The sequence below is a fragment of the Candidatus Laterigemmans baculatus genome (genome assembly GCF_010367455.1).
GTDB lineage: Bacteria > Planctomycetota > Planctomycetia > Pirellulales > Pirellulaceae > Laterigemmans > Laterigemmans baculatus.
Genome location: NZ_WRPR01000013.1, coordinates 1 through 57,671 on the forward strand (window position 1 = coordinate 1; position 57,671 = coordinate 57,671).

Annotated in this window: 38 protein-coding genes, 2 tRNA genes and 1 pseudogene (1 of these 41 running past the window's edge); 19 read left to right on the forward strand and 22 right to left on the reverse strand. The window is 64.6% G+C overall.

The window, feature by feature from the left end; all coding sequences use genetic code 11:
* A pseudogene (locus GNK13_RS02500) lies at positions 1-307 on the reverse strand (hypothetical protein); the annotation flags it as partial.
* A gap of 1,223 nt (positions 308-1,530) precedes the next feature.
* Here GNK13_RS02500 and GNK13_RS02505 point away from each other — a divergent pair.
* Entirely contained in the window at positions 1,531-5,157 is a 3,627-nt protein-coding gene (locus GNK13_RS02505; RefSeq protein ID WP_164100868.1) for a PSD1 and planctomycete cytochrome C domain-containing protein, read from the forward strand.
* A gap of 11 nt (positions 5,158-5,168) precedes the next feature.
* Positions 5,169-6,683 (forward strand): DUF1501 domain-containing protein, encoded by a 1,515-nt coding sequence (locus GNK13_RS02510; RefSeq protein WP_390622485.1) that lies wholly within the window; start codon positions 5,169-5,171, stop codon positions 6,681-6,683.
* 24 nt (positions 6,684-6,707) lie between these two features.
* On the opposite strand, the gene GNK13_RS02515 is transcribed toward GNK13_RS02510, so the two are convergent.
* From GNK13_RS02515 to GNK13_RS02540, 6 genes are all read right to left on the reverse strand, one after another.
* On the reverse strand, positions 6,708-7,928 hold the full coding sequence (locus tag GNK13_RS02515; RefSeq protein WP_235934728.1) for a sialidase family protein: 1,221 nt from the start codon (positions 7,926-7,928) through the stop codon (positions 6,708-6,710).
* Between the two features lie 61 nt (positions 7,929-7,989).
* A complete protein-coding gene (locus GNK13_RS02520; RefSeq protein WP_164100870.1) occupies positions 7,990-8,952 on the reverse strand; it encodes a PIG-L deacetylase family protein in 963 nt (320 codons plus the stop codon).
* 49 nt (positions 8,953-9,001) lie between these two features.
* Entirely contained in the window at positions 9,002-10,396 is a 1,395-nt protein-coding gene (locus GNK13_RS02525) for an outer membrane protein assembly factor BamB family protein (RefSeq protein ID WP_164100871.1), read from the reverse strand.
* A 179-nt stretch (positions 10,397-10,575) separates the two neighbouring features.
* Entirely contained in the window at positions 10,576-12,099 is a 1,524-nt protein-coding gene (locus tag GNK13_RS02530) for a trypsin-like peptidase domain-containing protein (RefSeq protein WP_164100872.1), read from the reverse strand.
* 3,217 nt (positions 12,100-15,316) lie between these two features.
* Positions 15,317-16,282 carry a hypothetical protein gene (locus GNK13_RS02535; protein ID WP_235934729.1) on the reverse strand — a complete coding sequence of 322 codons (966 nt, stop codon included), beginning with the start codon at positions 16,280-16,282 and terminating at the stop codon, positions 15,317-15,319.
* Between the two features lie 315 nt (positions 16,283-16,597).
* Positions 16,598-17,860: a lactate racemase domain-containing protein gene (locus GNK13_RS02540; protein WP_164100873.1), complete on the reverse strand. Its 1,263-nt coding sequence runs from the start codon at positions 17,858-17,860 to the stop codon at positions 16,598-16,600.
* A 187-nt stretch (positions 17,861-18,047) separates the two neighbouring features.
* Here GNK13_RS02540 and GNK13_RS02545 point away from each other — a divergent pair, with 187 nt between their 5' ends.
* Together GNK13_RS02545 and GNK13_RS02550 are read left to right on the forward strand one after the other, a co-directional pair.
* Positions 18,048-18,506 (forward strand): 3-hydroxyacyl-ACP dehydratase FabZ family protein, encoded by a 459-nt coding sequence (locus GNK13_RS02545; protein ID WP_164100874.1) that lies wholly within the window; start codon positions 18,048-18,050, stop codon positions 18,504-18,506.
* A 53-nt stretch (positions 18,507-18,559) separates the two neighbouring features.
* Positions 18,560-19,321, forward strand: coding sequence for an enoyl-ACP reductase FabI (locus tag GNK13_RS02550; protein ID WP_164100936.1), 762 nt, complete (start codon positions 18,560-18,562; stop codon positions 19,319-19,321).
* Between the two features lie 140 nt (positions 19,322-19,461).
* On the opposite strand, the gene GNK13_RS02555 is transcribed toward GNK13_RS02550, so the two are convergent.
* From GNK13_RS02555 to nadB, 4 genes are all read right to left on the reverse strand, one after another.
* Positions 19,462-21,993 carry a protein kinase domain-containing protein gene (locus GNK13_RS02555; protein WP_164100875.1) on the reverse strand — a complete coding sequence of 844 codons (2,532 nt, stop codon included), beginning with the start codon at positions 21,991-21,993 and terminating at the stop codon, positions 19,462-19,464.
* A gap of 305 nt (positions 21,994-22,298) precedes the next feature.
* Positions 22,299-23,882: a hypothetical protein gene (locus tag GNK13_RS02560; RefSeq protein WP_164100876.1), complete on the reverse strand. Its 1,584-nt coding sequence runs from the start codon at positions 23,880-23,882 to the stop codon at positions 22,299-22,301.
* Positions 23,883-24,114: 232 nt separating this feature from the next.
* Positions 24,115-25,686, reverse strand: a complete 1,572-nt coding sequence (locus GNK13_RS02565; protein ID WP_164100877.1) for a BBP7 family outer membrane beta-barrel protein — start codon at positions 25,684-25,686, stop codon at positions 24,115-24,117.
* Between the two features lie 699 nt (positions 25,687-26,385).
* A complete protein-coding gene (gene nadB, locus GNK13_RS02570; protein ID WP_164100878.1) occupies positions 26,386-28,071 on the reverse strand; it encodes an L-aspartate oxidase in 1,686 nt (561 codons plus the stop codon).
* A gap of 311 nt (positions 28,072-28,382) precedes the next feature.
* Here nadB and GNK13_RS02575 point away from each other — a divergent pair, with 311 nt between their 5' ends.
* From GNK13_RS02575 to GNK13_RS02585, 3 genes are all read left to right on the forward strand, one after another.
* A complete protein-coding gene (locus GNK13_RS02575; protein ID WP_203328887.1) occupies positions 28,383-29,522 on the forward strand; it encodes a phosphatidylserine decarboxylase family protein in 1,140 nt (379 codons plus the stop codon).
* Positions 29,519-30,478, forward strand: coding sequence for a CDP-diacylglycerol--serine O-phosphatidyltransferase (pssA, locus tag GNK13_RS02580; protein ID WP_164100879.1), 960 nt, complete (start codon positions 29,519-29,521; stop codon positions 30,476-30,478). Before GNK13_RS02575 ends, pssA begins: the two co-directional genes overlap by 4 nt.
* A 313-nt stretch (positions 30,479-30,791) precedes the next feature.
* Entirely contained in the window at positions 30,792-31,355 is a 564-nt protein-coding gene (locus GNK13_RS02585; RefSeq protein ID WP_235934730.1) for a class I SAM-dependent methyltransferase, read from the forward strand.
* On the opposite strand, the gene GNK13_RS02590 is transcribed toward GNK13_RS02585, so the two are convergent.
* From GNK13_RS02590 to GNK13_RS02605, 4 genes are all read right to left on the reverse strand, one after another.
* Complete coding sequence (locus GNK13_RS02590) at positions 31,308-32,228, reverse strand: hypothetical protein (protein ID WP_164100881.1); 921 nt, start codon at positions 32,226-32,228, stop codon at positions 31,308-31,310. The genes GNK13_RS02585 and GNK13_RS02590 overlap by 48 nt on opposite strands.
* Positions 32,225-32,833 (reverse strand): hypothetical protein, encoded by a 609-nt coding sequence (locus GNK13_RS02595; RefSeq protein ID WP_203328888.1) that lies wholly within the window; start codon positions 32,831-32,833, stop codon positions 32,225-32,227. Before GNK13_RS02595 ends, GNK13_RS02590 begins: the two co-directional genes overlap by 4 nt.
* A gap of 288 nt (positions 32,834-33,121) precedes the next feature.
* On the reverse strand, positions 33,122-33,730 hold the full coding sequence (locus tag GNK13_RS02600; RefSeq protein ID WP_164100883.1) for a hypothetical protein: 609 nt from the start codon (positions 33,728-33,730) through the stop codon (positions 33,122-33,124).
* A 602-nt stretch (positions 33,731-34,332) separates the two neighbouring features.
* Positions 34,333-34,968 carry a hypothetical protein gene (locus tag GNK13_RS02605; RefSeq protein ID WP_164100884.1) on the reverse strand — a complete coding sequence of 212 codons (636 nt, stop codon included), beginning with the start codon at positions 34,966-34,968 and terminating at the stop codon, positions 34,333-34,335.
* A 242-nt stretch (positions 34,969-35,210) separates the two neighbouring features.
* Between GNK13_RS02605 and GNK13_RS02610 the strand changes: the two genes are divergently transcribed.
* Genes GNK13_RS02610 through GNK13_RS02620 form a run of 3 tightly spaced genes read left to right on the forward strand, consistent with a single transcriptional unit; the run spans position 35,211 to position 38,524 of the window.
* Positions 35,211-36,533 carry a CpaF family protein gene (locus GNK13_RS02610; RefSeq protein ID WP_164100885.1) on the forward strand — a complete coding sequence of 441 codons (1,323 nt, stop codon included), beginning with the start codon at positions 35,211-35,213 and terminating at the stop codon, positions 36,531-36,533.
* Positions 36,534-36,565: 32 nt separating this feature from the next.
* Positions 36,566-37,525, forward strand: a complete 960-nt coding sequence (locus GNK13_RS02615; RefSeq protein WP_164100886.1) for a type II secretion system F family protein — start codon at positions 36,566-36,568, stop codon at positions 37,523-37,525.
* A gap of 12 nt (positions 37,526-37,537) precedes the next feature.
* Positions 37,538-38,524, forward strand: coding sequence for a type II secretion system F family protein (locus GNK13_RS02620; RefSeq protein ID WP_203328889.1), 987 nt, complete (start codon positions 37,538-37,540; stop codon positions 38,522-38,524).
* A 120-nt stretch (positions 38,525-38,644) separates the two neighbouring features.
* On the opposite strand, the gene GNK13_RS02625 is transcribed toward GNK13_RS02620, so the two are convergent.
* Positions 38,645-39,628, reverse strand: coding sequence for an NAD-dependent epimerase/dehydratase family protein (locus tag GNK13_RS02625; RefSeq protein WP_164100887.1), 984 nt, complete (start codon positions 39,626-39,628; stop codon positions 38,645-38,647).
* A gap of 35 nt (positions 39,629-39,663) precedes the next feature.
* Between GNK13_RS02625 and GNK13_RS02630 the strand changes: the two genes are divergently transcribed.
* The 5 genes from GNK13_RS02630 (at position 39,664) to GNK13_RS02650 (ending at position 46,500) form a co-directional block, all read left to right on the forward strand.
* Positions 39,664-40,974 (forward strand): hydrolase, encoded by a 1,311-nt coding sequence (locus tag GNK13_RS02630; protein WP_164100888.1) that lies wholly within the window; start codon positions 39,664-39,666, stop codon positions 40,972-40,974.
* A 102-nt stretch (positions 40,975-41,076) separates the two neighbouring features.
* Positions 41,077-42,597, forward strand: coding sequence for an aminotransferase class III-fold pyridoxal phosphate-dependent enzyme (locus tag GNK13_RS02635; RefSeq protein ID WP_235934731.1), 1,521 nt, complete (start codon positions 41,077-41,079; stop codon positions 42,595-42,597).
* A gap of 43 nt (positions 42,598-42,640) precedes the next feature.
* Positions 42,641-43,672, forward strand: a complete 1,032-nt coding sequence (locus GNK13_RS02640; protein ID WP_235934736.1) for an arginine N-succinyltransferase — start codon at positions 42,641-42,643, stop codon at positions 43,670-43,672.
* 31 nt (positions 43,673-43,703) lie between these two features.
* Complete coding sequence (astD, locus tag GNK13_RS02645; RefSeq protein WP_164100891.1) at positions 43,704-45,173, forward strand: succinylglutamate-semialdehyde dehydrogenase; 1,470 nt, start codon at positions 43,704-43,706, stop codon at positions 45,171-45,173.
* Positions 45,148-46,500: an N-succinylarginine dihydrolase gene (locus GNK13_RS02650; RefSeq protein ID WP_164100892.1), complete on the forward strand. Its 1,353-nt coding sequence runs from the start codon at positions 45,148-45,150 to the stop codon at positions 46,498-46,500. The genes astD and GNK13_RS02650 overlap by 26 nt, the downstream gene beginning before the upstream one ends.
* A 242-nt stretch (positions 46,501-46,742) precedes the next feature.
* Here the strand turns inward: GNK13_RS02650 and GNK13_RS02655 are convergent, their stop codons facing one another.
* The 4 genes from GNK13_RS02655 to GNK13_RS02670 all read right to left on the reverse strand — a co-directional run bounded on the left by GNK13_RS02655 (position 46,743) and on the right by GNK13_RS02670 (position 52,420).
* The gene (locus tag GNK13_RS02655) at positions 46,743-48,782 is read right to left on the reverse strand and encodes an NAD(+) synthase (RefSeq protein WP_164100893.1); all 2,040 of its coding nucleotides are present in this window, start codon (positions 48,780-48,782) and stop codon (positions 46,743-46,745) included.
* 49 nt (positions 48,783-48,831) lie between these two features.
* Positions 48,832-49,617, reverse strand: coding sequence for a hypothetical protein (locus GNK13_RS02660; protein WP_164100894.1), 786 nt, complete (start codon positions 49,615-49,617; stop codon positions 48,832-48,834).
* Between the two features lie 12 nt (positions 49,618-49,629).
* Positions 49,630-50,253 (reverse strand): ECF-type sigma factor, encoded by a 624-nt coding sequence (locus tag GNK13_RS02665; RefSeq protein WP_164100895.1) that lies wholly within the window; start codon positions 50,251-50,253, stop codon positions 49,630-49,632.
* A gap of 427 nt (positions 50,254-50,680) precedes the next feature.
* Positions 50,681-52,420: a response regulator gene (locus GNK13_RS02670; RefSeq protein WP_235934732.1), complete on the reverse strand. Its 1,740-nt coding sequence runs from the start codon at positions 52,418-52,420 to the stop codon at positions 50,681-50,683.
* A gap of 1,037 nt (positions 52,421-53,457) precedes the next feature.
* Between GNK13_RS02670 and GNK13_RS02675 the strand changes: the two genes are divergently transcribed.
* The 4 genes from GNK13_RS02675 to GNK13_RS02690 all read left to right on the forward strand — a co-directional run bounded on the left by GNK13_RS02675 (position 53,458) and on the right by GNK13_RS02690 (position 57,186).
* Entirely contained in the window at positions 53,458-55,524 is a 2,067-nt protein-coding gene (locus tag GNK13_RS02675) for a hypothetical protein (protein ID WP_164100896.1), read from the forward strand.
* A 143-nt stretch (positions 55,525-55,667) separates the two neighbouring features.
* On the forward strand, positions 55,668-56,087 hold the full coding sequence (locus tag GNK13_RS02680) for a hypothetical protein (RefSeq protein WP_164100897.1): 420 nt from the start codon (positions 55,668-55,670) through the stop codon (positions 56,085-56,087).
* 192 nt (positions 56,088-56,279) lie between these two features.
* Positions 56,280-56,996 (forward strand): SIMPL domain-containing protein, encoded by a 717-nt coding sequence (locus GNK13_RS02685; protein WP_164100898.1) that lies wholly within the window; start codon positions 56,280-56,282, stop codon positions 56,994-56,996.
* A 107-nt stretch (positions 56,997-57,103) separates the two neighbouring features.
* Positions 57,104-57,186: transfer RNA gene (locus GNK13_RS02690), tRNA-Ser, on the forward strand.
* 131 nt (positions 57,187-57,317) lie between these two features.
* Here the strand turns inward: GNK13_RS02690 and GNK13_RS02695 are convergent.
* A tRNA-Sec gene (locus GNK13_RS02695) sits at positions 57,318-57,416 on the reverse strand.
* A 27-nt stretch (positions 57,417-57,443) separates the two neighbouring features.
* Positions 57,444-57,671 carry the end of a selenide, water dikinase SelD gene (gene selD, locus GNK13_RS02700; protein ID WP_164100899.1) on the reverse strand. 2,166 nt of this gene lie beyond the right edge of the window, so only the last 228 of its 2,394 coding nucleotides appear in the window; the start codon falls outside the window, past its right edge; its stop codon occupies positions 57,444-57,446.

Sequence of the window (57,671 nt, forward strand, 5' to 3'; positions counted from 1 at the left end):
GTCCCGGACAGACCATCAGCCACGCCTCGACGACCTGACGGTCCGAGAGCCGCTGAACCTGGTCGGGCCGATTGCGGAGGACCAGATGGTAGTGATTCGAGAGCACGGCGTAGCCGAGAATGTCGATTGCAAAGAAGCCGGCAAAGTACTTCAGACGCTCATAGAACCAGCCCCGGCGATGGGAGTAGTCGTTGCCGGTGTACCAGTCGTAGCCGCAGAGAAAGCTTCGGCGGACGATGCGGTTAAAGCAGTGGTAGACGCCGATGACATCGGGGTCGAAGACGTCCGAGCGTTTGGATCGGGCCATGGCCGCACTCCTCTGAACGAAGGAACACTAGCCACTGTAGTGGCACCCCCTCCGATGGCAACCGAAGTTTTCGCTTAAATTTTGGGTAGTGGGGCGACGGTGGAGCGGCGCTCCACCGGCGGAGTTCGCTGCGATCGCGGAAACAGCAATCGCCTCTGCCCCTCGCGCAGAAGCGGCCCGCCCCCCCCACCGAAGCTGTGACCCTATCGGGCGTCATGAGCTGGGAGCAGTTCCTATGCTTGGCCTTTGCTCACCTGAAGTATCGAGAACGTCTCCTGTCGAGGGGGGCTCTGACCCCGTCTGGAGTGACCGGATCGCGGTGGTGCCCTGGCAAGTGAGTCTGGGCTCCGGCCCCGACACGTCGTTGTGGTTAGGGCTATACCCCCTGCGCGCTTCTGTGGTCAGGGCTCTGACCCCTGCGCGGGTGGTCAGGGCTGGGTGGTCAGGGCTGTGACCCTTACGCAGTCATGGTCGGGGCTATGCGCGGTCGGGGCTGCGACCCCTGCTCGCGATGGGCGCTGTGGGGCTGTGACCCCCTACGCGGTCGTGACCCCTGCGCAAGTGGTTAGGGCTGTGACCCCTGCGCGCGGTCACGCGCTTCTGCGGTCAGGGCTCTGCCCCTACGCGGGTGGTCAGGGCTGTGACCCCTGGGCGGTCTAGCCCCGACCGTCGTTGTGGTCAGGGCTGTGACCCTTCCGCGGTCATGGTCGGGGCTGTGGGCGGTCGCGCTGTGGGGCTGCGCTGTGGGGCTGTGACCCCTGCGCGGGGAGGTCGTGCAGTTTTTAAGTCATTTCGCAGCCCGGCTTTGGGCAAAAAAAAAGGCCTTCGTGAACTTTGGGGTTTCGCGCAAAATACGCGAGCTTCTAACTCCAAAAGCACACGGAGGCCGTCATGAGTTTACACCAAGGTCGGCAAGTTAAAAACCTCGCTTTCGCCCCTTTCCGATGCCGCCGGAGGACGCCGCGTGGTTGGCGATCGACGCGAAGCTAGAGCCCGATCATCTAACGCGAGTCTTCCGCAGGCAGGTGGAGCAACTCGATCCGCAGCCCCTTCGAAGTGGTCAGGGCTGTGACCCCTGCGCGGTCGGTCAGGGCTGTGACCCCTGCGCGGGGGAGGGGGATTTGGAGTTGCTGCGGAGCTTCGGTGCGGGCTTGGGGGGTGGGATCGGTTAGAATCGGGGGAAGGTGGTGGATTCCAGTTGGTGGGGCTGCGGGAGTCGAGCGATGACGTGGAGTCTTGGGAACACGATCCGATATGTCGTCAGCGGGAGTCGCCCCAGTGTCAGCTGGTATTCGCCCATCGCTGCATCGCTCCTCGCGTCGCTCAGCTTCGCAGCCACTGCGATACACGCTGGCGAACCAACGGAGCTTCCGCAGCTAGGTTCCCCGAATGTCGAGTTTGCGACCGATATCCAACCGCTGCTCGAAGACCACTGCCTCGATTGCCATGGCCCCGATGACCCTCAAAGTAACTTCCGCGTCGACCGCCGGCAGAGCTTGATCGACGGCGGGGAAAGCGGCGAACCGGCCGTCGTCGTCGGCAACAGCGAGGATAGCCACCTCATCAAGATCCTCATGGGCCGCGTTCCATCGCTGACAATGCCGCCCGATGGAAAGGGACTGGAGGCCGCGGAAATCAATTTGCTCCGGGCTTGGATCGATCAAGGCCTGGAGATGCCGACGACTGAACCTTCTCCCGGCAACCCCACGCCCTCCGATCATTGGTCGCTGCAACCGCTCCGTCGACCGCCCGTGCCAGAGCCGGTGCCCCACGATGCCCCCGGAGCCGATCCCGCCGCCAACCCCATCGACCGGTTCATCCTCGCCCAGCTCCAGGAGACGGGCCTCCCGCCATCTCCACCAGCGGATCCGGCCACGCTGATCCGCCGCGTTTACCTCGACATGCTCGGCCTGCTTCCCTCCCCCAGGGAAGTCGAAGCCTTTGCGAGCGACGACCGCCCCGACGCCTACGTCCGCCTGGTCGACCGAGTCCTCGCCAGCCCTCATTACGGCGAGCGGTGGGCAAGGCACTGGCTGGACGTCGTCCGCTTCGCCGAGAGCAACGGCTACGAAACCAATCACGAACGACCAACCGCCTACCACTATCGAGACTACGTCGTCCGCGCCCTCAATCAGGACTTGCCGTTCGACCGCTTCGTCTTCGAACAGCTCGCTGGCGACACAGTCGGAGCCGACGCAGCCACAGGATTCCTCGTCGGCGGTGCGAATGACATCGTCTCGAGCCCCGATCCGGTCCTGACGGCGATGCAGCGACAGGACGAATTGGCCGACATGATCAACACGACAGGGACCGCACTGCTCGGCCTGAGCATCGGTTGCGCGCGGTGCCATAATCATAAATTCGACCCGGTTACCCAGCAGGACTTCTACCAACTGCAGGCAGTCTTTGCCGGTGTACGGCACGGCGAACGACCACTCATGACTCCCCAGGTCAAAGCCAACCGCCGACAGGCGAAAGCCCTGCAAGCAGAACTCGCCAAAGCCGACCGCCAACTGACCTGCCTGCTCGCCCCAGCCAGCCCTGCCCCAGCGTCTCGAGCCGCTCCCCCCCTGCCCCCTCGCGTGCTGTGGATCGACGACGCACAGACACCGCCCGCCCCCCACAACCAGACCCCCAACAACCAGGCCCCGAACCTCCCCACTGTCGGCGACCAGCCGAGGCCTCGGATGCTCGCCCTGGCAGCCGCTCGCGGAGAGGGGGTGAATCCCGAAGGAACCGAGCGCGGGTGGAAGCAGGATCCCGGCGGCCCCGGCAGGCTGCCAAACGTGAGCGGTGGACGCTACACCTGGTGGGCCCACGTCCCGGGCCAAAACGTCGCCGCCTACGCTCCCAAAGTCGAAGGCGAATGGCGCGTCTGGCTGTCGTGGGGCTGTGGCTGGGACACCCACACGCCCAATGCGGTCTACCTGCTCGATCGCGACGGCGACCCCGCGACGACCGACGATCAGAAAACCATCGCCCAAGTCGATCAGCGGCGGTTCGCCGACGGCTCGGGTGAGCCCGTGGGACTGCCACTCTGGAGCGGATTCTTCGACGCCGGCACCCACTGGTTTGGAAAGCAAAGCCGCATCCTCCTCCGCGGCGGCAGCTCGGGGACCGCGATCACGGCCGATGCGATCGCACTGCAGTGGAAACCTCCCACTGCCACTCCCACAGCCACAGCCGCCGCCGCCGCCGCGCTACCCCGCCTGCGCGCGGCAGCGTCGGCAAAGCAGAACGCGGAAGCCTTCACGCCCCGCACCGCGCGATTGCTACGGATGACGATCTCCGCGACCAATACTGAAAGCGAGCCGTGCCTCGATGAACTGGAGGTTTGGACGACGGACCAGCCGGGTCAGCCGCCCCGCAACGTCGCTCTTGCATCGGCGGGTACCCGGGTCCGTTCCTCCGGTGACTATTCGGGGAGCCCCAAGCACCGACTCGCGCATCTCCACGACGGCCGCTATGGCAATGATCACAGCTGGATCTCCAGCACCCGAGGAGCGGGATGGGTGGAGCTCGAATTCGCCTCGCCAGTGCGGATCGACCGCGTGACCTGGGGACGTGATCGCACCGAGCACTATCGGGATCGACTTCCGGTCGCTTACCGAATCGAAATCGCAGAGGAGCCAGGTCAGTGGCAGCTGGTGGCCAGCTCCGAGGACCGCCTGCCCGTCGGTCTGGAGGCCGATCCGTGGGGACTCCAGTTGGCACACCTCAGCCCCTCCGAAGCTCAACGCGGACACGCACTGGCCGCCCGGCGAAGCGAGCTAGAGCGCCGCATCAAGACGCTCACAACACCTTCGCAGGCCTATCTCGGACGCTTTGAAACCCCCGGGACAACCCACCGGCTGTATCGCGGCGATCCAATGGCCCCCCGCGAACCGGTGCCCCCAGACACCCTCGACATCCTCGGCTCGCTTTCCCTCTCCCTCGACGCACCCGAGCAACAGCGACGCATCGCGCTGGCGAACTCGATCATCGATCCGGCCAATCCGTTGACTGCTCGCGTCATGGCGAATCGACTTTGGCACTATCACTTTGGCCAAGGACTCGTCGCGACTCCTTCGGATTTCGGCTCCATGGGGGCACGCCCCACGCACCCCGAGCTGCTCGACTGGCTCGCTGCCGAGCTCCGCGATGGCTTGCCGCAGCCCCAGCGCCCGGCCGAGAGGGACCCAGCCGGTGAGCAAGCTGCACAGGCCTCCCGCTGGTCGCTCAAGCGACTCCAGCGGCTGATCCTGTTGTCAGCCACCTACCGTCAAGCCAGCCGCCCCCTGGAGGAAGCCATGGCCCGCGACGCCGACAGCCGACTGCTGTGGCGGTTTCCGCCGCGACGACTCGAGGCCGAAGCGATTCGCGACAATATCTTGCTTGTCAGCGGAACGCTCGACCGACGGATGGAAGGCCCGGGCTATTGGATGTTCCACCCAAATAGCAACTATGCTCGAAATTGGGTCGCCAAGGATGAATTCGGCCCGGACGCATTTCGCCGCATGCTGTATGCAATCAAGCTGCGGATGGAGCAGGATGCAGTGTTCGGCGCCTTCGACTGTCCCGATGGCGGCCAGGTGGCACCGCGGCGGACCGCATCGACGACGCCGATCCAAGCCTTAAACCTATTCAATAGCGACTTTGTGATTGACCAAGCGGAGCGGTTTGCCGAGCGGGTTCGCCGCGCCGTTGGAGACGATCCCCAGCGGCAGGTCACACTGGTCTTTGCCCATGCACTCGGACGGCCCCCCGAGCCCGCAGAACTCTCCGAGGCGGTCACGCTCGTGGGCGAGCATGGCTTACCCGCACTCTGCCGAGCGATCTATAATGCCAACGCCTTCTTGTTCCTGCGGTAAAGCACGCGGAGATGATGATGCCCCCGCCTATTTCCCCTGCCGCACATGACCTGCTCGACCGTCGACGGTTCTTGTCTCATACCGGCACGAGCCTGGGGGCTATTGCTCTCGCCTCGCTACTCCAGGGCGAACAGCGGACGAAAGCGGGCGAAGGAAGCGCAGAGGCTAACGCAGCAGACAAGCCCTGGAACCCGACGATCGATCCCGCCCATCCGTACCGCGCTCGGCCACCGCATCACCGAGCTCGTGCCGACCAAGTCATTCTCATCTTCTGCTCCGGAGCGCTGAGTCAAGTCGATACGTTCGACTTTAAGCCCGCGCTATTCGAACACGACGGTCGACCGCTGCCCGGAGCCGATGCTCTGGTCACCTTTCAAGGAGAAAATGGAAATCTCACCCGTCCCATCCGCGAGTTTCATCCCCGCGGCGAATGCGGCAAGATGACGAGCGAGCTGCTTCCACATCTCGGATCGCTGGCCGACGACCTGTGCTTCATTCACTCTCTGACCACGAAAACGAATACACACGGGCCAGGCGAAAACGTAATGTCGACTGGCTTCAACGTCGACGGCTTTCCTTCCATGGGCGCCTGGAGCTCGTACGCCCTGGGTAGCGAGAATAGCGACCTGCCCACCTTCATCGCCATCCCCGACCCGCGAGGCCTGCCCCAGTCCGCCGGGAATAATTGGGGCCCCGGTTTTCTCCCTGCATTATTCCAGGGGACCGCGTTCAACGCCTCGCAGCCGATCCGTTACCTCGATCCTCCCCAGTCGATTTCACCAGCCCGCGACCGCGCGACCGCCCAGTTCCTAAAAAGCCTCAACGCGCGGGATTCGCAAAACTTTGGCCGCGACAACGATCTAGCGGCTCGAATCGCCAGCTATGAATTGGCCGCACGCATGCAGCTAGCAGTTCCGCAGGTGACAAATCTGTCGCAAGAGCCCTCGCACATCCTACGCAGTTATGGAGCCGACCAGGAGAATAATAAGACTAAAGCCGCCTACGCGCGGAACTGTATTCTCGCCCGTCGGCTCATCGAGCAGGGAGTGCGTTTCGTCCAACTCTTCAATGGTGCTTATGCCATGGGGGAAGGAGTCGGCAATTGGGATGGTCATAAACAAATTGCGGATCAATATCCTGGCCACGCAGAAATCTTAGACCAGCCCACAGCGGCCTTGATCCGGGATCTTAAACAGCGAGGCCTGCTCGAGCGGACGTTGGTCATCTTCTGTACCGAATTTGGTCGAATGCCAACGTTCCAGAAAGGAGCATCGGGACGCGATCACAATCCCGAAGGCTTTACGGCATTCCTTGCCGGCGCCGGAGTGAAAGCTCCGCTGAGCTTCGGAGCGACCGACGAATTTGGATATCGAGCTGTCGAGGATGTCGTCTCGGTGCATGATTTCCACGCCACGATCTTACATCTGCTCGGGCTCGATCACGAGCGACTGACCTACTACCACAACGGCACGCTGCGGCGGCTGACCGATGTGCATGGGCATGTGATCGAGGCGGTACTGAGCTGAGCTCACGCCACGATCCAGACACTGCTACTCCAGGCTTGCTGGATCGAGCACAACGTGTTTGATCGAGCGGCGATTGTAGGTGTAGGTGAGGTGCACGCGGCCGTCGCGAGCTTGAATGACGGCCGGATAGGAGAACTCCCCTTCCTGGCGTTCGAGCGTTAGCACCGGCCGCCAGCGGTGGCCGTCGTCGGAAAGGGCGACGTTCAGCATTTGACGGCCGCTGGGAAACTCGCCTTGCCGCGTCGTGTGGTTGTAGACCAGCAGTTGGCGTCCGTCCCGCAGCGTGACGGCATCGGTCCCGGAATTGGGGTTCGGCAGCTCGGTGGCTGCCATGTCCCCCCAAGTCCGCCCGCCGTCGCGCGACCAACTCTCGGCAAGCACTCCTTCGCGGGTGCGGCAGAGCACCTGCATCGCTCCCTCGGGATAGGTCAAGATGCTCGGCTGGATCGCATTGAAATGCTCCGCCGAGTGCGTCGGCCCAATGACTTCGACCACGTTCCACTGGCCGCCCGAAGGCGAGTCCGAGTCGCTGCGGCCGAGCCTCTCGAAGTGGACTCGCCAGCCAGCATGCTCGGTGCTCGAAGGAGCCAGGATTGAACCGTCGGCCAGCTCGATCGGCTTGTTCTTGACCGGTCCCAGCAGGTGCCCAATCCGATCGTTCTCGCCCAATCGCCGCGGCTCCGACCAACTTTTGCCGCCGTCGTCGGAGGTCATCAGCATGCCCCACCATTCGCTGGGGCTGGGGCCGACTTTATAGAACAGCAACAGCGGGCCGCGCGAAGGCTGGAACAGCACCGGGTTCCAGCACGGGTACTCGGAGCCGTTCTCAGCACCCTTTGCAGTGCCGCTTTTGGTGCCGCTTTCAGTGCCATCAGCCACTTCGACCGCTGCGGTCCAGCCGTCCGCTTCCCGCCGCGAAACCCAGATTCCGACATCCGGGTGTTTTTCGTGCGTGCCACCAAACCAAGCCGCCACGAGCCCCGACTCGGTGTCGGCGATCGTCGAGGCGTGGCACTGCGGAGTCGGAGCATCGTGGAGCTCATAGATCAGTTCGCCGTGCACGTAGCCCCGCTCCCCCTCGCTCGCCACGCTCGAGGGCGGATCGACAGCCAGAGCCGAACCGAGACTCCCAGCAGCTAAAAATCCGGCGGCTAGGAGCATCCGCAACATCGAGTGGGAGGTGACACTCGCGGATCCCGTGGCGAGCTGGGAAGGGAAACCGATTGAGATGAGCGACCAACGCATCGGAGAGTCCGCCGGACGAGGAAGTAAGGGGGGAAACAGGGAGCTGCGAATCGCGGAATGGTTATTTCGTCGCGCCTTCGTCCACTTCGGGAAAGAAGGGGAACAGCACGCGGATCTCTTCGGCGGTGGGTTGGCGGCCGTACTCGCAGATCTCGAAAGCTTCGGCGTACTTAACCTGGCTCGCCCGCTCCTCGCCGTACCACCGCACCAAGGCGTTGCGGTGCTGATCGGCTTCGCTGCTCTGTCGCTTGTGCCAACGCTCGCGGAGCCACTGGCGGCGGAGTTCGGGTTTGGATTCCGGCGGAGCGGCGGCCATCGTTTCGGCGCTGCCGAGCGCCCCCCCTTCGAACGTTTGCGAGACGAGCGCCATCAGCGCGTCGACTTTCTGTTCAAAGACACCGTCGATGGCGACCGCAATGTCGGCCTGGAAGCGGTAAGGCTTCTGGAACCGGTCGCTCGAATACAGGAACACCGGGTTTTTCTTCAGCGGCGGAGTGTCGGGGCAGAAGAAAGGTACCGAGACCATGAACGCTGCGTCCTGCACGAGAACCCCGGTGTAGCGGTGGTCCGGGTGGTAATCCCAAGGCCGGTGGGCGATCACGATGTCCGCCTCCCAGTCGCGGATCAACCGCGTGATCGTGCGGCGATTCTCCAGCGTCGGCATCAGCTCGCCGTCATGGATGTCGAGCACCTGCGAGGTCACGCCCAGATGCTTTGCTACGGCAGCCGACTCGGCGGTCCGCCGCTGGGCCAGCGCTCCGCCGGACATCTGCCAGTGGCCGATGTCGCCGTTGGTGACCGAAACCAGTTTGACATGGTGCCCAGCGGCGGCCCACATCGCCGCGGTCCCGCCGCTTTTGTATTCCGCATCATCGGGGTGGGCTCCAAAGCAGATGATCCGCAGCTTGCCGTCGTCCGCAGCCTCCTCTTGGGCCGCTGCGAGCCCCGGGCACGCGACCGCCAGCAATAAAAGAACTCCGAACGAACGCAGGGGCCGGTACAAAAATGCGACTGAACGCGACATCGAGAAAAAACCTCTCGGATAGGGAGCGAGGAAAGAGTGAGAATCAATGTTACTTCGAAGACGCCGCGGCGGACGAAGTCGTTTCGGAGGAAAGATCCACGCAGACGAGCTCCTTGTCGTTGCGGGCGAACACATGGCGGTAGGCATACGCCGGATGTGCCCAGGTGACCCCCTCGCGCCGCCGCAGTTGATCGGTTGTGGGGTCGATGAGATACGCCCGACTGCGCTCGTCAAAGCCCTGCGGGGAAAGTTTGGTGATGAGCAACTCGCCGTGCTCGTTGAACATCCACACGCGGTCCCCGTTCTGCACCATGTGGATCGTCGCCCACTTCTGCGTGTCGACTGCCGTATCGTCCTGCCAGAGCTGTTCGCCGTTCTTCAGATCGAGACATCGCAAGATGCCGTTGCTGTCGACGCCGTAGATGTACCGGTCGATGATCAGGGGAGTGGAAATCAGGGCATGCAGCGCCGGACCATCCTCGTCGCGCCGATGCCAAACTTTCTCCACCCCCAGCGGTTGCTCCGTAGTCCGAAGCAGCAACGAACCTTGCTCGGCTTCGGAGCAGAACACAAGATCCGCATGCACCACCGGCGTCGCGATCGCGATCGGCCACCGCTCGGGTTTGAACGGGTATTGCCAGAGCAGTTCGCCGGAGGCCGGGGCGAGCCCCACGACCCGTTCGCCGGTCCAGCAGACCAGCACGCGTCGTTCGCCTTGATCGATCACCACCGGAGCCGAGTAGGAGGCGTCATCGTCGAGCGCCTGCCAGCGAGGTTCGCCGGAGTGTTTGTCGAGGGCCAGAATGCAGGCCTGTTTGCCGCCGATCTGCACGATCAGTAAATCATCCTCGATCAGCGGCGCCGCGGCGATTCCCCAGTTGGGCATCCGGATCTCGTATTCGCTGCGGAGGTCCCGTTTCCAGAGCACCTCTCCGCTGTCGGCCGCGACGCAGTAGAGATTGCCGGCGGCTCCCAAACTGTACGCGCGGTTCTGCTCGACGAGCATCGCAGCTCGAGGTCCCGCTGTGTAGCTGATTCCGGCATAGGAGCAGGGATAGGTGATCGACCACAACTGCCCCCCGGTTCGCCAGTCGAAGCAGTGGATGCGCTCGCTTTCCTCCGGTTCGAGAATCCGGTCGGTTACGAAGACTCGCCCATCAGCGACCGTCGGTCCGGAGTAACCGCTGGAGATGTTCACCCGCCAGCGGGGCGTCAGGCTTTCGGCGGGGAACCGATCGATCAGGCCCTGTTCGAACCAGACTCCATCGCGGTCGGGACCTCGCCACTGAGGCCACTCGTGCTCCTCGGCTCCCGCGGGACCGCAGAACGCGATGGTGAGCGCAACGGCCAACGCTACGGCCAACGCGACGGTGAACCTGGTGGCAAAAATCTTCTGCAGTCGGGTTCTAGCAGCGAAGTGCCGCATCGCTCCTGCCACGCCCATCTGGGTTTCTTCCCGTTGTTGAGGTTCCCCGAGACGCTGCCAGAGCGCCGCAGGCTTTCGCCAAAACCGCTTCCCGATCACGGGGCTCATTGTAGCCCAACGGGCCAGTGAGAAGGGGAGCCGGACGGACGACCAAGGCAGGCGGTGGTGAGGCCAGCGAAGGATGAACACCGGGGCATTCACTCGGCGGCTTCGGCGGAGGGGACTTCGTGAGCAAATGCGGCGTCAGGGATCGGCTCTTGAGGAAAGCCGTCGCGATGGCCGGTGACGGAGAAGTCTGCAGCACCTCGACCTTGGAAGTACTCGATCCGGACGGGGTAGCTGCCCGCATGCAAACGGACTACCGCCGCCTCGGTCAACGAAGGATGACTGCCGTCGTTGTCGATCAGTAGGCGATCGTCCAAATACATTCGACTGCCGTCGTCCGAGGTGATCGAGAGCGTGTAGAGTCCCGCGGTAGGGATCTTGAGGAGCCCTTCATAGCGGATGGCAAAATTTTCGGGACGAGGACGGATGGCATCCACATCGACGCCATTGATGACTCCGCTCGAGGCGAGTTTGCCGGCACCAAAAGCCTCGTCCAGGGAGGCGACGCCGGCTTCGGCGGGGAATTCGTAGGTGCTGTATCGGAGTCCGGTGCGGAGAGAGCCGTGTTCGGAGACCGGCTGCGGGGATCGGTGGGAGCCGAGGGTGAGTTCGACGGTGTGCGTTGCGTCTGCTCGCTCGACTGTCAGCTCAAATGTTTCGTCTGCTGCGGCGTCGACCCATTCGAGGAGCAGCGAGTAGCTGAACGGAAGCGGTCGGCCGTCGAGGGCGGTGATCGTGTCGCCGATCTGAAGATCCAGTTTGGAGGCGGGGCCGTCGTCGGCGATCGCCGAAATGGTGGGCGGATCGATGAGGAGATCGACGGCAAAACCCGCTTCGATGCCTGCTCGCGGTCCGGGAGCGAGCACGCGTGGAAGGACTTGCCGGACTCGATCGGCGGCGACAGCCAGGCCGAACGATTCGCCCCGCTCGTCGCCGCGAACCGCGATCCCGATTTGGCGGCCTTCGGCATTGATCAGCGGGCCGCCAGAATTGCCGGGGTTCAGCGGTGCGGACGTCTGCAGCATGTCGCGGATCGACACATCACCGGATCGCGCCGAACGCTCCAGGCCGCTGATGATCCCCTCGGTTACCGTTAAACCGTAAGAGCGAGGATTTCCGATCGCGACGACCGGTTCGCCCAGCATCAAGTCATGGCTGCGGCCGAGCGGCAGCACGGGATACTCGTCGGTCTGGACGATCCGCACGACCGCCAAGTCGTAGGCCGCGACTTCGGCCACTTTTCGGTACTGAAGCGGCTGCCCAGTGTGTCGCAGGATGAAGCCCTGCGGATTAAGGTTCAGCACGTGGGCTGCGGTCAACACAAAGCCGTCGCGATGGATGATGCTGCCGGCCCCGGTTTTGAAGTGCACGGTTCCGTCAGCCGCTTTGCGGTCGGGAGTGTGCAACAGTACCGTCGCTGGAACGGTTTGCTCGAGCATTTTGACCAGCGGCGTATGCCTCAAATGCGACTGCGCTGGTTCATCTCCAGGGGCGGATTTAGCCAGGCCTAGAGCCAGGCCCAGCCCAAGAACGAGACGCCCAGCTCCCTGCCGCACATCTCGCGGCGTGGCCTTGCGAACGATGGGCCGCCAGTCAAATGCAGCTGAAGCAGGCATGGCTTATCCGTCGTCATCGAGTTCGCAACGCGGCGGACGGTCCGCCAATCCGTGAGGCCGCCCCAGCCCCGGGGACCCGATTATACGGAGCCTCGGCCCCAACGCATCCGCCTCCCCAGAATTAGCCCTCCGCGGTCCCTGTCCCAAGTCCGCGTCTTCCATGCCCCAAACCAAGTGCCAAGCCGCCTGCACCAAATGAGTAAGCCGCGGACCCGGGAGCATAAGCCCGAGGGGGCCTTTCCCCCGCAGACCCTGGCCTGTCCTCGCCCCAAGATGAATGCCAGTCCTGGGTAAACGCGATGGATAGGTGGGTCGGGAGGCTACTTATGGTCTAGGTGGTTAGGGTGAGAGGGGGTGTCTGGTGGGGTTCGGTGGCTTGTAGTGTTTGGGTTGTTGGGGTCGGCGACGTTGGAGTCTGCGTCCGCGCCGTTTGAAGCTGCTCTGGGCGCTTGGGTGGTGTGGGTGGATTGAAGGTTTCTGGGTGCTTAGGGGGATGGTGCCCCAGTCTAGGCTCTGACCCCTTCCAGGACAGCCTCTGACCCCTTTGGACCTTTGACCCTTTTGGGCTCTGACCCCATTTTGCTTTTGGGCTCTGACCCCATTTTGCTCTTTTGCTATCGGCTGCGGATAAGCTCTGACCCCCTTTGACTAAGCTCTGACCCCCTTTGCTCCTGAGCCGCGGACCCCTCTCGCGCTGGACGTGCCTGGGGGCTCGACTCGCCTGCGGGCTCTGACCTCTTTCTGGCTGCGGGCTATGACCCCTGTGGGGACCTTGTGATCTGGGGGACTGCGCGTTTTGGGAGTCCTGGTGAGGACGGGAAGATTTCCGGGCTCTGACCCCTTCCAGGATTGACCTCTTCCAGGATTCCTGGGCTCAGACCCCATATTGGAACGGAACCCCGGAGATTAAGGGGTCTGAGGTCTTTGTACCGCCTGGGCTGGATGGGATGCATAGCTTTGGGCTCTCATAGCTTTGGGCTCTGACCCCTTTCTGGACCCCCGCTCCCGTTTAGGGTGTGACCCCCTTTGGCTGCACCTGGAATGGAGAACCGGAGGCTGGGGGAAATAGGGGTTTTGTATCGCATGGTCAGGGTGGGATGTATAGCTTCGGGCTCCATGGCTTCACGCTCTGACCCCTTTCTGCTGACCCCTTTCTGGTCGTGCCCCAGTCTAGGCTCTGACCCCTTCCACGACAGCCTCTGACCCCTTCTTGGAACTGTGACCCTTTTGGGCTCTGACCCCATTTTACTCTTTTGCTACTGGCTGCGGATTAGGCTCTGACCCCCTTTTGATCCTTGACCTCGGTTAAGCTCTGACCCCCTTTGACTAAGCTCTGACCCCCTTTGCCCTGAACCGCGGACCCCTCTCGCGCTGGACTTGCCTGGGGGCTCGACTCGCCTGCAGGCTCTGACCTCTTTCCGCCTGCGGGCTATGGCCCCTGTCGGGACCTTGTGGTCTGGGGTGACTGCGAGTTTTGTGATCCCTGATAAGGATGGGAAGATTTCTGGGCTCTGACCCCTTCCAGGATTGACCCCTTCCAGGATTTCTGGGCTCTGACCCCTTCTTGGAACTCTGACCCATTGGTGGGCCCCGACTCCCGGTTAGGCTGTGACCCCTTTAGTGTACGGGCGCTAACCCTCTGTTGGACTCCGGCTCCCGATAAAGCTGTGACCCCTTCGGATGGTGCTTCTTGTGGGTTCCGGTGGCCTGCAGGCTTTGCGTCGCCTGGCAAAGATGGGGGGCTTCTCCCCTGGCTCTGACCCATTGGTGGGACGCGACTCCCGGTTAGGCTGTGACCCCCTTTGGTGTACCGGCTCCCGATAAGGCTGTGACCCCTTCGGATGGTACTGACCTCTTTCTGCCTGCGGGCTATGACCCCTGTGGGGACCTTGTGGTCTGGGGTGACTGCGAGTTTTGTGATCCCTGGTGAGGATAGGAAGATTTCCGGGCTCTGACCCCTTCCAGGATTTCTGAGCTCTGACCCCTTCTTGGAACTGAATACCGGAGGTTGGGGGGTCTGAGGTCTTTGTGACGCCTGGGTGGGATGGGATGCATGGATTTGGGCACTGACCCCTTTCTGGACCCGGGTCCCCTTTAGGGTGTGGCCCCCTTTGGCAGCAGGCTCTGACCCCTTGAGGGGCTTAAGGGGCTCTGACCCCTTCCTGGACTGACCCCCTTTGCCCTTTTTGGAGGAAGGCTGTGGCCCCCTTTGGATGCTTTTATTAGACCGAGCCCTTCTTGGAGGTTCTAGCGGTCTGCGTGCTTTGGGTCGCCTGTGAAAGATAGGGTCTTCCCTCAGGCTCTGACCCATTGCTGGACCTCGGCTCCCGTTTAGGCTGTGACCCCCTTTGGTGCTGACCCCTTCCAGGATTTCTGGGCTCTGACCCCTTCTTGGAACTGAACACCGGGGGTTGGGGGGGCTGGGGTCTTTGCACCGCCTGGTCGGGATGGGATGCATAGCTTTGGGCTCTGACCCCTTTCTGGACACCCGCTCCCGTTTAGGGTGTGACCCCCTTTGGCTGCACCTGGAATAGAACACCGGAGGCTGGGGGAAATAGGAGTTTTGTATCGCATGGTCAGGGTGGGATGTATAGCTTCGGGCTCCATGGCTTCACGCTCTGACCCCTTTCTGCTGACCCCTTTCTGGTCGGGCACTGACCCTCTGTAAGACTCCGGCTCCCGATAAGGCTGTGACCCCTTCGGACGGTGACCCCTTCGGATGGTGCTTCTTGGGGGTACCGGTGGTCTGCAGGCTTTGCGTCGCCTGGCAAAGATGAGGGGCTTCCCTCTGGCTCTGACCCATTGGTGGGCCCCGACTCCCGGTTAGGCTGTGCAGCCACCGTTTGGGTGGGGCGCCGCCTCCCGTTTAGGCTGTAACACCCTTTGGTGGTGGCCCCCATGGAGTGGTGAACGATCAGGCTGTGACCCCCTTAGGAGTTGCCTTTACGTCGCTTGGCAAAGGTGGGGGGCTTCCCTCTGGCTCTGACCCATTGGTGGGCCCAAACTCCCGGCTAGGGTGAGCACCCGCCACATTTGGGGTGGCGGCTCCCGTTTAGGCTGTGACCCCCTTTGGTGGCGGTCCCCATGGAGTGGCGAATGATCAGGCTGTGACCCCCTTGGGAGATGGGAGGGGATTGTGTGCACCTTTAGGTTGAGCCCCTCTATTGGTTGGCCTGGTCCTTTTGGGAGGACCGGCTTGGAGAGCCGGTAGTGCGGGTCAGCGGCGGGGGCGGGCTAGGTAGACCTGCGGATCGTCGACAATCCAGGAGGAACTCCAGCGTTGGCCGTCGTCGGCACTGCAGACGTTGTAGAAGAATGTTCGAAAACGTTCGGCGCGGTAGCCGTACGGATACTGACTGGTGATGTAGTCCGCTTCGGTCAACTCGTCGACGCCTGGCGACGCGTAGTAGTGCACCATCCCGTCGGGCGTGACCGACATCCCCATCGTCCACCAACCCGTGGTCGTGATCTGCGGGCCCGCAAAGTCGCCCCCCCGCGTGTTCCCGCGGATCCGCAGCGTGGCGTAATCGTGCTCGGCACCCGTCACGTCTTTGCTCTTAAACTCGATGAACATCCCCGGCCAATAGACCTCGTCGCCCATCTCCTTTCGCTTGATGCCAAACAGCCCCGTCTCCTTCTCCACCATCGCCGTGGTCCCGAGAGCCAGGCGAAACCCGAAGTGCGGGCCGTTGCGATTCTCCCACTCAGCGACCGGTGGCAAAAACACCCGCGTCACCACGCTCGGGACCTCGGCAACGTTAATTTGACGCTTCAACCGATACTGCACATTGGCCACAAAGTCGTCCTGATGCATCGTGCCGCTCGGCCGACCCGGAATCCCTGTGAACTTGGACCGCATCAGCAGCGCCCCTTCGCTTCCAGGCAGCCCACCGGCAGGCGTCGGAACACGTTTCACGACGTCCGGATGCCCCCGCTTGATCCCCTCATACCAGCGGCCATTGGTCGTCCGCCCTGTCGGCTTCCGTTGATTCTCATCGATATCCTCGGTGCTCTTGGGATCATTCGGAACGTACGTCCAGTTCGGATCCTCAAAGTCATCCCCCACTCCTGGCAAGACGACTCCGGTGCCCGGAACCACCGGCCGCTGAGCCTCGGCGACTCCCGCTCCGCAGCAGAGGCCCGAAACCACCGCCACGCAAAGCCAAACGATCGAGCGAGCCATAACCGATACCTCCCCAAAGCGACGCAGAGCTTGGCGGACCTTGTGCAGCACAAATCCGTTCCAGTCGTCACAATCGGCAGAATCGGCGCAAGACTTGAGGCGGGAGGCGGGAGGCGGGAGGCGGGAGGCGAGGTTGGAGCCACGGAAGAACACGGAAGAGCACGGAAAAGCATGGAAGAGCATGGAAGAGCATGGAAGAGCTTGGAAGCGTGGCCGGAGGATTCTGAGTGCTCCATCCGCGGCCCTCTCCTTCCTTTCCGTGCTATTCCGTGTTTTTCCGTGGCCCCTGGTTCCGGAATCTCCGGCTGCGAATTCTCAGCTGCTCCAGAGGCCGAGCGAGGGATTGCGAATGAAGTAGTACTCGCTGCCGTCGGAGTCGCGCTGCCAACCATCCTGCAGTTCGTCGATCCGGTACCGCTGCTGCAACTCGCGCACATCCGCCCACTGGTAGTGCACCGATTCAATCTCTTCCCGCGAGAGCGAGCCGGCTCCGTAGTAGACGGTGAAGCGGTTCTCGGGCGAGCCGTGGATGAGGTGCGCGGCGGCCGAGGGATTGGCGGCCAAATCGGGATGCTGCTTGCACAGTTCCATCACCTCGGCACTCGGCCGGTAGCCGTACCGCCGGATCAGCCGATCGATCTCCGCATCCTCCCCGAACTCCTCCACCGCCGGAGCGATGATCGTCAACCGTCCGCCGTCGGCGATCGCCATCCGCGTCCGGTAGATCGCTTTGTTGCCGAGCCACGTGCTGTGAAATTCGCTCGGATCGAGATACGCTACCACGTGCTCGGGAGCTCGCTCGAGCTGGATGATGTTGACTTCCGCCGAGAGCTCAGCCGCCCGGTTGAAGGTCTCGTGGTCGTCCCCGATAAACAGCCCGCGGGTGACCAAGCGGCCGTCGGCGAGCGATTCGATCACCGTCAGCACATACAGCAGCGGCATCTCGCTGCAAAAATTGTCTTGGGCGTAGTTGAGGATTTTGCGAAGCGGCGTGTCGGCTCGGCCCATCGTCCGCTCCATCCCATACGCGGCGCTCAGAAAGTGGCTCTCGTTGATCCCCGCCGCCCCGCCCGTCCCGACGAACACGTTTTTGTTGTAGTTAGCCATCCCAATCACTTCGTGTGGGACGACTTGTCCGATCGAGACGATCAGGTCATGGCCCCCCTCGAGCAACAGCCGATTGACCTGGGCCGGCCAAGCCGATTCGTAGATCCCCTCGGTGACTTCCGAGACGAACGAAGCGGGAACTTCTCCCACGGTGACCACGTCGCTGCGCCACCGGTGTTCGCGAAACAGCTCGCGGGGAACGCCCGGGAACATGTCGGCGATCTGAGCGTCGGTCATCGGCCGGTGCGTACCGAGGGCGGGCATGATGTCGGTCAAACGCTCCCCGAGCTCCTCGTACAGCAGGGCCGTTAACTCTCCCGCTCGGCTCGGCAACCGCGAGTAGTCCGGAGGTAACGCAAGCACCTTGGCGGACGATCCCCCCCGAGCGGCCAAAGCCGCCTTCAAGCCCCGCTGGAGGTCCGCGGTCGAGAGCGTGGCGTTGCGATCACCTTCAGCAAAATAAGTCGTCATAGCACGAAGCGAGAGAGGATAGAGCGAAGCAAAAACCGACTGGCCCCCTTCAGAATAGACGCGATGCCCCCGAATTCGCAGTGGGGGGAAGCCACATCACGCTGCACGCCTTGACCGCCGCCGGGCCGGACCGTTTGATTGAGAGCCCCATCCAAACCTGGACGCTGCGAAACAGAAAGGCACGCGAATGACCGTCGAGCGGATCGAGGCCGCCATCCCGCACCGACCCCCGATGCGGTTGATCGACGAAGTCCTCGGGGAAGAAGACGCGCGGATCGTCTGTCGCAAAATCTTTCGCCCCGAAGAGTTCTTCGTCCAGGGGCACTTTCCGGGCTTTCCCCTCGTGCCGGGGATCATCCTTTGCGAATGCTGCCTGCAGGCCGGTGCGATCCTGCTCAGCCGCCACGCCCTCGGCCCGAACCTGGTTCCAGTGGCGACGCGGATGGATAACGTCAAATTCAAACGCATGGTCCGCCCAGGCGAAACCGTCGAGGTCGAAGCGACGCTCAATGAGTCGCTAGGCAAGGCGTTCTATCTGACGGGCAAAGTCACCGTCGACGGCAAGCTAGCCGCCCGGCTCGACTTCGCCTGTTCGGTGGCCGAGTCGCCCTCCGTGGCCGAGTCGCCCAGGGAGGAGCAGTCGTGAGTCAACCCCCAAACGATTCGTTCCTGCGGCTCGCCGGGCGACGCATCTTGGTGATGGGAGTCGCAAACCGCAAAAGCGTGGCCTGGCGGATCGCCGAGTTGCTCGAGTCGGCGGGCGCGGAAGTGCTCTTCACCGTGCGCAGCGAATCGCGGCGGGAGCAGACCGCCAAGCTGCTCGCCGGCCGCCAGGTGCTGGTCTGCGACGTCGAGCACCAGGAGCAGATCGATGCCCTGGCCGCGAGCCTCCGCGAGCGCGATGTGAAGCTCGACGGGATCGTGCATTCGATCGCCTTCGCCGATTACCCCGAAGGAATCCGCCCCTTCCACGAGACGACGCGGGCCCAGTTCCTGCAGGCGGTCGACATCTCCTGCTTCTCGCTGGTCGCCGTCTGCAATGCGCTGAAAGATCGGCTCCAGCAAGACGCCTCGGTCGTCACGATCGGGATCAGCACGACGCGGATGGCCAGCGAGAGCTATGGGTTCATGGCGCCGATCAAGGCAGCCCTTGAATCGTCGCTGGCGTTCCTGAGCAAATCGTTCAGCCGTTTTTCCGAAGTCCGCTTCAACGCGGTGGCTGCTGGATTGCTCAAGACGAGCGCCTCGGCGGGCATTCCCGGCTACGTCGATTCCTATCTCTATGCCGAGCGGGTGATCCCGCGAGGCCGTGCGGTCGAGACCGACGAAGTGGCGGCCACCGCCGCGTTTCTGCTGAGCCCGCGATCCTCCGGCATCACCGCCCAGCGGATCGTGGTCGATGCGGGAATGGAGATCAATTACTTCGACCGCGAAGTCGTCGAACGCGTCACGCGGGAGTAGCCGCTCGCGCGGGATCAGGCTTTGTCAGAAAACCCTGAGCCGACGGCGCTAGCCGCGGGTTCTGCAGCCTAAACTCCAGGGCTCGCAAGGCCCGAGGCTAGCGCCTACGGCTCAAACCGCCGAGGGGTTACTGTCAGAGCCTACGGATCGACGAGCTCGCCGCGGAGGAAGTCGTCGGCGGGCTCCACGCGAAGGCGGACCGGCGGGCCGAGCGGTTGGCCGCCGGACGTGAACTGCCCGTGGACTTCGCGCGGTTCACCGAGGGTGCGGAGGATGCCCGCCGAGTCCTCGTCGACTTCGAATCGGCAATCGCCCCCGTTGCACAGATGATCGCGTCCGAGCCGAGTGCGAACGCACCCGGCGGCGGCGAGCAGGGTTCCGTCCCGGTCGAGGGCCACCAGCGGTCGATCGACCCAGTCGAGCATCGCTTGCAGCCGTCGACCGTGCTGGCGGAGCCGCTCTTCCTTCGACTTGCGGTCGCTGATGTCGAGCACCGTTCCGTAGAGCTCGACGACGCGTCCGCTGGCGTCGCTGAGCGGCTGACCGCGGGTGATCGTCGTCGCGTAGCTGCCGTCGGGGCGCCGCTGGCGGATCTGCAACTGGAACGCCGCGGCGCTGCCGAGGGCTTCGCGAATCGCGCCGGCCGTCCGCTCGCGGTCGTCCGGGTGAATCTGGTCGAGGTACTGCTCGAGCGTCCGCGGCGCTCCGTCGGGTTTCATCCCGGCGATGCGGTACGTCTCTTCGCTCCAGCGGATCGTGCGGGCGGCGATGTCGAACTCCCACGTTCCCAGGTTCGCGAGCTTTTGGATTTCGCGAAGCCGCTGGCGGCTGCGGCGAAGCGCGTCTTCGGCCTGTTTGCGAGCGGTGATGTCGCGGGTGTGGGCGACGAGCAGGGCTTCACCATCGAGCTCGGTGCGGCGAGCCGAGATCAGCACCGGGATCGGGCGTTCTTGGCTGTCGCGGAGCACGGTTTCGAAGTTGTCGACGCGGCCGGTCTCGCGTACTTGGCGGACGAAATCCTCCCGCCGCTCCGGGGAAACCCAGAGGTGGTAGTCGGCCACCCGGGAGCCGACGATCGCCGACCGCTCGTGGCCGAACATCCGCAGAAACGCGTCGTTCGCCTCGAGCGTCGTTCCGTCGCTCATCCGCGTGACCAGCACGCCATCGGGACTCTGGGTGAACAGGGTGCTGTAGCGCGCTTCGCGGCGGAGATGGTCGGAGCGCTGCTCGCGTCGGCAGCGGACTGCAGCGGCCATCTCCGATTCCTCCTCGCCCGCCGCTTCGAGCAAACTCAGGGCGAGATCGAGGTCGTCTTGCTCGGCAGCCAACGCCGCGTAGTCGATCCGGAGCTGGCGGAGAGTCGACTTGGCGCGGCGGTTCTCGGGCCAAAGTTCGAGCGACTCGCGAAGCAGGGACATCGCCAGGTTGAACCGCTCGTAGTTCTGCGACTTGAGCGCTTCGGCGGCGTGACCCGCAGCGCGGCGGACGAGCCCGATGCTTTCTTGATGCTGCTGGTAATCGCGGATCGCCGCCTGGAACGACTCCACGTCGCGGTAGCGGTCCTCGGGATTGGCCGCCATCGCCGTCATCGCGATGTCCATCAGCTCGCTTTGGACCGTGGTGACGCGAAAGCGGTTGTCGGCCGCATTGCGAATGCACTCGACCAGCGTCGCCCCTTCGTGCGGCGGAAAGCCGGCGAGCAGCTGAAACAGCGTCGCACCGAGCAGGTAGACGTCGGTTCTCGGGCCGACGTCGCCGAGGCTGCCGATCGCCTGCTCCGGAGCCATGTAGGCCGGAGTCCCCCCGATGCTGTTGCTCGAGTTCGGATCGTCGCTCTCGGCGACCGGGTGCGGCAGTGCCAAACCCCAGTCGGCGACGAGGACTTCGCCGTAGCGACCGAGCATCACGTTGGCCGGTTTGATGTCGCGGTGGATGATGCCCCGGGAGTGGGCATAGCGAATGGCGTCGGCGACTCGCAGCAGGACCGTCAGGTTGTCGACCAGCGAGCGGTCCTCGAGCACTTCGCTCCAGGCGGTCCCGTCGATCCGCTTCATCGAATAGAAGAGTCGGCCGTCGGGATCCGAGGCGAGTTCGTGCAGCGCGATCACGTTGGGGTGGTCCAAGCCACCGATCGTTCGCGCTTCGGCCAGGAAACGTTGCCGCGACTGCAAGTCACCGCGGAGGTGATCCCGCAGCACCTTGATCGCCACTTCGCGGTGGATCGCCCGCTGATGGGCCTGGTAGACGATCCCCGTCCCGCCGCTTCCAAGCGGGCCGATCAGCCGATAATCGGCACGGCCGTGAAACGAACCTCCCGGGCTAATCAAATGCCGCTCGGGAAGCTCCTCCAGATCCGCCTGGGCTCGCGATTCCACCTGCGGAAGCGTGCCGGTCGGCCGCTGCCCATCGACCGGTACCCCCGAATCCGCCTGCGCCCCCGAACCGGTGAACGCCCGAAGATTTGTCAGCGCCCGCGAACCTGCCAGAGAACTCGAATCTGCCAGAGAACTCGAATCTGCCAGAGAACTCGAATCGGTCAGGGCCCGTGAATCGGTCAGGGCCCGCGGCTCCACCAGCGCCGGCGCCACGTCGACCGTCTGGTCCAGGACGAGCGATTCGTGGGTCCCTCCCGTAAAAACACCCTGCGGCGCGGCCAGTACGGTCTCGAGCAAATTCGGGGGTTGCGAGGGGGGGGCCGAGTTCGGAAGGATCGTAGCGCGGCGGGGGGGCATGGAGCGGGAAGGTGCAATGGGTGAGCGAAAGTCGACTGACCCAGTGTTTGCCCAAGCTCGCGGGCGGTCAATCCGCTCGGCCGCCGGGGCCACGGCAAGGCGGAGCAGCGGGGTCGCTAGAAGGGCCCGGAGAACCGCCTCCGCGGCTTCCGAACGGCAGTTTCGGGCCCCTCGCCGACCACGGTCGAGGTCCCAGAAATACCGCCGCGGCACTTCGACACATCCTGGCCGAAAGAGGGGGAGAGTCAGCGGGTGCGGAGGCGAACCGCCTGCTCGGCGATCAGATGGGGCGTCTCGAGGCTCGTGTCGTAGGCGACGCGGCCGTAGAGCCCGACTTCCTGGTTCAAGTAGCGGCGGAGATTGATCCCTGCCGAGGGTGTGATGTAGGAGAGGGTTCGCCCGGCCGAATCGGTGATCGCATACGGTGGTGCGTCGGGCCGGGCCGAGTAGACGCGGACCAACCAGCCCTGGCCGTCAAACGGTGTCCCCTGCTGCGGCAGCGCCGCGGCTCCCCCGCTGGCAATCGCTTCGCTGCTGGGAGAAGTCCCGAGAGACGATGGAGCGGCGCCCCTTTGCGAAAGAGTGGTTTGCGAAGGAATCGACGGGGCTGCGGTTCCAAGGCTCGACGTCGTGCCCGGCCCGCGTCCATCCCGCTGCTGGGCGACTCGCTGGTATTCCTCGACGCGTCGCAGCAAAAGGCTCGCTCGGCCGCGGAGGACGGCGTCGCTCGAGTCGGTCGAGAGACGCTCGACGTGCGCTCGCAGCGGCTCGACTTCCGCCGCCAGCGCTCCGGCGGCCATCGCGTGCGAGAGCTCGAGCCGCAAGCTGTCGAGGTCCGCCGCATCAAGCCCGGCCGAAAGCCGATAACCCGAAGGGGCCACGACGGGCGAATTCGCTTGCACGGGCGAAGCGGGCAAAGGCTGGAGCCGCGGCGGGGCGGTCGGTTGCAGCGGCGAGCCGCTCGACTCGACTGCTGCGGCGGGGACGACTCGTGAGCCGGCGACCCACTCGGCAGGCTGAACGGCTGAGGATGGGCCGGGACTTTGCGGCTGCTCGGCTGAAGCGATGCTGCGGATCTGGACATCGTCGTCCATCCGTGCGAGCCCCGAGCCGACCGGCGCGTCAGCGAGCAGCGAAGCGAGCCCTTCGGCGAGCTCGGCCAGCGGCGTCGCAGCAGGCGTGCGGGGCGGTGCCTCGGCGGATTGGGCCGTCGCTTCCGAGGGGCGGGCCTTTGCGTCGGAGCTTCGCGGGGTCGGGCGAGAGGGCTTCGTGGCAACTTCGCTTGCCGGGTCGTTCGGCGGCGCGTAGACGACTTGGTCGAGTGTGTCGCAGACCTGGGACCGCTGCACCCAACGGAACTCGCCGGGGGGCGGTACGATCCGATACCAGACCTCGTCGCCATCGGGACCTTCGCGGCGGGCGGTGCCGATGATCGTCACCTGCTCTCCCTCGTCGAGCCGAACCTGCCAGCGATACTGGCGAGCCTTGCCCAGGTGTGTGCCGATCCAGGCCACCGTCGCTGGCTCGATGACTGTTCCGAGCGTCTCGTCCTCGGCCACTTCGACCTGATCCGACTGCAGCCAGCAGAAGCTGTCGGCCGGCGGGCGGATACCGAGCCAGCCATCCTCGGTCTCGAGATAGACCTCGACCTCAGCTCCGACGCGGAGCGGATCGGTCTTGTAATATTCCTCGGACGGGCCGCAGCGGGCGTATTCGCCTTCGCGGGCAACGTAAGCCACGTAGGGCTCGACCGGGCCGTCTTCGGCGGCCAACCTGCCGGCTAGAGCGAGCACGAACAGCAGGCAAGTGAATGTTTTGAGTGGGGACATGGCGCACCTCCCAGAGTTCCAGCCGAGGCCAGGGTTCCAGTGGGCGGTGGTAGTCGACCGCCGCGGTCGGCGCCAATGCCGGTTTTGAAGAGCGTCTAAAGACTAGAGACTAGAGACTAGAGACTAACTTGCGGACGACGGGGTGGAGCCGCAGGCTTTTCCACCGGCTCCCGTTTGCGATCCTCCACCCGGTCGTCCGCGTCGTGATGCGACTGCGCGAGTCGCTCGTGGCCTACCAGCAGAAGCTGCCGCCGAAGCTGATGCCCTGGATCCAGTAGTCGGTCTCGTTGAACTGGAACGCCGGGCGGAGCGAGTCGACGTTCTGCCGCGTGTCCTCCGCCAACAGCGTGCCGTTGATCGCGGTATCGATCTGGTCGCCCGGGCGGACCACGTTCGACCAGTAGATGAAGGTGTAACCGACGGTCGCTCGCAGTCGCGGAGTGACTTGGTAGCCGAGGGTCGCACCGAGTTCCGGAAGGACCGAGATCCGGTCGCGTTCGTAGCTGCCAATGTTGCTCGGCTGGGCCAGCAGACCGCCGACGCCCAGGGTGGGATCGGTCGTCGAACCGTCGATCAGGACCGATTGCTGGTTGGTGCCGAGCCCAAACCGGCCTCGCAGGTTCAACGTCCAGCAGCCCCGCTGCCGTTCGTAGTAGACGCCCATGTCGATCCCGTTGAACTGGCTCCGCGTTCCGAACAGGTCTTGCGAAGCAAAATCGCCCGTGCCGGCTCCGGTCCCCGAGCGGGTGAAACTATCGCTGATCATCAGGCCCTCTTCGAGCTCCATGTAGCGGTAGCCGATGCCCGCATCGAGGCGGCTGCGGTAGTTGGTCGGGACGTTGCAGAGGAGCGTGTCGCCGCAGCCTTCCTTGCTGTACAGCAGGCGGCGGAACTGGAAGCCGGCCGAGTGCAGTTCGCTCTCCATCGCCGCTTCGACCGTGCCGTTGGCCACTCCGTTGCGAGCGATCACGCGGACCGCGTTCGGAGCTCCTTCGAGCGACACGTCGCTGTAGGGGCGGCCGATGCTCGGGCTGCCGGTGACGCCGTCGGCCGAGAAGAATTCGCGGTTGTCGTTGAAGAAGAAGTAATCGCCCTGCAGCGCCCAGCGGTGCTGGCGATCGAGCCAGATGCCCATGTTCAGCCGCAGGCCGTCGAGCGAGTCGTCGAGGTAATCCGAGTTGCCGCCGAAGAGCGTCTCGGCTCCCGGCAGCACCGGGTTGGTGCCGACCGGGCTGCGGGTGACCAGCGGAGGCAGACTCATCCCCTTCTGGTACCAGAGCAGATACTCGGCCGAGAACCAGCCATCCTGCGGAAAGCAGATGGTGAAGCAGCCATCGTTGAGTCCGCAGCGACCGCCGCAGTTCCCCCCGCATCCGGCCGAATCGCAGAACAGGGCCGCGTCGCAGCCGACTCCGCCACAACCGTCGCAGCCGCCACCGCTGCAGGCCATCGCGTCACAGCCCGGAGCGTCGAGGATCACCTCGCCGTAGCCCCCCGGACCGTAACTTGGCGAACCGTAACTTGGCGAACCGTAACCGTGGGGACCCGGCATCGGGGCCGACTCGAGGATCACTTCCCCTTCCATCGGCAGCGGCTCGCCCCGATAGATTTCGGTGGCTTGGGTGCGACGGATGCCGCTGGTTTGGCGAACGCCGCTGGTCGGCTGGGCCGTCGACCGCTTGTTCGTGGCCGCCGTCGAGCGTCCATCGGCTTGGCGAACCGGTTGCCAGCGGGCTCGGGCCATCCGCTCCGACTGGGGCGTGGCCCCGCGACGAGCTTCGGCGGCCTGACCGGTTGCCGTCATGGTGACGAGAAGGGTGGTTAGTAACGTCAAGCAACGGGGTGTCGGCACTTCAGCACCAATGGTTAGTCGGTTCGATCCGAGTTCAACGCGGTGACGCCCCCCAGCTCCCGCGATCACGTCGCGAAGCGGCCAACCTTCGGCCAACCTTCTTCGACTAACCAGGCATATCGACGCCCACTCCTCCAGTCCTTGCTCAAAAGCCGGAAAAATCCGAAAAATCCTCAAAACCGCTACAACCGGCAAAGTCGGCTGTGGCTTGCCCCCGAGGTTTAGCTGTCTCGGCCACTGAGCCGTAGGCGCTAGCCTCTGTCAGAAAACCGCTCTTCCCCATTACCCTCCCCCCGGGAGGGTCGGGCTCTCAGGCCCGGGGAGGGCCAGCTGAATCCGTTCGCGTTGAGGCCTCTACGTCGCGGATCGCCCTCCCCGCTCGTTCCTCGCGACCCTCCCGGGGGGAGGGTGTCGGCTCAGGGTTTTCTGACGGAGCCTAGCCCCCATTCTCGAAAATGCCGGGAAAACCGGACGCTAGCCCGGATTATTCATGCGTCTGGGTAGATGTGTCGCAAGTTCTTGTGGCGTTGGAAGTTGCGACAGACCATGACAGAACAGTGTGTTAAATCAGCCGCCACGCGCTAGCGTCCGGTTTTTGCGGAGTTTTCGAGAACCGGGGGCTAGCGCCCGGCGGCTGATGAATAATCCGGGCTAGCGCGTGGCGGCCGGGGGGGCGGCCGGTGGGGCGAGCGGTTCGCTCGCTGGCAGCGGTTCGCCCAGCCGGGGGCGGCCGCCGTCCTGATTGATCCGCACGGTGATGTGCCGCCGCCAGAGCTCGTCGTTGGGAGCTGGAAAGTCGCTCCGGAAGTGGACGCCGCGCGATTCCTCGCGGGCCAGGGCCGAGGTGGCGATCAGCCGCGCGGTGGTCAGCAGATTCTGCAGCTCCCAGCCCTCGGGCGAGTCGAACCGCCGCCGCAGCGCGTAACCGCTGACCGAATTGATCGAGTCGATCGCCTCCCGCAGCCCTTCAGCGGTCCGCTCGACGCCGACGAGCCGGACCATCGAGCTTTTCAGCGCGGCCCGGATGTCGGCCACGTCGAGCGATTCGTGCGTCGACTCATCCCCCTCCGGGCTCTCGATCGGCAGGGCCCGCATCGTGTCGGGCATCTCGGCGGCGGCCCGCGAAGCGCCTTCTCCGGCGTGGGCTCCGTAAACCAACCCTTCGAGCAGACTGTTGCTCGCCAGCCGGTTCGCCCCGTGCAGTCCGGTGCTGGTCACTTCGCCCGCGGCCCACAGCCCGGGCATGCTCGTGCGGCCTTCGAAATCGACGCTCAGGCCGCCGATCATGTAGTGCGCTCCGGGCCGCACGGGGATCCGGTCGGTGGTAATGTCCAAGCCGAATTTGCGACAGACTTTGGCGATCCCTGGAAACCGCTGGAGGACGACTTTCGAGTCGAGGTGGGAGAGGTCCAAGAAGACGTTGGAGCTCTGCGTGGCGGCCATCTGCCGCACGATCGCTTGGCTGACGACATCCCGCGGAGCGAGTTCGGCCCGGGGGTCATAGTCGGGCATGAAGCGATGCCCGTTGCTGTCGACCAGATAAGCCCCTTCGCCACGAATCGCTTCGGTCATTAAGAACCGCGAGCTGCCGGCGATGTACAGCACCGTGGGATGGAACTGGACGAATTCCATGTCCCGCAGCTCGACGCCGGCTCGAAAGGCGGCGGCGTATCCGTCGGCCGTCGCGACCGGCGGATTGGTCGATTCGCGGAACACCTGCCCCGCCCCTCCGGTGCAGAGGATCGTCTGCTTGGCCCACACCAGCTGCGGCGGACCCTCGCCGCTGGAGATAACCGCGCCATGGCACTGGCCATCGTGGGTGAGCAGGTCGAGCGTAAAGGTGTGTTCGCGGATCGCGATGTGCGAGCGACGCCGGGTTTGTTCGATGACCGCCCGCATGATCTCTTTGCCGGTCGCATCGCCGAGGGCGTGGACGATGCGGTGGCGGCTGTGCCCTCCCTCGCGGCCGAGCGTCAGCGAGCCGGCCAGCTCGTCGAACCGCGTCCCCCAGGCGACCAGTTCCTCGATCCGCCGCGGCCCTTCGCGGACGACCATGTCGACGACCGAACGATCGCACAGATTCCCCCCCGCCTGCAGAGTGTCGGCGACGTGATCCTCGAAGCGATCTTCTGGATCGATGACGCCGGCGATTCCACCCTGAGCGTAGTTGCTGTTCGATTCCTGCAGCGCATCTTTGGTGATCACCAGGACCGACTGGTTCGACGTCGCCGCGTTGGCGGCCCGCAGACCCGCCAGCCCCCCTCCGATGACCAGCAGGTCCGTAAAGTAATGCGGAACGCTTTTGGGGCGGAACGGGACGAGGTAGCGTGGCGTCATGACGGCATAATCGAAGACGAGTGGAACGGCCGGGGGAGGCGCAGGATGTGCGTTTGCGGGTGCGCGGGTCGCGCGGATTGTGAGCGCTCGGTGCGGGCGCTCCCGGGGGACCGGGACGTTTTCCCGGAGGCAGCACGCAGGGTCGCAGCCGAAACTCCGGAGTATACCTGCCGACCATCCGCCCTGGGCTTGGTAAGATTGCCTCACCGGGAGCCCGTGGCCAGCCGTGGGACCGCTCCGGCCCTGGGGGAATTTGCAAACCGCCAGAAAACCCCGCCCCTCCGGAAAAATTCTAGGACCGACTCGCCGCGATGGCTTCAAGATCTGTGACTGACGATTCCTCTGCTTCGCATCCCCCGCACACCCCAGATCCCACGACTGGTCCCGATCCCGCGACTGGTCCCGATCCCGCTGGCCCGAGCACCACCGGTAAAGGGGCGACTGCCAGCGGCCGGGCCGCCCTGGAGCCGATGGACCCGCAGGTGACGACGATCCAGCCGGGGGGCGGCGTGGTGATGCAGCTGGAGTTGGCCTGGGGCCGCGTCCGTCGCTGGCTGCTCCGCAAATTTCGCCCCGGTTACGTCGCGGCGATGCGGAGCAAACGTCGGGGCGGGCCAGGGGGCTGTCCGTTCGACCCGGTCGATCCGCGGGACGTCAAATACTACGCCAACCAAGCGACTTACTCCTGGGCGCCGGCGGACGATCCGTTCCGCTGGCGGGACCGACTGCCGTTTGTTCGCGTGGGGCTGGCCGAGTTGCTGATCCTGGGAGGAAGCTGTTTGCTGGCGACTGTGCTGGCGTTTTCGCTCTGGTGGCCGCTAGGGATTCCCTTTGCTCTGGTCACCGCCTGCGTCGTCTGGTTTTTCCGCGACCCGCCCCGCCGCATCCCGGCCGCGGCTGGGCAAGTCGTCTCGCCAGCCGACGGATTGGTGGTGCGGATCGCGGAAGTCGAGGATCCGGTGATTGGCCCCGCGATCGAGATCGGAATCTTTTTGTCGATCTTCAACGTCCACGCCAACCGCTCGCCGATCGCCGGACGGGTGCTGGGGATCGAGTACCGGCCCGGAAAATTCCTCAACGCCCTGCGGCCGGAATCGGAAAAGGAAAACGAGCGGCTGGAAGTCCGCATCGAAGAGGATCAGCCGCCGTACCGGATGATGCGCGTCCGTCAGATCACCGGGCAATTTGCCCGCCGCATCGTCTGCTGGGTGCGTCCAGGCGATCCGCTCGGGCGAGGCGAGATGTTTGGGATGATCAAGCTCGGCTCGCGGACCGAGCTGGTGTTGCCGCGCGAAGCGGGGCTCGAGCTGCAGGTCGCTGTCGGTACAAAAGTCAAAGCGGGGAGCAGCTTGATGGCGACCTACCGCACAGCGCCCGCCACTGAAGAAGCGACTAACTCCACCGAAGCGCCTGGCGCTGAAGGCCCCTCCGCTGCCGAGGACCATCGATGAGCGAACTTCGCAGACGCGTCCTGCTCCGTCGGCAGCGGATCAAAGGCCCCCGCAGCCCCCGGGTGAAAAGTCCTCGGGTCAAAGGGCATCGTCGGCGGGTGACGTTGGCGGTGCTTCCCACGCTGCTAACGCTCGGCAATGGAACGTGCGGCTTGGCGGCGATCGCCGTGGCGGTGAGCGACACGTTGCCGTGGAGCGAAGAGCACAAGCTGTTTGTCGCCGGGTTGTTGATCTTTGGCGGCATGCTGTTCGACGCCTTCGACGGCCACGCGGCGCGAATGACCAACCAGTCGACCGAGTTTGGAGCCCAACTCGACAGTCTCTGCGACGCGATCACATTTGGCACCGCACCGGCCGTGATCGTCTGGCGGTACAGCGAGGTGCTGCCGCAGCGGTTGTCGTGGGCGATCGGAGCCCTATTCACGCTCTGCGTGTTGATGCGGCTCGCGCGGTTCAACGTCGTCACCAAGGAGGACGATCCGCACGACAGCTTCGACGGGCTGCCAAGTCCAGCCGCGGCCGGAACGATCGCCTCGGTGGCGATCGCCGTCCCTCACCTGGCGTCGCTGCAATCGGATGAATTTTCCGAGCGGGTGCAGAACTGGGCGGCAAGCGGTTTGCAGGTATCGCATTACCTGATGCCGCTGCTCGCGGTGATCCTGGCGTACCTGATGGTTTCACGGTTCCGTTATCCCCACGTCTTCAACCAGCTGATGGGGGGGAGGAAGTCGTTGCACCAGCTCGGCCCGGTGCTGTTCGCGCTTTTTGGCATGTTCCTGCTGCACGAATTGGTGCTCCCGCTGAGCTTTTGCTACTTCGCCTTCGCCTCGCCGGTGCGGCAACTGCTCGGTCGGACGCAGGGAGCGAGACAAAATCAGTTGGGGGGTGGCCCCACACAACCCCCGCAAGCTCAACCAAAACACCCGCACCCCACTGGCGAGAAGCCACCCGCCTGACGGAGCGTCTGGAATGGCTATGTCACGGCAGCGCAACATTCCCCCGTTTCACGTCCCCAAGGTGTTGGTTTGGCTGCCGAGAGAGTAAATAATTCCGAACGCTATCAATTGCGGGAGCTCCAGCGGAGGAAACATGCGCGTCGTCACACCCCCTGAAGATTCGACCGGGTCGTCCGAGCCATGGCACGTACGCTTCAAGCGGCCACGTAGTCGGCGAGCCGAATGCAGTCGGCGATCCGAATCCACGGCGGTTCGCAGTGAAAATAGCCGGCTCTATCGCCAGCTGACGCCAGCCTACGAGATCGTCTTTCCGTTGCTCATTCGCAAGCGGATTTGGGATTCGATCCAGAGCCTGAACCTACGCCCCGGCGCTCGGGTGCTGGAAGTCGGGGTGGGAACCGGAATCTCGCTCGGTGCCTATCCACGCGACATTCACATCACCGGGATCGACCTCTCCGAAGAGATGTTGGCGGTGGCCCAGCGGAAGATCGAGGCCGAAGGCTGGGATCAAATCAAGCTGCTGCCGATGAACGCCGAACAGCTGGACTTTCCCGATGGCTCCTTCGATTGCGTCACCGCTTTCCATGTGGTCAGCGTCGTCTCGCAGCCTCAGAAAATGATGCGAGAGATCACGCGGGTCTTGCGGCCTGGCGGCAAGATGTTGCTGATCAACCATTTCCGCAGCGGACGCCGGTGGATCGCCAACGTCATCGATCGCGCGGATCCGGTCACGCGGCACCTCGGCTGGCGGACCGACCTGGAACTCGACGCGGTTGTCGATTCGCTGCCGCTCAAGATTGAAAAACGCTACAAGACTTCGCCGCTGTCGCTATTCACCGTGCTCCAAGCCACCCGCACCGCGGGGGAGCAGGAATAGGCTGAGCAGCACCGCGTTGGCGGCCTCGTAGAGCAGGTGTCCGGAGAGCACGCCCAGGACGAGGGCATGAGCGATCAGCGCTCCGGCGGCGATTCGCCGCAGCCGGGGAGGATTGGCGGTGCCGCGGCCAGGAAGCCACAGCAAGGGGACCGCTACGATCGGCAGCCAGACGATCAGATGCGTCAGGGCAGCGGTCAGAAGCTGCGAGTTGCCGAGCGACGCCAGCTCGAGCGTCGGTCCGTCCTGCGGCAGGACGAGCTGCAACGCCCCCTCGCCATTCCACCAGGTTTCTGCTGCCAATTGCGTCAGCGCCGTAAAGCCGACGATCGCCGCGATATGAATCTCCAGCAGTCGCCGCGCAAAGCCCCCCCCCGACCACCGCCGACCCTCCCACCTCTGCCGCACCCCGACACCCGACGCGGCGATGGCGAGTCCAAAAAGTCCCACCACGAGCGGGACTTCCGCGAGCCCCGCAATCACCCAGGCTCGAGCCACCACGGCGAGCAAGATCAACCACGTCAGCGCAGCGACTCCCCAGCCGCCAATCCCGGCGGCCAAGAGGAGCGAGGCGGCGATGCCGAACCCCAACACCACTCGCAGCCCGAGCGTCGACTCGATCCAGTACAGCGGCGTGAGATGCCAGCGGCCCGCTCCGGCAACCTCGCTCGATTGGCTGAGGCGACTTAGCTGTTCGGTCGACAGCAACCCCTCGCTGCCGAACCAGTAGCCCACATCGGCCCAGTGGGTGGCGAAGTAGCAAGCGGCGAGCACCCCCAAGCCGATCCGCACGAACCGGAGCGAGGCGAGCGATTCGGGCGTAAACCAAAATCGCTCCCAGCCGTCCTGCAAAACGCCCTCCTGCGTGCCGCTCATGGTGCCTCCGGGGCGTTGCCCGTCTCCGACTCGCCTTCGCTGGTCCGTGGACTGCCGCTCGAGTCGCTCGAGTCGCTCGTTAACGGCTCGGCGTTGAGTCGCCGTTCCTTGATCGTCACCAGGGACCACTGCGGCGTGCCGTCGGGAGCGGGAGGTTCGGGCACGATCGCCGCTTCCCAGCTGGGGATCGCAACTGGGGCGGAGGGATAGGTGCGGATTGCCGCGTCGGGAGCCAAGCGGACGATTCGCATCCGCACCGGCGGAGGCAATTCCTGGTCGACCGCGTCCTGCATCGCGCGGCGGACCAGCGGTAGGGCGAGCAGCGACGCGGCTGCGGTCTCTTCCCGTTCGGCCGCGGCAGCGATGACTTTGGCGAACCGCGAATAGCGACGCTGCCGCTCGCTGCCCTGGTAGCCTGCGGCCGCTTCTCGCTCCCAAGTGTCCGAGTCCTCCCGCAGCCACTCGACGCGGTGCGTTTGATCGGCCGGGGAGCCGTGGGTGAGATAGAGCGGCCGCCCGTCGATACGCAGCTGGAGAGGGGTCAAATAGGGGGCGGCAAGGCCCAGCACGCGAGCCTGCAGCGGCGAGGCAGCCACGACCGCCATGAGCGAAATGGCGACCAAAGCGAGGTGCAGGACGAGCCAAATGCTGAGGGCCGACCGTCCGCCCGGTGAGGGAACGCTGGCGGTGCGGTTTTCAGGGATGGCCGACGGGGAAGTGCGAGAGCCCAAAGCGGATGCGCGCCTGTCGAGAGAGGTGGGACACAGGTGGGAGCTTGCCGAGTCTAATCGCCTCTCGAGTAAAGCCAAGGGCGGGAGCCGCGCATAAAAAAACCTCGCGAGATCGGAGATCCCGCGAGGCTAAGCGTGTTGCAACGAGGCGTGAGCGAGAGCTCAGGCTTCCGGAGCAGCGGGGGCTTCGGCAGCCGGAGCTTCCGGAGCAGCCGGAGCGGCTTCAGCTTCGGGCTGCGGCTGGGGGGGGACGTCGCTGGCCGAGCCGCCTTGGACGCCACCGTCGATGACCTGACCTTCCGAGATGACCTGGCCATCGGAGTAGATCACGTCGCCACCGACGGTCGAACCACCGCAGCAGCCGCTATCGACGACCGGGGCCGAGCCACCGCAGCAGGGCTGGGGAGCGACAGCGCCGCAGCAGGGCTGGGGGGCCGGTTCGCAGCAGGGCTGGGGGGCCGGTTCGCAGCAGGGCTGCGGAGTGGGCTGGCAGCACGGCTCGACGTAGACCGGAGCGCAGCAGCTCGAGCGACGGTTGCGGTGATGGCCGAACAGTCCGCCGCTACGACGGCTACGCTGATGCAGTCCGCCGCCGCAGCCACGGTTGTGGTGTCCGCTGAACAGACCGCCGCCGCAACCGCGGTTGTGATGGCCGCCGAACAGGCCGCCGCCGCAGCCGTGACCCGCGGTCGCAGTGCTCTCGGTGGTCGCCACGGCGACCGCCACCAACATTGCCAGGCTGGCAACGCCACAGATTACCGAACGATTCATCAAATACCTCTCGAAGTAACGGGATTTCACTTGCGACCACTCTGACGGCCGGCCAGTTTCGCCGACACCGCCCAATCGCCTGGGAGGAACGCCCTCGATTGCAAACCCTGCGGACCAGGCAATGTGGGAGAAACGGGACATCCTTGACGGTCGCACAGGCTGGGAGACAGGTTATCCACCTCCCGGGGCGTGTCAATCGGCAGGAGCGGTTCGGGTTACGGAAAACAGGCAAAAAATTCCGCTCCCGACGTGACGCCCGACCCCAAGCAAATCGTGGTCCGAAAGCTCCTGCAGGGGCAGGAACCGGCTCCCAGGAAGAGCGGGGAGGGGGGCAGAGGGGTCCGCTCGCTGGCCAGAGGGGCCAAAAACCTCGCATTCCGGCGGCTTTTGCATGCCGTGGGCGGTGCGAGGGCGACCGAGGAGAATTCAGCGGCCGCGGGGCGGCGTGGTCGGCCCCGCGGGGCGGCGTGGTCGGCGAGCAAGCAATCAGCAGCCTCAGCGGCTGCTGAACGATCGACCCACTTTTCTTCTAAAAAACTTTCGCGGTTCGCGAAGGAAGCGTCACCCTCCACTCGGGGCGGTGGCTCTTCGCTTGCCCAAGCCTACCGCAACTGGGGCATTTCGAACGCGGGCGACTCGGCGGTCTGCGGCGGGCTGGCTTCGCTGCTCTCGCTCGCCTCCTGCAGTTGCTTGATGGCCAGCACGTCTTCGCGGCTTTCGAAGTTGAAGACGCGAGGTTCCGGATCGTCCTCGAGGATCAAGCCCGAAACGCGCCAGCCGGCGTCTTCTTTCTTCAGCGCCCAGCCGACTTGGTAGGTGACGGTTTGGCCGGCCGGGTCCTGCTCGGTCCAGATGCTGTTGACCAGCATGCCGCCTTCGCCATAGGGGACGCTGCGGGTGACTTCGAAGGTCGCATCGGGAGATCCGGGGGGCTGCATCACCAGCCCGACCGCGGCATAGGTCTCCCGCGCCGCGGTGGTCATCAGGCGGCCGACGTCGGCGGCCGCGCCGCCGCGGCGGGCACCGTCGAGAAACTGGCTGACAATCTCTTCGGGAGATTCTTCGCTCGTCTCGTCCGCGGTGCTCGCGACCGTCTCGGATTGGGGGGCCGCGGGTTTGGCTTCGGTCGTTGCCGCCGGGCCACCGCAACCGACTAGAGAAACGGTCAGGCCGAGCGCGGTCGCTACGAGCCCTGCCTGCCAATGCCCACCTTCGAGTCGCCAGTGTGCCAGACGCATCGTTCGTTGCTTCCTTGCGGGTTGAATCGTCGGAATCGCGAGCCGCAAACCGGGGGGCTGGCGATCGGGAGAGTGCGAGGGGACTGTTACCTGCGGCCCGCGTCGCGCGTCAACGCCAACTTGGGAATCTCCCACCGGGAGGGTCTGGCGCGGGAGGGTTTGCCGCTGGGGGAATTTGCCGCGGTGCGTCAACGGTGAGCTATGGTTGCGAGGATCGGGAACCTCGATACGGAAAACCTGCGATGCGCACCACCACACAATCGACTCGCGGCGAAACGCTCAGCCGCCAAGATCAGTTCGAAGCCATCAAGCGGCGGATTCACGGCAAATTGGTCGACAAGCTCGACCTGTCTCGCGTCGGCGACCTGAAGGGGGACGTGCTCAAACGCGAGATCCGGATGGTCGTCGAGCATCTCTGCGATGCCGAAGACACGCTGCTGAACCGGCAGGAGCGGGATCGGATCGTCGACGAGGTGCTCGACGAAACCTTTGGGCTCGGGCCGCTCGAACTGCTGCTCAAAGACCCCAAGATCAGCGACATCCTGATCAACGGGCCGAAGAACATTTACGTCGAAAAGAACGGCACGCTGCAGAAGACGGATGTCGAGTTCCGCGACAACAAGCATCTGCTGCAGATCATCGACCGCATCGTCTCGCGGGTCGGCCGCCGGGTCGACGAGACCTGTCCGATGGTCGACGCCCGGCTGGAGGATGGTTCACGCGTCAACGCGATCATCCCGCCGCTGGCGCTCGACGGGGCGGCGATGTCGATTCGTCGCTTTGGGTCGAACCCGCTGAAGCTCGAGGATCTGCTGAACTACCGCGCGTTCACTCCCGAGATGGTGATGCTTCTCGAGGGCTGCATCAAAGCTCGGCTGAACATGGTCATCGCCGGCGGAACGGGCTCGGGGAAGACGACGTTGTTGAACACGCTGAGCAGCTTCATCTCGCACGAGGACCGGATCGTCACGATCGAGGACGCGGCCGAACTGCAGCTGCAGCAGGATCACGTCGTGCGGCTCGAAACCCGGCCGGCAAACATCGAAGGGGCGGGCGCGGTGACCGCGACCGATCTGGTCCGCAACGCCCTCCGCATGCGGCCCGAGCGGATCATCATCGGCGAGTGTCGTGGCGGGGAAACGCTCGACATGTTGCAGGCGATGAACACCGGTCACGATGGCTCGCTGACGACGATTCACGCCAACACGCCCCGCGATGCGATTGGGCGTCTTGAGGTGCTGGTGATGATGGCCGGTTTTGAGATGCCGATCAAAGCCATCCGCTCGCAGATCGCCGGAGCCGTTGACGTTTTGATCCAGGCCAACCGCTTGCAAGGGGGCCCCCGCCGCGTCACTGCGATCACCGAAATCGTGGGGATGGAGCAAGACACGGTGGTGATGCAAGACATTTACAAATTCAATCAAGAAGGTGTTGACGAAAAAGGTAAGGCGTTTGGCCATTTTGAATGCACCGGCGTTCGTCCGACATTCATGAAAAAGTTGGAGGCCGCAGGCGTGCGGTTGCCGAGCAGCGCGTTCCGTCAACGCGTGATGATGCAAGCCTAATCGCTGTCACCATATTATTAGGTACCAATGCCATGTTGTTAGTCATCATCTCGGGCGCCGTCGCAGTCGCCGCGCTGTTCGGATATCTGGCGGTCGTGCTGCTGCCCGGAGGCGATTCGACCGCGGCCGAGGAACGCCTCGACGCCCTCGCCGGAGTCCGCCGTGGCGGGCCGGTCGAGGAACAACAGTCGCTGCTGGTCGGCCGGGGCTTGGATGAAACGAAAAACTGGATGGAGGAGGCGCTCGGCTCGGTCCCTGGGCTGAGCGCTTATCTCGAACAAGCCAATGTCAAACTGACCGCGAGCCAGTTCATCGGGATTTGCGGTGGCTTTTTTGCCGCCGGGATGCTGGTCATCGTCGTCACTCCGGTCCCCAACTTGCTGGCCCCGTTCGGTGGCTTGATGCTCACCGGGGTGCCGATTTCCTGGTTGGCGATGAAACGCCGCAAGCGTTTGGCCCGGTTCGGAAAACAGATTCCCGAGGCTCTCGAACTGCTGGCCCGCTCGCTCCGCAGCGGCCATTCGCTGGCTGCCGGGTTCGGGCTGATCGCCTCGGAAATGGACGAGCCGATCTCGCGCGAATTCGGTCGCGTGTTCGAGGAGCAGAATTTGGGGATTCCGCTCGAAGAGGCTCTCGAGGATTTGGCCGATCGGATTCCGAACATGGACCTGCGGTTCTTCGCCACGGCGCTGATCTTACAACGGCAAACGGGCGGCGACCTGGCGGAGATTCTCGACAAGATCAGCCGCTTGGTCCGCGAGCGGTTGCAGATCATGGGGCAGGTTCAAGCGCTGACCGGTGAAGGTCGTTTGAGCGGCGTGGTGTTGCTGGCACTTCCCCCGGTGTTATTCCTCACCATGTTTTTCTTGAACCGCGACTACATCATGATGCTGTTCACCGAGCCGCTCGGACGGCAGATGTTAGTTTTCGCTTTGGTGACGCAAGTCGTCGGGGCCTTGGCGATCAAAAAAATCATCACGATCAAAGTATAAGGGCGCGCATTCATGTTGTTTGCAATGGAACTAGCCTTGAATGTCACCACGCTGGCGCCGATCGCCGCGGCGGTCTGCGTCACGATCGTCGCCTTCCTCATCGCGACGCGGGTCAGCGGCGACGATCGTCCCCGGGCCGAAGCGCGGTTGGAGGAGCTCCGCAATCCGCGCCGCCGCAGCCAAGCGGCGAGCCTGGACGAAGGGGCCGAGCGGGCGAAGAAGAAGTCCGAGGCTCTTGCCGCCGCCCTCGAACGGGCCACCAATCCACTTGCGGCGACCGTCCGTCCGAAGAATGAAAAAGAGCTCGGCAAACTCCGCGAACGGCTGATGCACGCCGGCTTTCGCCGCGAATCGGCTCCCACGATCTTCAAGGGCGTGCAGCTGATCCTGGCCTGCGTCGGATTGTTCATCGGCGGGGTCGTCGGGTTGCTCACCGTCGGGTTTGAAACCGGACTGCTGCTCCGCGTGCTGATCGGCGGTGGGGTGATGTACTTCATTCCCGAGCTAGCGCTGATGATGATCACCAAGCGTCGCAAGGAAGGGATCTTTCTCGGTTTGCCCGACTCGCTGGACCTGATGGTCGTGTGCGTCGAGGCCGGACTCGGGCTCGACCAGGCGCTCCGCAAGGTGGCCGACGAGATGAAGAAGTCGTATCGCTACATCGCCGAAGAATTCGCCGTCGCCAACACGCAGATGCAGCTCGGACGCTCCCGCGCCGAAGTCCTCCAGGCGCTCGGCTACCGAAGCGGCGTCGACGACTTGAAACAATTGGCCTCGATCCTGATCCAGGCCGACAAGTTCGGAAGCTCGGTCGCTCAGGCGCTCCGCGTGCAGAGCGATTCGATGCGGGTCCGCCGCCGCCAGCTGGCCGAGGAAAAGGCCGCCAAGACCGCCGTCAAGCTGATCTTTCCGCTGGTGTTGTTCATCTTCCCGGGAATCTTCGTCGTGCTCGTCGGCCCCGCCGCCATCACGATGATCAACAACCTCCTGACGATGTAGGGAGTACGTCAGGGATACCCACATTCAGAAAGCCCCACTTCACCAGCCCCCCCCTGGGGAGGGTGTCGTTGAGGTCCACTGACCGATGCCGAGCAGGTGGCGGCTGATTTCTCCAAACAGCTACATTCCCAGGTAGCCGCGATCGCGGAACCAGGTGGCCGCGTCGCGGATCGATTCGAGGGCTGGGCGGGAACGATAGCCGAGCTCGGCTTCGGCGCGGTCGCTGCGGTACCAGTGCATCTGCTGGCTGGTCCGCATCGCGGCGCTGTTCAAATCGCCCTCGCGGCCGCTGAACCGCGTCGCCAGATCGCTGAGCCCTCCAGGAATCCATGAGAACCTGGGGCCGATCCAGCAGACCGGGCCGCGGCGTCCGCCGATTTTCGCGAATTCTCGCCACAATCGGAAATAGGTCCAGTTCTCGCCGGCCATCACGTAGTGCCTGCCGGTTTGGCCACGCTCGAGCGCCGCGAGCAGTCCTTGCGCCACGTCGCGGGCGTCGCACACGCTGCAGCCTCCCCGCGGAGCCAGCGGTGCGGGCCGGCGAGCGACCTCGACCAGCATCCGTCCACTGCTCGGTTTCCAGTCCCAAGGGCCGAGCATGAATCCGGGATGGACGATCGTGGCCTCGAGCCCGGCAGCAATCTCCTCTTCGACCGCCGCTTCGGCCGCTCGTTTGCTCAGCACATACGTCGAGGCGATCTGGCCGTCGCCTGGGGTCGTCTCGTCGGCCGGGGCGTGGGGCTGGCCGATCGCCAGCGTGTTGGTCGTCGAAACGTGAACCATCCGCAGCCCGTTTTGGCGAGCGACTTGGGCGACGTTTCGCGAGCCGACTTCGTTGACCTCCATCGCTTCCTGCATCCGCCGCCAGCCGATGTGGATCAGCCCCGCGCTGTGGATGAGGGCGTCGCAGCGGACGGCCGCGCGGCGGACGGCCTCAGAATCGCAGATGTCGCCGGTGGCCAGTTCGACGTCGAGCCCCTCAAAACAGCGGGCGGCCGACTCGCGGCTGCGGACCAGCGCCACGACCTGATGCCCCGCTTCGATCGCTTGCCGAACCGCGTTATTGCCCAACAGGCCGGTTCCGCCGGTGACTAGGATACGCACGAACGAGTCTCTTCGAGTTTCGATAGGGAGCGGAGATGGAGAACCACGGCCCCCGATCCGAGTCGGCCAGGTCGCCCGAGTCGGCCTTTCCGAGAGCACCCGATCGGGCGACCGCCGAGGCGCTTCGCTGGCTCGCCGGCCGTCGCGAGGCGATGATCGAACGGCTCCGCAGTTGGTGCCAACAAAATAGCGGATCCGAGAATCTTGCGGGACTGCGGCGGATGGCCGATCGCTTGGTCGACGACTTCGCCCCGCTCGGGGTGGCATGCCAGCGGCGGGTGACGCCTCCTTACACGGTGATCGACGAACAGGGCAACAGCGAGTCGCGTGACAGCGGCGATCTGCTGCTCTGGCGGCATGCGCCCGAAGCGGCCCAGCGACTGCTGCTGATGATCCACTACGACACGGTCTATCCGCCACCACCCGAGGACGCAGATTCACCCGGGGAGGTGGGGGCAGCGGCACCCGCGGCGTGCCGGCTCGAGAGCGAGGGTCGCTTGGTCGGTCCTGGAACGGCCGACGCCAAAGGGGGCCTGCTGGTGATGCGGGAGGCTCTGCTGGCCGTGCGGCGGTTCGAGCTCGACCGCGGGATTGGCTGGACGGCAGTGGCCAATCCCGACGAGGAACTCGGCTCGCCGGCATCGGGTGCGATGCTCCCTGAGCTCGCTCCGCAGCATTCGCTGGGGCTGCTCTTCGAGCCTTCGCTGCCCGACGGGGCGCTCGTTGCGGGGCGGATGGGGTCGGGCAACTTCACCGTGGTCGTCCGCGGCCGCTCGGCTCACGCTGGCCGCAATCCGCAGGAGGGACGCAACGCTGTCATCCTGCTCTGCCGCTTGCTGGCCGAGATTGACCAAAGCGGCGAGGGGCTTGCTGGGGTGACGGTCAACGTGGCTCAACTGCATGGCGGAGGGGCTTTGAATCGCGTTCCGGATCGTGCGGTCGGCCGCTTCAATGTCCGCGTCGCCGAACCGAGCGTGCAGGCCGAGTGGCTCGGCCGGCTCGCTGCACTGGTCGAGCGATACCGAGCGTCGGAAGGGTTTGAGGTCGAGCTCCACGGCGGCTTTCACGCACCGCCCAAAGTCGTCGACGCTGCGTTTGGGGAGCTGCAGCGGCGGGTCGAGAGAGCGGCGGAGGGAATCGGACGGGAGATCGCGTGGAGGAACACCGGCGGCGCTTCCGACGGCAACCGGCTGGCGGCAGCGGGATTGCCCAATGTCGACACGCTCGGCCCGCGCGGCGACCGGCTGCACAGCCCGGACGAATGGGTCGACGTCGACTCGCTCGTCCCCGCTGCCCAAACGCTGCTGCTGGTGATCGCCCACTACGCCCGCGAAGCTCGCCAGTGAACCCGCGAAGCTCGCCAGTGAACCCGCTGCGGCCAAACCCCTCTATGATGCAGCATTGTGGAACGAGCCGCGGTGGCGGATGTTCCGATCGAGCCTCAAGCGATGGCGGGACCGAGATTGATGGAAGGAAGTGCAGCCGATTCACCCGCCGCCAAGCCGCATGCGGCGGGCGGGAGTTCAGTCGAAGGCAGCGGCCCGGAGCTTCTTGTGGCGGAGCGGTTCCGCGGCGATTCGCGCGTTGCCGAAGCTCGCCGCCTACTCGCCGACGCGCTGGCCGAGTATTCCGCCGAGCTGAGTGAGGTCCGTCGGCCGCTGCCAGGGCGCGAAGCGGCTTATGCAGACCTGTTGGCCGAACTCGGGGTGGCTCGCGGGGGCACGCCGATCCTGCCCTACTTGGCCGCCGGGCTGGGGAACGGCCCCTGGGTCGAGCTGGCCGACGGCAGCGTCAAGCTGGACTTTATCAGCGGGATTGGCGTGCATGGGCTCGGTCACAGTCATCCGCGGATGCTCCAAGCCTCGATCGATGGGGCGCTTGAGGATGTCGTGATGCAGGGCAATCTGCAGCAGCACCCGCCGAGCCTGTGGATGTGCCAGCGGTTGCTCGAACTCTCGCGGGAGGGGGGAGCGGAGCTGGAGCATTGTCTGCTGACGACCAGCGGCGCGATGGCCAACGAGAATGCGATCAAGTTGGCGCTGCATGCGCGGAGTCTGGGGCCTGGCGGGCCGGCCAACCGAATCCTCGCTTTCGAAAACGTGTTTGCCGGGAGAAGTCTGGCGCTGGCGGCGCTGACCGACCGCGCCGCGTACCGCCAAGGGCTGCCGCTGGCCCTGGAGGTCGACTACCTCCCGTTCCGCGATCCGGCCGACCCGCAGCGAAGCCGCGAGCGTGCGGTCGCCGAAATGCATCGCCTGCTCTCTCGCTTTCCGGGCCGCTACGCTGCGTTTTGGGCGGAGCCGATGGCGGGCGAGGGGGGGTACTACGAAGGCGACCACGAATTCTTCGCCGCTCTCTGCCAGCCGCTGCGGGACGCAGGGATCCCGATCATCTTTGACGAGATCCAGACGTTCGCCCGGCTTTCGAAACCGTTCGCGTTCCAGCACTACGGGCTCGACCGCTGGGTCGACATCGTCACGGTCGGAAAAATCACCCAAGTCTGTGCGACGCTCTACCGCGGTTCGCTGAAGCCCGCCGCGCCGATCCTCAGCCAGACCTTTACCGGATCGTCGGGATCGATCGCCGCCGGACTCGCGGTGCTGGAGCATTTGCAGCGCAGTGGATGTTTCGGAGAGGACGGACAGAACGTCCGTCGCCACGCCCACGTCGCCTCCGCACTGGCCGCCTTGGCCGAGGAATTCCCCCGCCGCGTGGCCGGTCCCTTCGGAGCCGGAATGATGATTGCTCTGACCCCTGGCAACGGTTCGGCGGCGGCGGCAAAGTGGCTGCTCGACACGATGTACGCGGCCGGCCTGATTGGCTTCGTCTGCGGCGGCGAGCCGTCGCGGATCCGCTTCCTGCCGCCTCCGGGAGCGACCGACGAGCAGCACCTGGACTTGGCCCTGCAGATCGTCCGCGAAGCCGTCGCCGCGATGCCCGAGGAGCACTGGGCGGCCCCGCAGGCTTAGGTACCCGCCGGCTTAGGTAAAGGAGTCACCGCCCTTGCAAGTTGTGCGTTCGGTTCGCCTGGAAGACATCGACGCGCTGTACCGGTTGACGCGTCAGGCCACCCATGGTCTGACGTCGTTGCAGCTCGACTACACCCAGCTGCTCGAACGGGTCGAGTCGAGCGTCTTTGCGTTCAGCCGCCGCAGCGAGCGGCCGGCCGGAGAACCGTTCGTGTTGGTGATGGAGGATTTGCCGTCGGGCCAGTTGGTGGGGACCGCGGCGGTGATGGCGAAGACCGGGGGATACGAACCGTTCTACGCCTACCGTCGGGTCTGTACGATTCGCAACTGTCCGCAGCTCGGCGTGCAGCAGCGGAATGAGTCGTTGCACCTGCAGCGGATCCACGACGGGCCCTCGGAGATCGGCAGCCTGTTTCTGTTGCCCGAGTTTCGCGGTGGTGGCCGCGGCCGTCTGCTCTCGCTCTCCCGCTTCGCCCTGTTCGCCCAGCGCCCCCGGCGGTTTTCGGATCGCGTGATCGCTGAGATGCGAGGCGTCTGCGACGCGTCGGGAGTCAGTCCGCTGTGGGAAGCCCTGGGCCGCAAGTTTTACGGAGTCGACTTTCCCGTGGCCGATGCCCTGTCGACCCTGTCCAAGGCTTTCATTGAGCAGCTGAACCCTGAGTTCCCGATCTATTTGACGCTCCTGCCCGAAGCCGCCCGTGCGACGATCGGGCGAGTGCACCCCGAGACCGAACCGGCGCTCGCCCTCCTCCGCAGCGAAGGGTTCACCGAAACCGAGATGGTCGACATCTTTGACGGCGGTCCGCTCGTCGAATGCGCGACCCACCGGATCGCCGCGGTCGCCCGCTGCCGCCGCGGCCAGGTGCTGTCGATCGAACGGGAGCTCGATGCGTCGCCGACCATTCTCTCGTCGATGAGCACCGGTTTCGCCGCCGTGCTCGCACCGGCCGTGCGAGTCGCACCGGGGGAAGAGGGCGTGCGGATCGAGCAGTCCGCTGCCGAGGCGCTCGCGGTCGGACCCGGGGATGCGGTCTGGACACTCGATCCGCATCCCAGCCCGGAGGTCCTGAAATGACCCGTTTCCCATCCAACCCCAAAGTCGGACGATGAGTGAGAGCGGAGATCTGATCATCGATGGCGAGTCGATCCGCGGAGCGGGTGGGCGGCTCGAGAGTCACAATCCGGCCGACGGTTCGCTCGTCTGGTCGGGGCATGCCGCCGATGCAGCTCAAACCACCCGGGCCGTTGCCGCCGCTGCGGCAGCCTGGGAGTCGTGGGCCGAGCGACCGGTCGAGCAGCGGGTGGAGGTGGTTCGCAGCTTCGGTGAGCAGCTCGAGTCGGCTGCCGACGCCCTTGCGGAGCTGATCAGCCGCGAAGTCGGCAAACCGCGGTGGGAAGCACGTGCGGAGGTGGCTACGAGCCGGGCGAAAGTCGAGCTGACGATCCGCGCGCTGCGGGAGCGGCGAGCGGAGCAAGCCAAAGAACTTGCGGGGGGAAGAGCGGAGCTGCGCTTTCGGCCGCTGGGCGTGGTACTGGTGCTCGGACCGTTCAATTTTCCGGCTCACCTGCCGGGCGGACAGATCATTCCGGCGATCCTCAGTGGCAACGCGGTGGTCTTCAAGCCGAGCGAGCTTACGCCTGCGGTCGGGCTGCGGATTGTCGAGCTTTGGCAGCGAGCCGGATTGCCGCCGGGCATCTTGAACCTGCTCCAAGGCGGGCCCGACGTCGCCCAGACCGTGATCGGTGATCCGCGGATCGGCGGCGTGATGTTCACCGGTAGCCGCCGGGCCGGCGTGGCGATTCATCAACAACTGGCGTCGCGTCCGGAAGTCTTGCTGGCGCTGGAGATGGGCGGCAACAGCCCTTTGGTCGTCGCTTCCCCGAACGATCCCCGAGCCGCGTCGGGAATGATCGTGGCCAGCGCGTTCGTCACTGCCGGCCAGCGATGCACCTGTGCGCGGCGGCTGATCGTCGTCGACGATGCGGAAGGGCAGGCGGTGGTCGAGCGGCTCGTCGAGCGAATTGCACGCTTGCGAGTCGGGTTGCCGCAGGACGATCCGGAGCCCTACATCGGTCCGCTCATCTCCGCTCGCGCGGCCGAAAAAATGCTCGACGCCCAGCAGCAGTTGATCGCCGCCGGAGGCGTGCCGCTGGTCGAGATGCAGCGGTCGTCGCGGTGCCCGGCCCTCCTTTCTCCCGGTCTGGTCGATGTCACTTCGATTTCCGGGGAGCGGGAGGAAGAGGAGCTTTTTGGCCCGCTGCTGCAGCTGGAGTGGGCTGCGGATTTCCCAGCGGCCGTGGCTCTTGCCTCGGCCACTCGCTTTGGACTCGCAGCCGCCTTGATCGGGGGCTCGGCCGAGCAATTCGAACGGTTTCGCCGCCGCGTACCGGCTGGAGTCGTCAACTGGAATCGGCAGACGACCGGGGCCAGTGGAGCATTGCCGTTCGGCGGTATCGGACACAGCGGCAACCATCGTCCGGCCGGATTTTGGGCGATCGATGCGTGCAGCGATGCGGTCGCCAGCGTGGTGTCGGAAACAGTGAACGATGATGAGTTTGATCGAAGTCAACTTTGATGGCCTCGTCGGCCCGACCCATCACTACGGAGGCTTGGGGCTCGGCAATCTCGCCTCGCGAGAGCATGCCGGGCAGACCAGCCATCCGCGCGCCGCCGCGCTGCAGGGCCTCGACAAGATCGAACGGCTCGCGGCCGAAGGAGCCCCGCAAGCGGTCTTGCCGCCCCACTTCCGCCCCGATTTCGCTTGGCTGCGAGAGCTGGGCTTTGAGGGAGACGATGCGGAGCGGCTGCGGCAAGCGGCTGACGTTTCGCCCCGCTTGCTGTCGGCTGCTTGGAGTGCTTCAGCGATGTGGGTGGCCAACGCAGCGACTGTTTCCCCCGCAGCCGATTGCAGCGATGGACGAACGCACCTGACCGTAGCAAACTTGCTCAGCAGTCCCCATCGCAGCATCGAGCCGGCAGCAACCGAGCAGACGCTGCGGGAAATCTTTCGCGATCCGCGGCGGTTCGCGATCCATTCGCCGCTCCCCGGCGGTGTGGCGCTCCGCGATGAAGGGGCGGCCAATCACCTGCGATTCTTTGCCCCGGCCGCTGCGGTGGGGGGAGAATTCAGCGGTCCGGAGGGCATCGAAGTCTTCGTCCATGGCGGCTCCGACACGGTCCCCACCCGCCGCTTTCTGCCGCGTCAGACAGAGGAAGCCTCGCTGGCCGTGGCCCGGCTGCATGGGCTGCGACCGGAGCGGACATTTTTTCTCGCTCAGCATCCCGCGGCCATCGATGCCGGTGCTTTCCATAATGACGTGGTTGCAACGAGCTGCGGCGATGTGTTGCTCTACCATCAGCTGGCCTTCGCCGAAGCGGAGGAGACGCTCGCCGAGATCGCAGCCGCCTATCGAGAGCTTGTGGGAGTCGATCTGCTGCGGATCGAGATTTCCGAGACGGCGTTACCGCTCGAAGATGCCGTCGCCAGCTACCTGTTCAACAGCCAATTGATCGAACGTCTTGACGGGCAGATGACGATCGTTGTCCCAAGCCAAGTGCGGGAAGTCGCTTCGGCCAACGCATGCCTCGAAGACTTGCTCGCCGCGGATAACCCGATCGATCGAGCGGTCGTGGTCGAGCTGCGGGAGAGCATGTGGAACGGCGGCGGTCCGGCCTGCCTGCGGCTCCGCGTTCCACTCTCGCAGGAGGACTTGGCCAGGGTGCATCCGGGAGTTTTGTGGTCCGCGCGACTGGGCGAGCGACTTCGTGAATGCGTCACGGCCCACTACCGCGAACAGCTCACCGCCGCCGACCTCCGCGACCCCGCGTTCGCCCGCGAAGCCCACGCGGCCACCGCAGCGGTAAGGAAGATTTTGGGATTGTGGACGGAAGCCCCGCCATGAGGTTCTAAAAAAAATCGCACGACACCCTCCCCCCGGGAGGGTCGAGCGTCAGCGAGGGGAGGGAGAGCAATCCCTGACGATAGCCCCAAGTGAAACTTACCGTTGCGGAAACCCTCCCCGCTCGTTCCTCGCGACCCTCCCGGGGGGAGGGTGTTGGCTGTGCCTTTTCTCTCCCTTGGACTTGTGTTGAGCCCGATGCCCGGGCGAGGGTAATTGGAGAAGAACAAATTTCTTTTCTTCACTCAAAACGCGCCGCGGCTGGCGTCGCTCGGCATTCGCCAATCGCCCCGCGGTGAGAGGCTGACCGAGCCAACCTTGGGGCCGTCGGGGACGCAGCTCCGTTTGAACTGGTTGGCAAAGAAGCGACGGTAGAACGTCTCGAGCGTGCGGTCGATCGTTGCCTCGTCGTAGGGCTCGGAGAACTTGGCGTGGCGGGCGAGGTAAGCAATTTTCTCGCGGCTGAACCCGTTGCGGACGACGTTGAACAAGAAGAAATCGTGCAACTCGTACGGCCCGAGGGTCGCTTCGGTGTCCTGACGGATCTCGCCGGAGCTCGAGAGTGGCAGTAGTTCCGGTGAGATCGGCGTGTCGGCGATGCGGTGCAGCGTTTCGCGAACGGGGCTTTCAAAGTAGCGGTCGGCGGCATAGCGGACGAGGAACCGGACCAGCGTCTTGGGGACCGACGTGTTGACGTTGTACATCGACATGTGATCGCCGTTGTACGTGCTCCACCCGAGCGCCTGCTCCGAAAGATCGCCGGTGCCGAGGACGAAACCACGGCTCATCAGCAGGAAGGTACGGACCCGGGCCTGCACGTTTTCGAAAACCAAATCGGTGACGTCGGCGGGGACTTCGACCAACGCTTGCTGGAACGTTTCAACGTCCATATCGCCCAGCTGGATCCCCAGCGGGCGATGGTCGAGCGAGCGGAAGGCTTCGAGGCAGAGCGGGCGGATGTCGATCGCTTCGGAGCGAATCCCCAGCCCTTCCATCAGGTCGTCGGCGCTGGTTCGCGTGTGGGCGGAAGTCCCGAAACCTGGCATGGTGACTCCCAGGATTCGCGTCCGCGGCCAACCATAACTATCGCAGCCTTTGACCGCAGCGAGCAGCGCCAGCGTGCTGTCGAGTCCTCCCGAGACGCCGATCACCAGCGGCGAGTCCTCCGAGAGACGGCTGACCCGCTTGGCCAGGCCGGCGGTCTGGATCGCAAACACTTCGCCGCAGCGGGCGTCGAGTTCTGGGCCGGGAGCCGGGACGAACGGATGAGCTGGGATCCGTCGGCGGGGCGGGCGCGGAAGGGGGGGCGCGGCGTCGGCCTCGAGCGCAGGCTCGGCCTCCGTCTTGGGGGCTGAACTGCTTGCGGGGAGCGAAAATTCGATCACTCGGTAGGGGCGCGGCAACAGCGGGAGAGCGTCATCGAACGAGGTTTGGGTGCGGCGGTCGTGGTCGAGCCGCTCGAGATCGACATCGGCGGTGATCAGACTCGCTCCCCGCCACGGCAATTGGCCATCGCCGACTCGCCGCGATTGTTCGAGCACCACGCCGTTCTCGGCGATCAAGCAGTGCCCACCGAATACGACGTCGGTCGTCGACTCGTCGGGGCCCGCACCGGCATAAGCGTAGGCGGCCAAGCAGCGTCCCGACTGGGAGACGACCAGGTCGGTCCGCCAGCGGGCTTTGCCGACCACTTCGTTGCTGGCCGAGAGGTTCAGCAGAACGTTCGCACCGGCGATCGCCTGCAGGCTGCTCGGCGGGATCGGCATCCACAGATCCTCGCAGATCTCGATTCCGATCGTCGCTCCGCCGCAGCGGAACAGAAGGTCGATGCCGAACGGCACCTCGCTGCCCGCGAGTTCGAGGGTCGCCGGTTCGTGCCCGTCACCGCTGCGAAACCAGCGGCCTTCGTAAAACTCGCGGTAGGTGGGCAAGTACTGTTTGGGGACGATGCCGAGCACTTCGCCGCGGTGGATCGCCGCCGCCGCGTTGTACAGCGAGCCGTCGACCGCCAGAGGCAGGCCGACGACGATCAACGCGCGGTGCTCGGCCGTCGCTTCGGCAATTCGGGAGATTGCCTCGCGGGAGGCGTCGAGCAACGGGGTCTGACCGAACAGATCGGCGGCCGTGTAGCTCGAGATGCACAGCTCGGGGAACAGCAGCACGTCGCTGTCGCTCGCTTGGCGAGTGACGGCGATGATCGCCTCCGCGTTTCTCGCAGGGTCGGCGACAAAAACTTCGGGGGCAGCGGCCGTAATCCGGAACAAACCAAAGGGGAACAAGCTCATCGAGGCAACTCTAGCCGGACACGGGGCTCAGCTCTAGCCGGATGGCGGCTCAGCCGGGGAACAAACGGAGGGCGACGTTCTGGAACCGCAATTCGCGGGGCCGAGCGGTGATTTCAACCACCACCGGCTGCTCGAGCGGCAGCCGCTGTTGATCGAGGTAGCAGCCGACGTTGGGGCTGATCGACTCGATCGAGACTTGATGCACCGCGACGCGGCGAATCACCGCTTGGCTGCGGGAGACGCGGTTCTGCTGGCGATCGACGACCACCATCCGCCACTGATCGGTTTCGGCGTCGAGGTAGGGGGTGCCCGGGGCCGGATCGTGGATCCGCTGGCGGCCGACGACGCAGGGTGTGGGAATTTCGGCGCGAAAGCGACTCCCACCGTCGACTTTGACGATGCAGGAGACGGGGAAGTGGAGTTCGAGCTGGGTTAGCAAACGCTGCCGATGTTGTTGCCTCGCATCCCCGCCGATTCCCGGGAACTGCTCGTCGAGCAGCGCGTCGATGGCCGGCCGGTCTCCCCAGCGGCTGCGGACGACCAGTTCGTGTGCAGAGAGCTCCTCGAAATCAACTGCCGAAAACCCGTGACGAGCGAGCCGCTCGGCATACCATCGGCTGCCGCGGCGCATCGCCGGGTCGTGATGCCGCCAACGAAGCTCGAGGTCGCTCATCGCGACTTCCCAGGCGAGCCGCTGAGCTTCGGCACCGGGGTGTCGCTGCAGCGCCTCGACCGTACGCACGACATCCGGAGGTGTGGGACCTCGCAACCATTGGCCTTCGAATTCGTCGAGGCCCGCTTCGATCGCTCCGGATGTTTCGGAGCTCAAATTCATCAATGCCTGTCCTCAGTTGTCATCACGGAGCAGCGATTCGGCAATGCCTTTGATCATATCCATGCGTCGACTGACCCATCTACGGCTGTGCCCCAGCCGGTCGGCGATCTCGATATCGTTGAATCCATCAAGCCGCAAAAGGACGACGCTTCGGGCGGCCGGATCGGCCAACGCATCGAGCAATCGCTGCAGCGCTTCGTCGGCGATCAAATTCGAGATGGGAGTCGGGTCCTTCGTCGCTACCGGAATTGCAAAATCCGAGCCGTCTCCCTCGATTTGCTCCACGGCGAGCATCGGCTGCGGTGGGCTTCGCGTCGGACCGTACATCTGGCGGCGGTATTTGGTGACTTTGCGGTCGACGATGCGGGCCAGCAACCGCCAGACCTGCAAGTGATCCTGAACGTCGGCATAGGCTCCGCCGCGCATCCGCACGACCAGGCTATCGAGGGCGCTGATCGCGGCGACTTCCTCGTCGATGACTCTGCCTTCGCCATCGTGTAACCGCGAATGGGCCAAAGCGACCGAGCGGCGAAAGTAGCAGTGATAGAGCTCGGCGATCGCATCGACGCTCCCGGCGCGGACCTGCGCGAGCAGCTCGGCGAAGTGATCGAGGGAGTCGGGTTCTCGGCTGGACATCGTCAGGCCTTGGAGGGTGGCGCCTGGGAAGATTGGCTCACGGGGGGGGCGGCTGGGCTTCGCGGCTGGGCTGGCCCGGCTGGGCTTCGCGCGGGGCTTGCCAAGCTAGCTCCGCGGCGGGGCGCCGCAACGACGCTCCCCCTCGGACGATCCGAATCGGGTGGGGCAGCGGGGATGCAGCTCGCGGACCAGGAGGCGCGGGGGAGGACGGAGGGAGGCTTGCGCGGCGATCGAAATGGAAACGAGGAAAGCTGCGAAACGGAGGCGACGTCGGTCCGGCCCCGGACTGTGCGGAGTTCGCCCACCCAACAGGGGTGTGTGCGGACTCGACCCACTCGTGGGCCGGCAGCCGTCGTGCCGGGGCGCGGACAACCGCGTCGCCGCTGATCATAGCCGCCGCGGGAGCGGGAAGCAAAAGAAGCGTTCTTTACGCGTGCTGCGCTTCGTTGGCCTGCACAACCGTCTCGACGACTTCGATCAACTGGTCCAGTCGGAACGGTTTGTAGAGCACCGCTTTGGGATGCAGCCCGGCTTGGCGGGCTTTGACGATCGAGTGGCCGGGATCGTAGCCAAATCCGGTCATCAGGATCATGGGGACAGGGTTCATGAATTCTTCCAGCCGGCACATGAGCTGGTAGCCGCTGAAGTCGGGGAGCCGGATGTCGCTGATCACCGCGTCATAACGGCACTCATCGCTTCCCCGGACCATCATCACTGCTTCGCTGCCGACGTGGGCCGTTTCCACGATACAGCCACACCGCTCGAGCAGGTGATGGGCGTCGTTGCGGACTTGCTCGTCGGCGTCGACGACGAGAATCCGGCGACCTTCGAGAATTGAGCGTTGCTGCGACTTGATGCCAGCCGGGACGGCGTCGAGCGGGGTCATCGTCTGCCCGACTTCCTGGATCATCTGCTTGATGTCTCGGGCGTTCTGCAAGATTCGCCGCAAGCGATCGACCATCTCCCCTTTATGGCCGATGTAGCCTTCCATCACGTTCACCGCGTCGTTGAGGATCTCGTCGACCGGCATTGCGACGGCGCTGTGGATCGCTTCGCAGCTTTGCTGAGCCGTATTGGCTTTCTGGGCGACCAGCAGCTCAAGCGTATTGAGGGCGTGAGCGACGTCGCGGGCGAAGATTTCCAGGAACTGAATGTCGCTCGGGGCAAAGGCCCGCGGCTCGGGGCTTTCGACGTTGATCGTCCCCAGCACTTGGTCGTGCAGCATCAGCGGGACCGTCAGCGAGCTGGCCGCTCCGGCCGCTCCGGGAATGTACAGCGGATCGTTGCTGACATCCTCGCAGAGATAGCTGTTGCCGGTCGCCGCGACGTAGCCGGTCACTCCGTTGCCGTTGGGCTGGGCGAACAACTGCCGGTCGGCCGCTTCTTGGTCGATGCCCACGCTCAGCAGCGGCATCAGGTATCCGGTGGCCTGTTCGAGCAGCCGGATCTCGATCACATCGAAGTTCAGCAGGTCGCTTAGATAGTGGCGGATGTTTTCCTTGAGCAGGTCGATTCGCTGATCGACGTCCATCAGGAAAATTTCGTCGGGCCGCAAGTCGGCCAGCTGCCGTCCGGCGAGGTGAATTGCCGCCAGCTTCTGTTGCTGCAGGATCTCCTCGGTGACTTCGCTGACGGTGACCACCAGTTGATCGACGCTTTGCCCCTGCCCGAGCGGAGCTGCGTGGACTTGGAAGTAGCGGTTCTCGGCGGTGCGGAGCGTCATCCCGCTCGGCTGCCCGGTAGCCATCGCGGTATGGAAGGGACAGAAGTCGGGGCCCATGATCTCGGGATTCGAGAGCCCTTCGTAGAATTCCAGCCCGACCAGGCTGTCGCGGCCGGCCCATTCCTCCAGCCGACGATTCGCCCACAGGATGATCCGCTGATCGCTGATCAGGGCGACCCCGTCGGGCATATCCCGCAGAACCTCGTCGGCCCGCAGGACTTCACGGGCTTTGAGGGCATCCGCCGATTGCTGAGCGATCAGCAGGCTGCGGCTCTCGGCGAGCGCATCGCCCCCGATCCGCAGTTCGTCGAACTGCTGGTCTGCGAGCAGGGCGAGAGCCTCCCCGGCCGTCGCCACGGCCAGAATCTCAGCGCCGTCTGAGAGACCTGAACTCTCAGCCGATGCGAGCCCGCCAATCTGTAATATGCGAGGCGTCTTATTCACCCGCGTTCCTCCGCCGACGAATAGAATCGGCAGTCAGCCGCTCTTGAGTATAGGTAACCTGAAAAGGAAACGAAGCCAAGCGTCCGGCTCCAGAGGCTAGGCTGACTTCCACCCGAAAGGGCGATGACGGTCCGTAGTGGCGGCTATGCTGCCATTGCTAGCCATCGCTGGCGGGAGGTCGGCCGCTCGCGGCGGCAGCCATCCCAGGAAAATGTCGAAAATTTAGTCGTTGGCACTGAAAATTTTTCCTCCGCGAGGCACTAACCGCAGCCCCTCGTCGAGTATCACTCGAAATTCACCGTCCGCGGCCCCGCACCCCCAACGCTATCGAAGCTAATTCGGGGGGTTCGAGTCTCCACGTCCTCTAACGGGGGTCAGAGCCCTTCTCGTGCAACGGCTCAATCGAGGGTGCGTGCCGAAACCCATGGCCCTCCCCGGGCCTCAGCGACCGACCCTCTCGCAAGCGGGAGGAAGATGTTTTGAGGTGCCGTTTCTACTTCGGGCGATCGTTTCCTCCGGGCTTTTCACCATCCCTGTGCACGGCTCTCCGAGCTTTGTCTTTTGGGGGGGGCGAGCGAAAAAAGCAACTTTCGCGGCGGCAATTTCTTAGGGAGATCGCCTGCAATCTCCCCGCAATCGGAAATTTTTACCGCCAGTCACTTTTCTCTCATTGGCCTCTGCCTATAAAGCCTCGGGCACCCGTGATCGTCTCGCGGGTGGGCTGCTCTTGCTCCGTGCCGAGTGTCGGGCCGCAAGCTCATTCCCTGGTTGGGGAGGGGTCGTGCGGCACCCACGCAAGGGGCCGATCGAGAGCCGGCTTGGGCGGAGTATCCGCCGCAGCGATTCGCTAGAACCGCGATTGTCCGCCTTGTCTGTGTGATTGCTGCAGCTTGTTTGATCGCTACAGCTTGACAGGGGAGGGGGCGGGCTTACATTGCGGGCGGGGCTGTCCAGGCCAAATCACGCAGCCACTGTCACTCCTTGGTTTTTCTTCTGTTGCCTCACAGGCTGTGAGACGTTCGTGGAGGGTTTACTGCATGAGACATCAACTATTGAAGTACGCTTTGGGACTGGGGGCGGTGGCGGTCACCGCCCTGCCGGCCCTGGCTGGCCACGGCCATCATCGCGGCGGCGGTTGTGCCGGCTGCGGTAATGGCGGAACGCTGCTCAGCAGCGGAGCGATGGTCGCGGGAACTGCTTGCGGCGACTGTGGCACCGCGGTCAGCGGTGTCGCCGAACAGACGCGGACGGTGTACGTGCCCCAGTACGTGACCGAAAAGCGGCTGGTCACGAGCACCGAGTATCGCAACGAACAGCGGACTCGCACCCGCACCATTCAGAAACGGGTCCCGCGGACCGAGAGCCGCACCCAGACCTACACGGTCAACGTTCCTCAGACGCAGACCCGGACCGAAAACTACCAGGTCCGCGTCGCCGTCCCCTACACCGAAGAAGTTCCCTACACGGTGCAGGTTCCGGTCACCCGCCAGGTCGAGCAGACCTATGCGGTCCGCGTGCCGGTGACTCGCCAGGTCGAGCAGGCCTACACGGTCAACGTGCCGTACACCGAGCAGGTCGAGCAGACCTACACGGTTAACGTGCCGTACACCGAGCAGGTCGAGCAGACCTACACCGTGCAGGTGCCGGTGACCGAGCAGGTCGAGCAGTCCTATCAGGTGTGCGTGCCGTACACCGAGCAGGTCGAGCAGACCTACCAGGTGTGCGTTCCCTATACGGAAACGCAGACCCAGAGCTATGCGGTCCGCGTCCCCTACACCGAGACGCTGACGCAGAACTACACCGTGATGGTGCCGTACACCGAGCAGGTCGAGCAGCCCTACTCGGTCCAGGTTCCTTACACCGAGCAGGTCGAGCAGACCTACACGGTGCAGGTTCCCTACACCGAGCAGGTGACGGAGACCTACACGGTGATGGTTCCCCAGACCGAAACCCGGTCGGCGATGCGGACCGTCTGCAAAGTGGTTCCGGTGACCACGATGAAGAGCGTCACCTGCGATCAAGGGCACTATGAAACTCAGCTGATCAATGTCGGCGGCGGTTGCAGTGACTGCGGCGGCGCGGCGGTCAGCAGCGGCTGTGGAAGCTGCGGAGGCGGTTCGGTCGGCTGCGGTGATTGCGGCGGAGTGGCCGTCGGCAGCGGCTGCGGCAGCTGCGGCGGGGCCTCGCTCGGCGACGCCTGCGGACGCACGATCGCCCGTCGAGTCTATGTCAGCAATCCGGTCACGACCGAAGTTCCGGTCACGACCTACCAGCGGCAAATGGTTCAGGAGCCCTACGAGTACACCGTGACGACCTGCCGTCCCGAGACTCGGGAGCGAACCGTCAACGTGACCAAGTACCGAAGCGAAACGCGGACCCGGACGGTGAACGTCACCAAGTACCGGACCGAACAGCGGACGCGAACCTACGCGGTTACCAAGTGCCGTCCTGAGCAGCGGACCCGGGAATATCAAGTGACCCGTTGCCGCGTCGAGACGCAGACCCGCGAAGTTCCGGTCACGCGGATGCGGTACGAAACCCGCACCCGCACCGTGCCGGTCACGCGGACCCGCTACGAAACCCGCACTCGCACCGTTCCGGTCACTCGCCTGACCACCGAACAGCGGACGCGGACCGTGGCCGTCCAGCGGTGCCGTCAGGAACAGCGGACTCGCACCGTGCCGGTCACCCGTTACCGGACCGAACAGCGGACCCGCATGGTTTCGGTGTGCGAGATGACGACCCAGAACCGTACGCGTACGGTGAACGTCACCAGCTACGTCACTGAGACTCGGACTCGCACCGTGCAGCGGTGCCGCTACGAAACGCAGCAGCGCTCGCGGGACGTGACCTACACCGTGATGGTTCCGCAAACCCGCACGCGGACCTACGACGTGACGGTTTACGACACCGTTCCGGAAGAAGTCACCGAGACCTACACCGTGTGCGTGCCTCACCAGGTGCAACGCGAAGTGGACGTCACCGTGTGCCGCCGCGTTCCCCAAACCGTGACCGTTCCGGTCTGCGGCGGGAATGTGATGAGCAATGGCGTCGTGCTCGGCTCGGGCATCCAGGTCGGCAGCGGTTGCGTTAACTGCCAGTAATTGCAACCCGCCGTTCCAAAACCCTCCACACCCGTCTGTGATGACGGCTGTGAACCGAACCCCGGAGTACCTCGCGTACTCCGGGGTTTTTTTCTGCGCTGGAGAATTCCGCTTTCGCTGATGACCGACCGACCGAAAAGCCGATGGCACTCTCTATGCCTCCTCTTTCAGCCATCGCGGTCAGTCGAATCGCCGGCCAGGCCATGGTCACGGCGGGACGCGTGGCCACGGCGTCAGTCGCCCACTTTGCCGATGTCTTGGCCGAGACCACCGCAGAGACGGGAGAAATCGCTGGCGAAGCGATCGGCAGTGGCGTTGAGCAAGCGGGCGACGTCGGCTCGGCAATCGTCGCACGCGTGCGGGAACTGCTCGAGCAAGTCTCTCTACGTAGCGATCAGCCAATGGGGCTGGATATCTCACCGCTCGGCGATCTCTACGTCTCCACCGAGATGGCCGACCGCGGGCATGTGGAAGCGGCCTTGGGGAGCGACGCGCAGCTCCACCAACTGCTCAACCGCTGGACCTCGCTGACGGGCCAGTCGACCTTCCGCTACAATCCGTAGGCGACCACTCACCAGCCGCCACGCGTTAGCGCCCGCTCGCTGCGGCAGCATTGGGAGCGGGGGGCACGACCCCGGTGGCTGGAGCCAAATCCTGGTGGGCTTTTCTCGGGAACCGCTGCCGGCGGATTGGCGTCAGGAAGGGCAGGATGGTCGTTTCTTTTCCTTTCCCCTCCAGTCCCATTGAGAAGCGTGATGAAGAGCTTATGGATGTTGCCGGTCTTGGTGAGTCTCCTGGCGGTTTCGTTGGGGGCGCCCCAGAGTCAAGCGGAGGAGATCGACATTAAGGCGCGCCCGACGATCACGGTCACCGGCCACGGCGAAACGAGCCGAGCGCCCGACGCAGCCTCGATTACGCTCGGCGTGGAGAAACAAGCGCCCAACGCGGCCGACGCACTGACCGAGAATAACCGGGCGATGGAGCAGCTGATCAACGAGCTCGAGCGCCAAGGGGTGCCGAGCAAGAACGTGCAGACCAGCTCCTTTGACATTTCTCCCCTCTATCGCCACGAGGAAGGGCGGGATCCGCAAGTCGTGGGGTATCGGGTGAGCAATCAAGTACGCGTGAAAGTGGTCGAGCTCGACAAGCTCGGAACGCTGCTCGACACGGTGGTGCGGGTCGGGGCGAACCGCATCCACGGAATCCAGTTCGAAGTCGCCGAAGCGGAGAAGGCGGCCGACGCGGCACGCGAGAAAGCAGTGGAGGATGCGCGGCGGCGGGCCGAGTTGCTCGCCCAAGCCGCGGGTGCCAAGGTTGGCCGCCCGCTGCAGATCCAGGAAACCCTCGGCGGCGGGGAACCGCCGAGGCCGATGGCGATGATGATGGCCCGCGAGTCGGTGCCGATCGCTCAGGGCGAGCAGCAACTGACGGCCGACGTGACGGTCACCTACGAGCTGCTCCCGGCCGAGTAGCGGGGGGCAGCCGAGTAGCGGGGGGCGAGTAGCGGGGGTGGGGCGAATTTTTGGGGGTGGCCCAACTTGACGTTTGGCCGCTTCCCAGCTATCACATTGCCAGACCCGGAGGGTATCCGAATTGGTGAGGAGGCTGATTCGAAATCAGTTGCCCCGCAAGGGGTTGTGGGTTCGAGTCCCATGCCCTCCGCTCGTCAGATTAAGCCACCAGCGTCCGCGCTGGTGGCTTTTTTAATGCGCCTCGCGCTCCGCCCGCGCCCCTGCGCGTTCACGCGTGGGTGCCGACGACCACACCGGGTGGGGTGACGGCGTAGGGTGAAAGCGGAAGTGCATGGGAATCGAACCCACCTGCGGGGTCATTGAAACCCTCGCACGACGGCTTTGAAGACCGCGGCCGCCACCAGGCAAGCAAGCACTTCCAAAGAGGCAACTGTAGCATGGATCGGCTCAGCCCGTGTCGATCCCCGCAGCGTTGCGACGAGTCCCCGCAGCGTCGCGTTTGGCCGATGCCGCCCAGCGAATCCGCCTACTTGGCGCACCGCTTGGCTCACCGCTCGCTTCAACGCGGCCGATGACCGCCGGCGAGAGACCTGCTTGCCGCAAGCCGCCGAGGACGGAAGAGAGCTGGGCCTCGGCGACTCCCATCAGCAAGCCTCCCGAGGTTTGCGGGTCGAA

What these genes read in the sequence shown, in the direction of transcription:
- GNK13_RS02505 (WP_164100868.1), top strand. Translation starts at nt 1,531, where the DNA reads ATGACGTGGAGTCTTGGGAACACGATCCGATATGTCGTCAGCGGGAGT.
- GNK13_RS02510 (WP_390622485.1), top strand. Translation starts at nt 5,169, where the DNA reads ATGATGATGCCCCCGCCTATTTCCCCTGCCGCACATGACCTGCTCGAC.
- GNK13_RS02515 (WP_235934728.1), bottom strand. Translation starts at nt 7,928, where the DNA reads ATGCGTTGGTCGCTCATCTCAATCGGTTTCCCTTCCCAGCTCGCCACG.
- GNK13_RS02520 (WP_164100870.1), bottom strand. Translation starts at nt 8,952, where the DNA reads ATGTCGCGTTCAGTCGCATTTTTGTACCGGCCCCTGCGTTCGTTCGGA.
- GNK13_RS02525 (WP_164100871.1), bottom strand. Translation starts at nt 10,396, where the DNA reads ATGGGCGTGGCAGGAGCGATGCGGCACTTCGCTGCTAGAACCCGACTG.
- GNK13_RS02530 (WP_164100872.1), bottom strand. Translation starts at nt 12,099, where the DNA reads ATGCCTGCTTCAGCTGCATTTGACTGGCGGCCCATCGTTCGCAAGGCC.
- GNK13_RS02535 (WP_235934729.1), bottom strand. Translation starts at nt 16,282, where the DNA reads ATGGCTCGCTCGATCGTTTGGCTTTGCGTGGCGGTGGTTTCGGGCCTC.
- GNK13_RS02540 (WP_164100873.1), bottom strand. Translation starts at nt 17,860, where the DNA reads ATGACGACTTATTTTGCTGAAGGTGATCGCAACGCCACGCTCTCGACC.
- GNK13_RS02545 (WP_164100874.1), top strand. Translation starts at nt 18,048, where the DNA reads ATGACCGTCGAGCGGATCGAGGCCGCCATCCCGCACCGACCCCCGATG.
- GNK13_RS02550 (WP_164100936.1), top strand. Translation starts at nt 18,560, where the DNA reads ATGGGAGTCGCAAACCGCAAAAGCGTGGCCTGGCGGATCGCCGAGTTG.
- GNK13_RS02560 (WP_164100876.1), bottom strand. Translation starts at nt 23,882, where the DNA reads ATGTCCCCACTCAAAACATTCACTTGCCTGCTGTTCGTGCTCGCTCTA.
- GNK13_RS02565 (WP_164100877.1), bottom strand. Translation starts at nt 25,686, where the DNA reads ATGACGGCAACCGGTCAGGCCGCCGAAGCTCGTCGCGGGGCCACGCCC.
- nadB (WP_164100878.1), bottom strand. Translation starts at nt 28,071, where the DNA reads ATGACGCCACGCTACCTCGTCCCGTTCCGCCCCAAAAGCGTTCCGCAT.
- GNK13_RS02575 (WP_203328887.1), top strand. Translation starts at nt 28,383, where the DNA reads ATGGCTTCAAGATCTGTGACTGACGATTCCTCTGCTTCGCATCCCCCG.
- pssA (WP_164100879.1), top strand. Translation starts at nt 29,519, where the DNA reads ATGAGCGAACTTCGCAGACGCGTCCTGCTCCGTCGGCAGCGGATCAAA.
- GNK13_RS02590 (WP_164100881.1), bottom strand. Translation starts at nt 32,228, where the DNA reads ATGAGCGGCACGCAGGAGGGCGTTTTGCAGGACGGCTGGGAGCGATTT.
- GNK13_RS02595 (WP_203328888.1), bottom strand. Translation starts at nt 32,833, where the DNA reads ATGGCGGTCGTGGCTGCCTCGCCGCTGCAGGCTCGCGTGCTGGGCCTT.
- GNK13_RS02600 (WP_164100883.1), bottom strand. Translation starts at nt 33,730, where the DNA reads ATGAATCGTTCGGTAATCTGTGGCGTTGCCAGCCTGGCAATGTTGGTG.
- GNK13_RS02605 (WP_164100884.1), bottom strand. Translation starts at nt 34,968, where the DNA reads ATGCGTCTGGCACACTGGCGACTCGAAGGTGGGCATTGGCAGGCAGGG.
- GNK13_RS02610 (WP_164100885.1), top strand. Translation starts at nt 35,211, where the DNA reads ATGCGCACCACCACACAATCGACTCGCGGCGAAACGCTCAGCCGCCAA.
- GNK13_RS02615 (WP_164100886.1), top strand. Translation starts at nt 36,566, where the DNA reads ATGTTGTTAGTCATCATCTCGGGCGCCGTCGCAGTCGCCGCGCTGTTC.
- GNK13_RS02620 (WP_203328889.1), top strand. Translation starts at nt 37,538, where the DNA reads ATGTTGTTTGCAATGGAACTAGCCTTGAATGTCACCACGCTGGCGCCG.
- GNK13_RS02630 (WP_164100888.1), top strand. Translation starts at nt 39,664, where the DNA reads ATGGAGAACCACGGCCCCCGATCCGAGTCGGCCAGGTCGCCCGAGTCG.
- GNK13_RS02635 (WP_235934731.1), top strand. Translation starts at nt 41,077, where the DNA reads ATGGCGGGACCGAGATTGATGGAAGGAAGTGCAGCCGATTCACCCGCC.
- astD (WP_164100891.1), top strand. Translation starts at nt 43,704, where the DNA reads ATGAGTGAGAGCGGAGATCTGATCATCGATGGCGAGTCGATCCGCGGA.
- GNK13_RS02650 (WP_164100892.1), top strand. Translation starts at nt 45,148, where the DNA reads ATGAGTTTGATCGAAGTCAACTTTGATGGCCTCGTCGGCCCGACCCAT.
- GNK13_RS02655 (WP_164100893.1), bottom strand. Translation starts at nt 48,782, where the DNA reads ATGAGCTTGTTCCCCTTTGGTTTGTTCCGGATTACGGCCGCTGCCCCC.
- GNK13_RS02660 (WP_164100894.1), bottom strand. Translation starts at nt 49,617, where the DNA reads ATGAATTTGAGCTCCGAAACATCCGGAGCGATCGAAGCGGGCCTCGAC.
- GNK13_RS02665 (WP_164100895.1), bottom strand. Translation starts at nt 50,253, where the DNA reads ATGTCCAGCCGAGAACCCGACTCCCTCGATCACTTCGCCGAGCTGCTC.
- GNK13_RS02675 (WP_164100896.1), top strand. Translation starts at nt 53,458, where the DNA reads ATGAGACATCAACTATTGAAGTACGCTTTGGGACTGGGGGCGGTGGCG.
- GNK13_RS02680 (WP_164100897.1), top strand. Translation starts at nt 55,668, where the DNA reads ATGGCACTCTCTATGCCTCCTCTTTCAGCCATCGCGGTCAGTCGAATC.
- GNK13_RS02685 (WP_164100898.1), top strand. Translation starts at nt 56,280, where the DNA reads ATGAAGAGCTTATGGATGTTGCCGGTCTTGGTGAGTCTCCTGGCGGTT.